This is a genomic window from Streptomyces sp. NPDC051286, assembly GCF_044455345.1.
GTDB lineage: Bacteria > Actinomycetota > Actinomycetes > Streptomycetales > Streptomycetaceae > Streptomyces.
Map to the genome: position 1 here is coordinate 115,344 of NZ_JBITER010000008.1, position 57,372 is coordinate 172,715.

45 protein-coding genes and 1 pseudogene (1 of these 46 cut by a window edge) are annotated in these 57,372 nt (G+C 70.8%); 19 read left to right on the forward strand and 27 right to left on the reverse strand.

Going from position 1 to position 57,372, the window contains the following annotated elements; all coding sequences use genetic code 11:
• The first annotated feature begins 41 nt into the window (after nt 1-41).
• From ACIBB8_RS11045 to ACIBB8_RS11055, 3 genes are all read left to right on the forward strand, one after another.
• Nucleotides 42-1,142: an AI-2E family transporter gene (locus tag ACIBB8_RS11045; RefSeq protein WP_398950710.1), complete on the forward strand. Its 1,101-nt coding sequence runs from the start codon at nt 42-44 to the stop codon at nt 1,140-1,142.
• Nucleotides 1,143-1,482: 340 nt separating this feature from the next.
• Nucleotides 1,483-3,267: an aspartate--tRNA ligase gene (aspS, locus tag ACIBB8_RS11050; protein WP_398950712.1), complete on the forward strand. Its 1,785-nt coding sequence runs from the start codon at nt 1,483-1,485 to the stop codon at nt 3,265-3,267.
• 413 nt (nt 3,268-3,680) lie between these two features.
• A complete protein-coding gene (locus ACIBB8_RS11055; protein ID WP_398950714.1) occupies nt 3,681-4,484 on the forward strand; it encodes a L,D-transpeptidase family protein in 804 nt (267 codons plus the stop codon).
• A gap of 82 nt (nt 4,485-4,566) precedes the next feature.
• Here ACIBB8_RS11055 and metG read toward each other — a convergent pair whose 3' ends face one another.
• Nucleotides 4,567-6,171, reverse strand: a complete 1,605-nt coding sequence (gene metG / locus ACIBB8_RS11060) for a methionine--tRNA ligase (RefSeq protein WP_398950716.1) — start codon at nt 6,169-6,171, stop codon at nt 4,567-4,569.
• A 147-nt stretch (nt 6,172-6,318) separates the two neighbouring features.
• Here metG and ACIBB8_RS11065 point away from each other — a divergent pair, with 147 nt between their 5' ends.
• Nucleotides 6,319-6,972, forward strand: coding sequence for a response regulator transcription factor (locus ACIBB8_RS11065; protein ID WP_366136545.1), 654 nt, complete (start codon nt 6,319-6,321; stop codon nt 6,970-6,972).
• Complete coding sequence (locus ACIBB8_RS11070) at nt 6,969-8,192, forward strand: sensor histidine kinase (protein WP_398950718.1); 1,224 nt, start codon at nt 6,969-6,971, stop codon at nt 8,190-8,192. Before ACIBB8_RS11065 ends, ACIBB8_RS11070 begins: the two co-directional genes overlap by 4 nt.
• On the opposite strand, the gene ACIBB8_RS11075 is transcribed toward ACIBB8_RS11070, so the two are convergent.
• Nucleotides 8,126-9,991, reverse strand: coding sequence for a VWA domain-containing protein (locus ACIBB8_RS11075; protein WP_398950720.1), 1,866 nt, complete (start codon nt 9,989-9,991; stop codon nt 8,126-8,128). The two genes, ACIBB8_RS11070 and ACIBB8_RS11075, sit on opposite strands and share 67 nt — an antisense overlap.
• 237 nt (nt 9,992-10,228) lie before the next feature.
• Between ACIBB8_RS11075 and ACIBB8_RS11080 the strand changes: the two genes are divergently transcribed.
• Nucleotides 10,229-12,298 carry a PhoX family protein gene (locus ACIBB8_RS11080; protein WP_398950722.1) on the forward strand — a complete coding sequence of 690 codons (2,070 nt, stop codon included), beginning with the start codon at nt 10,229-10,231 and terminating at the stop codon, nt 12,296-12,298.
• 242 nt (nt 12,299-12,540) lie between these two features.
• Here the strand turns inward: ACIBB8_RS11080 and ACIBB8_RS11085 are convergent, their stop codons facing one another.
• Together ACIBB8_RS11085 and ACIBB8_RS11090 are read right to left on the reverse strand one after the other, a co-directional pair.
• A complete protein-coding gene (locus ACIBB8_RS11085) occupies nt 12,541-13,512 on the reverse strand; it encodes a hypothetical protein (RefSeq protein WP_398950724.1) in 972 nt (323 codons plus the stop codon).
• A gap of 52 nt (nt 13,513-13,564) precedes the next feature.
• Entirely contained in the window at nt 13,565-15,046 is a 1,482-nt protein-coding gene (locus ACIBB8_RS11090; protein ID WP_398950726.1) for an APC family permease, read from the reverse strand.
• 443 nt (nt 15,047-15,489) lie between these two features.
• On the opposite strand from ACIBB8_RS11090, the gene ACIBB8_RS11095 reads away from it, so the two are divergent.
• Nucleotides 15,490-15,900 carry an RNA-binding S4 domain-containing protein gene (locus ACIBB8_RS11095; RefSeq protein ID WP_398950728.1) on the forward strand — a complete coding sequence of 137 codons (411 nt, stop codon included), beginning with the start codon at nt 15,490-15,492 and terminating at the stop codon, nt 15,898-15,900.
• A 140-nt stretch (nt 15,901-16,040) separates the two neighbouring features.
• On the opposite strand, the gene ACIBB8_RS11100 is transcribed toward ACIBB8_RS11095, so the two are convergent.
• Nucleotides 16,041-16,985, reverse strand: a complete 945-nt coding sequence (locus ACIBB8_RS11100; protein ID WP_398950730.1) for an NADP-dependent oxidoreductase — start codon at nt 16,983-16,985, stop codon at nt 16,041-16,043.
• A 288-nt stretch (nt 16,986-17,273) separates the two neighbouring features.
• Nucleotides 17,274-18,161, reverse strand: coding sequence for a hypothetical protein (locus ACIBB8_RS11105; RefSeq protein WP_398950732.1), 888 nt, complete (start codon nt 18,159-18,161; stop codon nt 17,274-17,276).
• Between the two features lie 118 nt (nt 18,162-18,279).
• On the opposite strand from ACIBB8_RS11105, the gene ACIBB8_RS11110 reads away from it, so the two are divergent.
• Nucleotides 18,280-18,681 (forward strand): hypothetical protein, encoded by a 402-nt coding sequence (locus tag ACIBB8_RS11110; RefSeq protein WP_398950734.1) that lies wholly within the window; start codon nt 18,280-18,282, stop codon nt 18,679-18,681.
• Between the two features lie 207 nt (nt 18,682-18,888).
• Here ACIBB8_RS11110 and ACIBB8_RS11115 read toward each other — a convergent pair whose 3' ends face one another.
• The 3 genes from ACIBB8_RS11115 to ACIBB8_RS11125 all read right to left on the reverse strand — a co-directional run bounded on the left by ACIBB8_RS11115 (nt 18,889) and on the right by ACIBB8_RS11125 (nt 21,342).
• A complete protein-coding gene (locus ACIBB8_RS11115) occupies nt 18,889-19,311 on the reverse strand; it encodes a universal stress protein (protein WP_358860868.1) in 423 nt (140 codons plus the stop codon).
• 291 nt (nt 19,312-19,602) lie between these two features.
• Nucleotides 19,603-20,253, reverse strand: coding sequence for an FMN reductase (locus ACIBB8_RS11120; protein ID WP_398950736.1), 651 nt, complete (start codon nt 20,251-20,253; stop codon nt 19,603-19,605).
• A 6-nt stretch (nt 20,254-20,259) separates the two neighbouring features.
• Nucleotides 20,260-21,342, reverse strand: coding sequence for an LLM class flavin-dependent oxidoreductase (locus ACIBB8_RS11125; protein ID WP_037701859.1), 1,083 nt, complete (start codon nt 21,340-21,342; stop codon nt 20,260-20,262).
• A 168-nt stretch (nt 21,343-21,510) separates the two neighbouring features.
• Between ACIBB8_RS11125 and ACIBB8_RS11130 the strand changes: the two genes are divergently transcribed.
• Nucleotides 21,511-21,639 carry a DUF6126 family protein gene (locus ACIBB8_RS11130; protein ID WP_234432866.1) on the forward strand — a complete coding sequence of 43 codons (129 nt, stop codon included), beginning with the start codon at nt 21,511-21,513 and terminating at the stop codon, nt 21,637-21,639.
• A 272-nt stretch (nt 21,640-21,911) separates the two neighbouring features.
• Nucleotides 21,912-22,982, forward strand: a complete 1,071-nt coding sequence (gene trpS / locus ACIBB8_RS11135; RefSeq protein WP_398950739.1) for a tryptophan--tRNA ligase — start codon at nt 21,912-21,914, stop codon at nt 22,980-22,982.
• 126 nt (nt 22,983-23,108) lie between these two features.
• On the opposite strand, the gene ACIBB8_RS11140 is transcribed toward trpS, so the two are convergent.
• On the reverse strand, nt 23,109-24,383 hold the full coding sequence (locus ACIBB8_RS11140) for a glycosyltransferase (RefSeq protein WP_398950741.1): 1,275 nt from the start codon (nt 24,381-24,383) through the stop codon (nt 23,109-23,111).
• On the reverse strand, nt 24,380-25,009 hold the full coding sequence (locus ACIBB8_RS11145) for a tetratricopeptide repeat protein (RefSeq protein ID WP_398950743.1): 630 nt from the start codon (nt 25,007-25,009) through the stop codon (nt 24,380-24,382). Before ACIBB8_RS11145 ends, ACIBB8_RS11140 begins: the two co-directional genes overlap by 4 nt.
• 537 nt (nt 25,010-25,546) lie before the next feature.
• On the opposite strand from ACIBB8_RS11145, the gene ACIBB8_RS11150 reads away from it, so the two are divergent.
• Entirely contained in the window at nt 25,547-26,824 is a 1,278-nt protein-coding gene (locus ACIBB8_RS11150; RefSeq protein ID WP_398950745.1) for a hypothetical protein, read from the forward strand.
• Between the two features lie 948 nt (nt 26,825-27,772).
• Here ACIBB8_RS11150 and ACIBB8_RS11155 read toward each other — a convergent pair.
• Nucleotides 27,773-28,429 (reverse strand): response regulator, encoded by a 657-nt coding sequence (locus ACIBB8_RS11155; RefSeq protein WP_398950896.1) that lies wholly within the window; start codon nt 28,427-28,429, stop codon nt 27,773-27,775.
• An 11-nt stretch (nt 28,430-28,440) separates the two neighbouring features.
• On the reverse strand, nt 28,441-29,742 hold the full coding sequence (locus tag ACIBB8_RS11160; RefSeq protein WP_398950747.1) for a sensor histidine kinase: 1,302 nt from the start codon (nt 29,740-29,742) through the stop codon (nt 28,441-28,443).
• 165 nt (nt 29,743-29,907) lie between these two features.
• On the opposite strand from ACIBB8_RS11160, the gene ACIBB8_RS11165 reads away from it, so the two are divergent.
• Nucleotides 29,908-30,705, forward strand: coding sequence for a translation initiation factor IF-2 (locus ACIBB8_RS11165; RefSeq protein WP_398950749.1), 798 nt, complete (start codon nt 29,908-29,910; stop codon nt 30,703-30,705).
• Between the two features lie 10 nt (nt 30,706-30,715).
• On the opposite strand, the gene ACIBB8_RS11170 is transcribed toward ACIBB8_RS11165, so the two are convergent.
• From ACIBB8_RS11170 to ACIBB8_RS11185, 4 genes are all read right to left on the reverse strand, one after another.
• Nucleotides 30,716-32,710 carry an NAD-binding protein gene (locus ACIBB8_RS11170; protein ID WP_398950751.1) on the reverse strand — a complete coding sequence of 665 codons (1,995 nt, stop codon included), beginning with the start codon at nt 32,708-32,710 and terminating at the stop codon, nt 30,716-30,718.
• Nucleotides 32,711-32,749: 39 nt separating this feature from the next.
• Nucleotides 32,750-37,744, reverse strand: coding sequence for a DNA repair ATPase (locus tag ACIBB8_RS11175; RefSeq protein ID WP_398950753.1), 4,995 nt, complete (start codon nt 37,742-37,744; stop codon nt 32,750-32,752).
• 343 nt (nt 37,745-38,087) lie between these two features.
• Nucleotides 38,088-40,202, reverse strand: a complete 2,115-nt coding sequence (locus ACIBB8_RS11180) for a flotillin family protein (RefSeq protein WP_398950755.1) — start codon at nt 40,200-40,202, stop codon at nt 38,088-38,090.
• A gap of 61 nt (nt 40,203-40,263) precedes the next feature.
• Nucleotides 40,264-40,923 carry a hypothetical protein gene (locus tag ACIBB8_RS11185; protein WP_398950757.1) on the reverse strand — a complete coding sequence of 220 codons (660 nt, stop codon included), beginning with the start codon at nt 40,921-40,923 and terminating at the stop codon, nt 40,264-40,266.
• A gap of 302 nt (nt 40,924-41,225) precedes the next feature.
• On the opposite strand from ACIBB8_RS11185, the gene ACIBB8_RS11190 reads away from it, so the two are divergent.
• Both ACIBB8_RS11190 and ACIBB8_RS11195 read left to right on the forward strand, forming a co-directional pair.
• A complete protein-coding gene (locus ACIBB8_RS11190; protein WP_398950760.1) occupies nt 41,226-42,296 on the forward strand; it encodes a PucR family transcriptional regulator in 1,071 nt (356 codons plus the stop codon).
• A gap of 275 nt (nt 42,297-42,571) precedes the next feature.
• A complete protein-coding gene (locus ACIBB8_RS11195; protein ID WP_398950762.1) occupies nt 42,572-44,128 on the forward strand; it encodes an MFS transporter in 1,557 nt (518 codons plus the stop codon).
• Between the two features lie 225 nt (nt 44,129-44,353).
• Here the strand turns inward: ACIBB8_RS11195 and ACIBB8_RS11200 are convergent, their stop codons facing one another.
• Entirely contained in the window at nt 44,354-44,809 is a 456-nt protein-coding gene (locus ACIBB8_RS11200; RefSeq protein ID WP_398950764.1) for a tellurite resistance TerB family protein, read from the reverse strand.
• Between the two features lie 164 nt (nt 44,810-44,973).
• Between ACIBB8_RS11200 and ACIBB8_RS11205 the strand changes: the two genes are divergently transcribed.
• Together ACIBB8_RS11205 and ACIBB8_RS11210 are read left to right on the forward strand one after the other, a co-directional pair.
• Entirely contained in the window at nt 44,974-45,432 is a 459-nt protein-coding gene (locus ACIBB8_RS11205; RefSeq protein ID WP_398950766.1) for a BlaI/MecI/CopY family transcriptional regulator, read from the forward strand.
• A gap of 3 nt (nt 45,433-45,435) precedes the next feature.
• Nucleotides 45,436-46,377 (forward strand): M56 family metallopeptidase, encoded by a 942-nt coding sequence (locus ACIBB8_RS11210; protein ID WP_398950768.1) that lies wholly within the window; start codon nt 45,436-45,438, stop codon nt 46,375-46,377.
• Nucleotides 46,378-46,466: 89 nt separating this feature from the next.
• On the opposite strand, the gene ACIBB8_RS11215 is transcribed toward ACIBB8_RS11210, so the two are convergent.
• The 4 genes from ACIBB8_RS11215 to ACIBB8_RS11230 form a co-directional block, all read right to left on the reverse strand.
• Entirely contained in the window at nt 46,467-47,927 is a 1,461-nt protein-coding gene (locus ACIBB8_RS11215) for a flotillin family protein (protein WP_398950770.1), read from the reverse strand.
• A 55-nt stretch (nt 47,928-47,982) separates the two neighbouring features.
• Entirely contained in the window at nt 47,983-48,492 is a 510-nt protein-coding gene (locus ACIBB8_RS11220) for a hypothetical protein (protein ID WP_398950773.1), read from the reverse strand.
• Between the two features lie 104 nt (nt 48,493-48,596).
• Nucleotides 48,597-49,082, reverse strand: coding sequence for a peroxiredoxin (locus tag ACIBB8_RS11225; RefSeq protein ID WP_398950898.1), 486 nt, complete (start codon nt 49,080-49,082; stop codon nt 48,597-48,599).
• Between the two features lie 414 nt (nt 49,083-49,496).
• Nucleotides 49,497-50,165 (reverse strand): TetR/AcrR family transcriptional regulator, encoded by a 669-nt coding sequence (locus tag ACIBB8_RS11230; protein ID WP_398950776.1) that lies wholly within the window; start codon nt 50,163-50,165, stop codon nt 49,497-49,499.
• A 69-nt stretch (nt 50,166-50,234) separates the two neighbouring features.
• Between ACIBB8_RS11230 and ACIBB8_RS11235 the strand changes: the two genes are divergently transcribed.
• Together ACIBB8_RS11235 and ACIBB8_RS11240 are read left to right on the forward strand one after the other, a co-directional pair.
• A complete protein-coding gene (locus ACIBB8_RS11235) occupies nt 50,235-51,677 on the forward strand; it encodes an MFS transporter (protein ID WP_398950778.1) in 1,443 nt (480 codons plus the stop codon).
• Between the two features lie 53 nt (nt 51,678-51,730).
• A complete protein-coding gene (locus tag ACIBB8_RS11240; protein ID WP_398950780.1) occupies nt 51,731-52,120 on the forward strand; it encodes a hypothetical protein in 390 nt (129 codons plus the stop codon).
• An 88-nt stretch (nt 52,121-52,208) separates the two neighbouring features.
• Here ACIBB8_RS11240 and ACIBB8_RS11245 read toward each other — a convergent pair.
• Both ACIBB8_RS11245 and ACIBB8_RS11250 read right to left on the reverse strand, forming a co-directional pair.
• A pseudogene (locus tag ACIBB8_RS11245) lies at nt 52,209-52,472 on the reverse strand (GNAT family N-acetyltransferase); the annotation flags it as partial.
• A 116-nt stretch (nt 52,473-52,588) separates the two neighbouring features.
• Nucleotides 52,589-53,989 carry a hypothetical protein gene (locus ACIBB8_RS11250; RefSeq protein WP_398950782.1) on the reverse strand — a complete coding sequence of 467 codons (1,401 nt, stop codon included), beginning with the start codon at nt 53,987-53,989 and terminating at the stop codon, nt 52,589-52,591.
• Between the two features lie 162 nt (nt 53,990-54,151).
• On the opposite strand from ACIBB8_RS11250, the gene ACIBB8_RS11255 reads away from it, so the two are divergent.
• A complete protein-coding gene (locus ACIBB8_RS11255) occupies nt 54,152-55,501 on the forward strand; it encodes a molybdopterin-dependent oxidoreductase (RefSeq protein ID WP_398950784.1) in 1,350 nt (449 codons plus the stop codon).
• Between the two features lie 337 nt (nt 55,502-55,838).
• Here the strand turns inward: ACIBB8_RS11255 and ACIBB8_RS11260 are convergent, their stop codons facing one another.
• The 3 genes in view from ACIBB8_RS11260 to ACIBB8_RS11270 are tightly spaced (at most 26 nt apart) and all read right to left on the reverse strand, a layout consistent with a single transcriptional unit that may run on beyond the window.
• Nucleotides 55,839-56,648, reverse strand: a complete 810-nt coding sequence (locus tag ACIBB8_RS11260; protein ID WP_398950786.1) for a class I SAM-dependent methyltransferase — start codon at nt 56,646-56,648, stop codon at nt 55,839-55,841.
• 26 nt (nt 56,649-56,674) lie between these two features.
• Nucleotides 56,675-57,322, reverse strand: coding sequence for a DUF2064 domain-containing protein (locus ACIBB8_RS11265; protein ID WP_398950788.1), 648 nt, complete (start codon nt 57,320-57,322; stop codon nt 56,675-56,677).
• Nucleotides 57,319-57,372: the 3' end of a glycosyltransferase family 2 protein gene (locus tag ACIBB8_RS11270; RefSeq protein ID WP_398950790.1), read on the reverse strand. 681 nt of this gene lie beyond the right edge of the window; only the last 54 of its 735 coding nucleotides appear in the window; its start codon lies off the right edge, out of view; the stop codon is at nt 57,319-57,321. The genes ACIBB8_RS11265 and ACIBB8_RS11270 overlap by 4 nt, the downstream gene beginning before the upstream one ends.

Here is a 57,372-nt window from a genome sequence, read left to right on the forward strand (position 1 = left end):
ACAGGCGGGACATGGCTCCCGCGCCGTGATCGGGTGGGAGGGTGGATACCCGGAAACCCCTCCTGCCCGACATCGCGTGGCGAACAGCTGCCTGGTGCGCCGTACTTCTGCTGGTCACCGGTGTTGCCGCGGTCGCCATCTGGCTGTGCGTCGCCCTCAAGACGGCCGTCACCCCGGTGCTGCTCGCCCTGCTCGGTACGGCGCTGCTCGGCCCTGTTTACCGCTGGCTGGTCGCCCGAGGGGTGAACCGGTCGGTGGCCGCCGGGCTCACCTGCGCGCTGCTCGTCGCGTTCGCCGGCGGCGCCGGGTACATCGTCGTCACCGCGTTCATCGACACCGGCGACCAGATCATCCAGTCACTGAAGCATGCCGGGCAGTGGGTCGTCGACCATTTCGGGATCGCCCGGAACACCAATGTGAACAATCTCGTCGCCAACGCGCAGAAGCTCGTCGAGAAATTCGGCGCGAGCGCCGCGGGCGGACTGCTCACCGGGATCAGCCTGGTCGGCTCGCTGATCGCGACCGCCGTCCTTGCCCTGCTGCTCACCTTCTTCTTCCTGCGTGACTCCGACCGGGCCGTGAAACTCGCGCACTCCGTCGCCCCGCGCGGCACCGGTGACCTGGTCGAGGCGATGGGACGGCGGGCGTTCGAAGCGGTCGAGGGCTTCATGCGCGGCACGACGCTCATCGCGCTGATCGATGCCATCTGCATCACCGTAGGTCTGCTGATCCTGCGGGTGCCCGGGGCGGTGGGGCTGGGGGCGCTGGTCTTCGCCGGCGCGTACATCCCGTATCTCGGGGCGTTCATCTCGGGTGCCGTCGCCGTTCTGGTGGCGCTCGTCGACCGGGGGGTCGTGATCGCGCTCTGGGCGCTCGGGGTGGTGCTCGCGGTCCAGGTGCTGGAGGGGCACGTGCTGCAGCCGTTGATCCAGAGCCGTACGGTCCAGATGCACCCGGCCATGATCATGATCGCGCTGACCGCGGGCGCGAGCGTGGCGGGCGTGCTGGGCATGCTGCTCGCGGTACCGGCGTGCGCGGCGGCGTTCGGCATCCTCGGCGAACTCCGCACGCGCCACGCCCAGGACGAACCGCCATCCACCCCACCGAGCCCGTCCTCCCCGCCGAACCCCTCCGGCGGCTGAGAGCCGGGCTGCGGCTCCGCGGCCTCCCGGAAGACACCGGCTTCGGCGGGCAGCTCCAGCAGCCGGGCCGCCTCCGCATCGAGCGTGACGGTCCCGGCTCCGTTGTCCCAGCGCCACAGGCCGGTCGCCGTCGCGGCCAGGACGTCCTCGGTGCGCATTGCCCTACTTGAGGAAGATGTGTGCGGCTGATGCCACCGAGGAGGCCGCCGACGGGCTCCTCGGTGGCGCCCCGACCACGCCGGATGATCTTGCCTGGGGTTATGGCAATGAAGTGGTGCGGGCGTGGGCGGTAGCCTGGGGAGGCTGAATCCACCAAACCGCGAAGACTGGATGAACGACGATGCATCGGTACAGGTCCCACACCTGCGGCGAGCTCCGCGCCTCTGACGTCGGCACCGACGTCCGGCTGAGCGGCTGGCTGCACAATCGCCGAGACCTGGGCGGCATCCTCTTCATCGATCTGCGCGACCACTACGGTCTGGTGCAGCTCGTCGCCCGCCCCGGCACGCCCGGCAACGAAGCTCTGTCGAAGCTCACCAAGGAGACCGTCGTCCGGATCGACGGCAAGGTCTCCGCGCGCGGCGCCGACAACGTCAACCCGGAGCTCCCGACCGGCGAGATCGAGATCGAGGTCGCCGAGGTCGAGGTGCTCGGCGAGGCCGCCCCGCTGCCCTTCACGATCAACACCGAGGACGGGGTCAACGAGGAGCGGCGCCTGGAGTACCGCTTCCTCGACCTGCGCCGCGAGCGCATGCACCGCAACATCATGCTGCGCTCCGCCGTCATCGCCTCGATCCGCTCGAAGATGGTGGCCCTCGGCTTCAACGAGATGGCGACCCCGATCCTCACCGCGACCTCCCCCGAGGGCGCCCGTGACTTCGTCGTCCCGTCCCGGCTGAACCCCGGCAAGTTCTACGCGCTGCCGCAGGCTCCGCAGCAGTTCAAGCAGCTGCTGATGATCTCCGGCTTCGACCGCTACTTCCAGATCGCGCCGTGCTTCCGCGACGAGGACGCCCGCGCCGACCGCTCCCCCGGCGAGTTCTACCAGCTCGACGTCGAGATGTCGTTCGTCGAGCAGGAGGACGTCTTCCGGCCGATCGAGAAGCTGATGACCGAGCTCTTCGAGGAGTTCGGCAACGGCCGCCACGTCACGTCGCCGTTCCCGCGGATCCCGTTCCGCGAGTCGATGCTGAAGTACGGCAACGACAAGCCGGACCTGCGCGCCAAGCTGGAGCTCGTCGACATCTCCGACGTCTTCGCGGACTCGGAGTTCAAGGCGTTCGCCGGCAAGCACGTCCGCGCCCTTCCGGTGCCGGACACCGCGGGCCAGTCCCGTAAGTTCTTCGACGGTCTGGGTGAGTACGCCGTCGAGCACGGCGCCAAGGGTCTCGCCTGGGTCCGCGTCGGCGAGGACGGCACCCTCGCCGGTCCGATCGCCAAGTTCCTCACCGAGTCGGACATCAAGACCCTCACCGAGCGTCTGTCGCTCGTCCCGGGCCACGCCGTCTTCTTCGGCGCCGGGGAGTTCGACGAGGTCTCCAAGATCATGTCGGCCGTCCGGGTCGAGGCCGCCAAGCGCGCCGGCCACTTCGAGGAGGGCGTCTTCCGGTTCTGCTGGATCGTCGACTTCCCGATGTACGAGAAGGACGAGGAGACCGGCAGGATCGACTTCTCGCACAACCCCTTCTCGATGCCCCAGGGCGGCCTGGAGGACCTGGAGACGAAGGACCCGCTGGACATCCTCGCCTGGCAGTACGACATCGTCTGCAACGGCATCGAGCTGTCCTCCGGTGCCATCCGTAACCACGAGCCCGAGCTGATGCTCAAGGCGTTCGAGATCGCCGGTTACGACCGCGAGACCGTCGAGCAGGAGTTCGCGGGCATGCTCCGCGCGTTCCGTCTCGGCGCCCCGCCGCACGGTGGCATCGCCCCCGGTGTCGACCGCATCGTGATGCTCCTGGCCGATGAGCCGAACATCCGCGAGACGATCGCCTTCCCGCTCAACGGCAACGCGCAGGACCTGATGATGGGCGCGCCCACCCAGCTGGACGAGGGTCGTCTGCGTGAGCTGAACATCCAGCTGCGCAAGCCGGTCGCGGCGGCGAAGGACAAGACCGAGAAGTAGACCGGTTCCGGACCGCAGAGGTCCGCTTCCGTTCCACGTGAAACAGCCCCCGGCCGCCGGCCGGGGGCTGTGCCGTGTTCTGCTCCTGGTCGACCGTCCTGCACAGCAGCGCATAGCTCGCCGTGGACCCGGACGAGACGCACGACGGCACGGACCTCTGACCCTCTGGTCCCCCGCGGGGTGGAAGGGCCCTGAACCGGCTCGGCAGGGTACGGTTCCGGGCCTTTCCGTTCCTGCGCGCAGGCAGCTGAACAGCGGGACACGCCCGCAGCGGCAAAGAGAACCTGATCGGATGCGGCCGGATGGCCGCTTTGTCTGATTGGTCGGGAGTGGAGTCGGCAAAGACTGGCTCGGGGACTTGGCGCGGGGACTCGCCTCCGCCGCCTTCGGCACCGATCCCTAGGAGAGCCCTCGTGCCCGAACGCGTGTCACGTCGCAGGTCCAGACGTCCGCCGTACGCCGTCTGCGCCGCACTGTTCCTCGTGCTGACCGGGTGCGGCGTCTCAGGCACCGCACCCGCCACTGTGCCCAGCGACGGCTCCCACGCCCCCGCGCCCGCCGGCACCTCCGGTGCGACGGGCCCGGTCGCCGGCGCCCGTGGACCGGCCGCCCCCAGGCGTCCTCGCGAGATCCAGTTGCTGGGGCCGGGGATCAGGGCGGCGATCCCGGCCGATTCCCGGCAGGCGCTGGTCGTCACCGGGGACTCACCCGACTCCAGTCTGGCCACCGCCGTCCTCTACACCCGTGAGGACCCCATGGTGGGCTGGCAGCCGGTCATGGGCCCGTGGCCCGCCCACAACGCCCTGAAGGGCTGGACCGACGAGCACCGGGCGGGTGACCTCCGGACCCCTACCGGGGTCTACGGGCTGACGGCCGCGGGCGGTCGGCGCGCCGCCCCGGGCACCGCGTTTCCGTACGAGCAGAACCCGCTCTTCACCGTCAGCGGCGAAGGGTTCCACGGGGACTCCCTGGAGGGGTCCTTCGACTACGTCATCGCCATCGACTACAACCGCATCCCCGGCGCCTCCCCGCTGGACCCGACCCGTCCGCTCGGCGAGGAGCGGGGCGGCGGCATCTGGCTCCATGTCGACCACGGCGGACCGACCCAGGGCTGCATCTCGCTCCCCAAGGACCGGATGAGGGAACTGTTGCGCGTCCTCGACCCGGCAAAGGTGCCGGTGGTCGTCATGGGTGACGCCGCGGCCCTGGGCCGCTGATGACATCGGGCACGCGAGGAGCCCGCATACGCGAGGGGCCCGCACCGTCACCGGTCCGGGCCCCTCTTCTGCGTCGCGAGAACTACGCGGGCTTCTCCTCCAGGCGCGGGAACAGCACCGCACCCTTCGTCACCGTGGCGCCCGCCGGCAGCTGACCCCAGTTGCCCGCCTCCTGCACGAGCTGGTCGGGCAGAGCGCCCAGGGACGCCTCCGCGCCGAGGGACTCCCACAGCTTCTGCGAGGTCTCCGGCATCACCGCGTTCAGCAGGACCGCGACACCGCGCAGCGCCTCGGCGGCCGTGTACAGGATCGTCGCGAGGCGGGCCCGGCCCTCGGGGGACTCGTCCTTGGCGACCTTCCAGGGCTCCTGCTCCGTGATGTAGCCGTTGACCTGCTTCACGAAGTCGAAGATCGCCAGGATGCCGGCCTGGAAGTCCACCTCCTCGCCGATCTTCCGGTCGGCCGTGGCGACGGCCTTCGCAAGGCCCTCCTGGACCGCCTTCTCGGCCTCACCGGCGGCCGTGGCCTCCGGGAGCGACCCGCCGAAGTACTTGCCGACCATGGCGGCGACGCGCGAGGCGAGGTTGCCGTAGTCGTTGGCGAGCTCGGAGGTGTAGCGGGCGGTGAAGTCCTCCCAGGAGAACGAGCCGTCGTTGCCGTACGCGATCGCCCGCAGGAAGTACCAGCGGTACGCGTCCACGCCGAAGTGCGAGGTCAGGTCCTGCGGCTTGATGCCGGTCAGGTTCGACTTCGACATTTTTTCGCCGCCGACCATCAGCCAGCCGTTGGCCACGACCTTGCCGGGCAGCGGCAGACCCTGCGCCATCAGCATGGCGGGCCAGATGACCGAGTGGAAGCGGAGGATGTCCTTGCCGATCAGGTGCACATCGGCCGGGAACGTCCCGTCGAACTTCTCCTGGTTGGCGCCGTAGCCGACCGCTGTCGCGTAGTTGAGCAGCGCGTCGACCCACACGTAGATGACGTGCTTCTCGTCCCACGGCACCGGGACGCCCCAGTCGAACGTGGAGCGTGAGATCGACAGGTCCTGCAGGCCCTGCCGGACGAAGTTCACGACCTCGTTGCGGGCCGATTCGGGCTGGATGAAGCCGGGGTTGTTCGCGTAAAACTCCAGCAGCTTCGGGCCGTACTCGCTCAGCTTGAAGAAGTAGTTCTCCTCCTTGAGGATCTCCACCGGCTTCTTGTGGACGGCGCACAGCTTCGTGCCGTCCTCCGCCTCGATGAGGTCGCCGGGGAGCTTGTACTCCTCGCAGCCCACGCAGTACGGGCCTTCGTACCCGCCCTTGTAGATCTCGCCCTTGTCGTACAGGTCCTGCACGAACTCCTGCACACGGTCCGTGTGCCGCTTCTCCGTCGTGCGGATGAAGTCGTCGTTCGCGATGTTCAGGTGCTCCCAGAGGGGCTTCCAGGCCTCCTCGACGAGCTTGTCGCACCACTCCTGCGGAGTGACGTTGTTCGCCTCGGCAGTGCGCATGATCTTCTGACCGTGCTCGTCCGTGCCGGTGAGGTACCACACCTTCTCGCCGCGCTGGCGGTGCCAGCGGGTGAGCACGTCGCCTGCGACGGTCGTGTAGGCGTGGCCCAGGTGAGGAGCGTCGTTGACGTAGTAAATGGGGGTCGAGACGTAGTACGCCGTCGCCCCCTGCTTCTCGGATCCAGTGGCCGCCATGGTCGAAATCCTAACGGCCCATGGGTGATCCACTCACACCGATAAACGCCGCCCGGCCATGGAGACCTTTGCGAAACATGCCTTCCGGTAGCAATGACCCATCCTGGGAGGGAGCGGACAGGCATGCACGAGGCAGAGGACATCACGATGCGGGTACTGGTCGCCGAGGACGAGGAGATCCTGGCGGAGCTCGTCGCCACCGGTCTGCGGCGGGCGGGGTTCGCCGTCGACACGGTCTACAGCGGCGACGCGGCCGTCGCCTACCTGGGGCTCCACGACTACGACGTCGTCGTCCTCGACCGCGATCTGCCACGGGTGCACGGCGACGACGTGGCGCGCGGACTCGTCGCCTCCGGCTCGCGCACCCGGATCCTGATGCTCACGGCTGCCGGTTCCATGGAGGACCGCGTCTCGGGTCTCGACCTCGGCGCCGACGACTATCTGGGCAAGCCGTTCGAGTTCCCGGAGCTGGTGTCACGGGTACGGGCGCTGCGGCGGCGCAGCGCCCGGCCCGTGCCGCCGCAGCTGCAGCGGCACGGCGTCCGGCTCGACTCCGTACGGCGCACCGCGTCCCGCGACGGCCGGGAGCTGGACCTCTCGCCGAAGGAGTTCAGCGTGCTGCAGCTGCTGCTGGAGGCGGACGGCGGGACGGTCAGCGCGGAGGAACTGCTGGAGCGCGCCTGGGACGCCAACGCCGACCCGTTCACCGGCGCCGTCCGCGTCTGCATGAGCAAGCTGCGCGGGAAGCTCGGGGAACCCGCCCTGATCCGTACGGTGCAAGGTGTGGGGTACGCCCTGTGAAGCTCCCGTCGGCCGTCCGGCATGCCACGATCCGGACGCGGATCGCGCTCGTGTACGGCGGGGTGTTCCTGGTCCTCGGGACCGCGCTGCTCACCACCGTCAACCTTGCCTCCCGCGCCGGTACGGACTCGCAGGCCCGCGCGATCGCCGCGACCGCCGCCGTCATCCAGCCGGGCTACGCGGTGAACGGTCCGCTCGTTACCCGGCGGAGCCTCGGCCCGCCCACCGTCTACGACCTCACCGACCATGTCAGCGACGCGGCCGGCCACCAGCTGCTGATCTGGTCCGCGGCCGCGCTGCTCGTGATGACGGCGTGCGCCGTCGGGGTGGGCTGGTGGACCGCGGGGCGGGTACTGCGGCCCGTCCACGCGATGACCGCGAAAGCGCGCCGCCTCTCCGAGCACACGCTGCACGAACGGATCGCTTCGAACGGACCCGACGACGAGCTGAAGCAGCTCGGTGACACGCTGGACGCGCTGCTGGCCCGGCTGCAGACGGCCTTCGACAGCCAGCGGCGGTTCATCGCCAACGCCTCGCACGAGCTGCGGACACCGCTGGCCACCCAGCGGGCCGCGATCCAGATCGGACTGGACGACCCGACCCCCGAGGATCTCGTACGGATCAGGGAGACGCTCCTCGACAACAACCGGCGCAGCGAGCGGCTCATCGAGGGGCTGCTGGTGCTGGCGCGCAGCGAGCGGGGGCTCGCGGCGGGCGAGCGGGATGCGGTCGATCTCGCACAGGTGGTGGCGGAGGAGGCGGCCCGGTACCCGGGTGTGCGGGTCTCGGCGCAGTCGTGCGGGATACGGGGGAACCGGCTGCTGCTGGCCCAGCTGGTGGCGAACCTGCTGGCCAACGCGGTGACGTACAACGTGCCCGACGGGACGGTGGAGGTGTCTGTCGCAGGGGGCGGGGCCGATGGGCCGGTTCTGGAGGTGTGCAACACCGGGCCGGTGGTGGCGGAGGCGGACATCCCGGGGCTCTTCGAGCCGTTCCGGCGGGGCGAGGGCCGGGACCGGATGGGTCCGGGCTCCGGACTCGGTCTTTCGATCGTGCGTTCCATAGCAGTGGCGCACGGCGGTACGGTCACGGCGGTGCCGCGCCCCGGGGGCGGGCTCGCCGTGACCGTACGTCTGCCGGTCGACCTGCCGGGTCAGCCCTTGTCGGGGGCGGTCTCGCGGGTGGTGAGCCAGGCGGGGAGCGCGGCGAGAAGCTCCTGATAGAGCGTGGCGTCCGGCACCTCGCGCGGGGCGGGGCCCGCGTGGAAGAAGGCGGCGTTCGGGGCGTCCAGCTTCCGCAGGAACTCGAAGCCCTTCGCGTCCTCCTCGCCGAACGCGACGAACTGGAAGAACAGCGGCAGCCGCGCCGCCTCGACGAGCGCCTGCTTGGCGGGCTGCTTGGTGTCCGGCGGGCCGTCCGTCTGGAAGATCACCAGGGCGGGACCGGTGGCCTCCGACTTCTCGTAGTGCGCGACGACCTCCTCGACGGCACGGTGGTAGCTCGTACGGCCCAGACGGCCGAGCCCCGCGTGCAGCTCGTCGATCCGGCCCTCGTGAGCGGTCAGGTCGACGGTGCCGGTGCCGTCGATGTCGGTCGAGAAGAAGACGACGGGCACGGTCGCGGTCTCGTCCAGGTGCGCGGCGAGGGCGAGCGTGCGGTCGCCCAGGTGCTGGGCGCTGCCGTCCTTGTAGAACGGCCGCATGGAGCCGGAACGGTCGAGCACCAGGTAGACGGTGGCTCGGAGCCCGGTCAGGCCGTGCGCCTCCAGTGCGGCCTGGGCAGCCTTGTACGGCTCGGCAAGGGCAGGTGCACTGGACGTGACCCGGGCGAGGGGGAGGGCGGGGGTGGGCGCGGGGGCCTCGGAGGGTACGTCGGTGACGGGCACCTCTGCGGCGGGTTCCGGTGCGGGCTCGGCGACGGGTGCGGGAGTGGGGTCGACCGCGGCGGCGACCGGTGCGGGCTCGGGTGCGGAGGCCGGAGCGGTCGGCTCGCTCTCGGCCGGCGTCTCCGGCTCGGCCTCGGCGATGACGACGACCGTCTCCGGTTCGGCCGGGGTCTCCTGCGCGGGGGCCGCGGCGACCGGCTCGGCCTTGGGCTCGGTCTCGGCGGCGACCGGCTCGGCCTCGGGCTCGGCCTCGGCAGTGGCCATCCGCTGGACCTCGGCGGCCACCGGCTCGGCTTCGACCTGGGCCTCGGCGGCGACGGGCTCGACCTCGATGGCGACCTGTGCGACCTCGTCCTCGCTCTTGGCGGCGATCGGCTCGGCTTCGACCTGGGCCTCGGCGGCGACGGGCTCGGCCTCGACGGCGGCCTCCGGCGCGACCGCCTCCGCGAGCGGCTCGGTCTCGGCGGCGATCGGTTCGGCTTCGACCTGGGCCTCGGTGGCGACCGGTTCGGCCTCGACGGCGGCCTCCGGCGCGACCGCCTCCGCGAGCGGCTCGGTCTCGGCGGCGATCGGCTCGGCTTCGACCTGGGCCTCGGTGGCGACCGGTTCGGCCTCGACGGCGGCCTCCGGCGCGACCGCCTCCGCGAGCGGCTCGGTCTCGGCGGCGATCGGTTCGGCTTCGACCCGGGCCTCGACGGCGATCGGTTCGGCTTCGGGCTCGGCTTCGAGCTCGACCTCGGCGGCGACCGGTGCGGAGTCGACCTGGGCCTCGGCGGCGACCGGCTCGGCTTCGATCTCGGCCGCGACCGGCTCCGGGGCCGAGCCCTGGGCCGGGACTGTGGGGGTGGACTTCGGGGTGGGGGCCGATGGCCTGTCGAAGGCCTCCGCCACCAGGTCCGCCGCCAGTCCGCTCTCGGGCGAGGCGGACCGGCGCGAGGCGGGAGCGGGCACCGAGGCCTTGGCGGGCGGGGTGGATGCCGCCACCGTCTCGTCCGCCGTCACCGTCACCGCGACGGGCTCCGACTCCGTCGGCCCGGTGCGCTCCGTCTGGGGCGGGACCGTGGCCGTCGTCGGTTCGTCCTGCTCCGCGCGGTCGCGGCCGAACACCTTGCGCAGCAAGCTCCGAATGCCCATGGGCGAGGCCTTTCGCATGAGTTGGGTGCGATGAATGTCCGTACTGCGGGAATTTATCCCTGGCCAGGGCGGATACGTAAGGTTAGCGGCCAGATCCGGCCGTTCGTTGGTGCGGCCCGCGCCCGTGTCAAATGGGCAGCGGTGGCCCTGACTTCACTCTCCGTTCACGCGGAGTCCCTCGTACCGCGTGGCTGCGCACTTACCGTCACGCGAGACACACATACGGAGGGAAATCACGTGCGCAACCTGCTGCCGCTCATCAGCTCGCACCCGGGCGGGCGCTCTGCGCTGACCTGCCGCTACCGCTGTGGCGACGCCTGCTTCCAGGAGATTCCGAACACCAGCGACAACGAATACGTCGGCGATGTCATCACCGGTGCCCTTTCGCGCCGTTCGATGATGCGTGCTGCAGCCGTGGTGACCGTCGCCGCTGCCGCCGGGACGACCGTCCTGGCCGGCCCGGGCGCGCCGCAGGCCGAGGCCGCCGGGCTCGCGGGCCACGGGCACACGCCGGACAAGCCGACGACTCCCGCCGCCTCCGGTGCCCGTGGTCTGCGCTTCGCGCCCGTCGCGCCGAACAACGACGACAAGGTCACCGTCCCGGACGGCTACGACCAGAATGTCGTGATCCGCTGGGGCGAGCCGATTCTGCGCGGCGCGCCCGCCTTCGACCCGGACAAGCAGTCTGCGAAGGCGCAGGCGGGCCAGTTCGGTTACAACAACGACTTCCTCTCCCTGCTCCCGCTCCCCGGTGAGCGCGGCCGCCAGGTCCTGGTCGCCAACCATGAGTACACGGACGAGAACCTCATGTTCCGTGGCTACGATCCGGCCAACCCGACCCGCGAGCAGGTCGAGATCGCCTGGGCCGCACACGGACTGTCCGTAGTCGTCGTCCAGGACGAGAGCCGCACCGGCAAGCTGTCGGCGGTCAGCCGCCACCCGCTGAACCGCCGCCTCACCGCGACCAGTGAGTTCGAGGTCACCGGCCCGGCTGCGGGCAGCCCCCTGCTCCGTACGTCCGCCGACCGTACCGGCCGCAAGGTGCTCGGCACGCTCAACAACTGCGCGGGCGGCACGACCCCGTGGGGCACCACGCTGCACGGCGAGGAGAACTTCAACCAGTACTTCGCCAACGGCTCCAGCGACACCGACAAGCGGTACGGCATCGCGGCCGGCGCCACCGAGCGCAAGTGGGAGCGTTTCGACAAGCGGTTCGACCTGGCGCAGGAGCCGAACGAGGCGCACCGCTTCGGCTGGGTCGTCGAGCTCGACCCGTACGACCCGGACGCGACGCCGCGCAAGCGCACCGCGCTCGGCCGCTTCAAGCACGAGGCCGCGCAGCCCCGACTGACCGCCGACGGCCGGCCGGTCGTCTACATGGGCGACGACGAACGCTTCGACTACTTCTACAAGTTCGTATCGTCGAAGAAGATGAAGAAGGGGAACTCGCGGGCCGCCCGCGAGCACAACCTCACCCTCTTGGACGAGGGGACGTTGTACGTCGCCAGGCTGACCGGCGACTCCCCGGCCGCCGAGTTCGACGGCACCGGGAAGCTTCCGTCCGACGGTGAGTTCGACGGCAGTGGCGTCTGGATCCCGCTGGTGACGGGCAACACCTCCCACGTGCCCGGGATGACCGCCGAGGAGGTGTACGTCTTCACGCGACTGGCCGGTGACAAGGTCGGCGCCACGAAGATGGACCGCCCCGAGGACGTCGAGCCGTCGCCGCGCACCGGCCGGGTCTACGTCGCGCTGACCAACAACACCAAGCGCGGCGCCGCCGGCAGCGCCCCGGCCGACGAGGCGAACCCGCGCAACAACAACAAGCACGGCCAGATCCTGGAGCTGGCCGAGCACTGGGACGACCCGGCCTCGGACGGCTTCGCCTGGCGGCTGTTCCTCGTCGCCGGCGACCCGAACGACCCGGCGACGTACTTCTCCGGCTTCCCCAAGGAGAAGGTCAGCCCCATCTCCTGCCCGGACAACGTGGCGTTCGACCCGCACGGCAACCTGTGGATCGCCACGGACGGAAACCAGCTCGGCTCGCACGACGGCCTGTTCGGGGTCGCCACCCAGGGCGAGCGGCGCGGTGAGCTCAAGCAGTTCCTGACTGTGCCGAGCGGCGCCGAGACCTGCGGTCCGCTGGTGCAGGACCGCCGGGTGCTCGTCGCGGTGCAGCACCCGGGCGAGATCGACGGCGCGTCCGTCGAGAAGCCGGCGAGCAGCTGGCCGGACGGTCCGGGCAGGATCGTGCGCCCGTCGGTCGTCGCCGTCTGGCGCAAGGACGGCCGCGACATCGGCGTCTGAGAGCCTGTCAGGTGACCTTCGATCGGAGAGCGGACGCGGCGTGCTGCGTGCGATCGCAAGGCGGAGGGTCGCCCCGATACCAGGCGTATCGGGGCGAGCCCGACAACGCAGCGAGCGTGCGTGCCAGACGTCGCCGGGCAGGCGGGACTTTCGGAACACGCCCTGGGGCATTTCGGCAAGCCGGAAGCGTGCGTGATACGCCGTGGCCGCCCGACAGGCTCTGAGCCCGCCCGCGCAAGGGTTCACGCGGTGGTGACTTGGCGGCGCCACCGCGTGAACTGCGCCTCCGCGTCCCCGGTGTAGGACCACGGAACCAGCACCGCCCGCCCGTCCAGCAGCCGGAACGCGTCCGCGGCCTCCGCGGGACGCCCCGCGTAACAGGCCGCGTGCGCGAGGTAGTTCAGCTCGCCGACCTCCTCCGGGGGGACCGGCCCGGCCGCGCGCATCCCGAGCCACCGCTCCCAGGTGCGGCACACCTCGGTCACCGCCAGCTCGTGGTTCCAGTGCTGCTGCCCGGTGCGCGGCGCCACGACGGGCCGCCCGTGCGTGGCATCGGAGACGTACCGGTACTCCTCGACCCTGGCGATCTGCACCAGCACCGGAAGCGGCGAACCGGGCGGCGCCGCGCCTGCCGCGTCGCGCGCGAAGTCGTACATGGTGCCGTGGGTGCCGTGCCAGCGCGCCGAGTAGTAACGCAGCAGCTGTGTGTGCCCCTCCATGTGGTGGGGGTCGCGGCGCAGCAGTTCGTCCCACCACTGCGTGATCCGGCGCCGGGCCCCGTCCTCGTACAGCCGCGCCACGGTCAGCAGCGACGCCCACGGCATCGGGTCGGACGGGCAGGCCTCGGCGGCCCGCAGGCAGCAGCGGACGACCCGGTCCACCCGGTCCTGGTCGACGGCGACGCCGCGGCCCGCCATGACGGCCCGTCCGAAGAGCCGTACGACGTCGGTCGCCGCCTTCAGTACGTGCGCGTCGGCGTTCTTCGGTTCGGCGGCGAGCCAGGTCTCCGCGGTGGAGCTGCCCGCGGCGGCGTGGGCGAGCAGCCGGGTCCGGTGGGTGCGCAGTGCCCACGCGTTGCCGGTGGCGTGCAGCAGATCGCGTACGCCCTGCCAGCGGCCGATGACGATGTCCTGGCGGGCCGCGGTGAGCGACCGGTCGCCGAAGTCCGGGTCGAAGCGCACGGGTGGGAGGGTGCGGCGTCGGCGTACAGCCATGCTCGGAGGGTCGTTTCCTCTCGGGGCTGGTGAGGGCGGGAGGGGCCGGGGATCAGAAGTCGGTGAGGATCGTGGCGGAATCGGTGCACCCGGACGAATCCTCGGCCTGGACGGTCCGCGAAGCATCGAGCTTCGCCGGACGGTAGTACGAGCTGCCGCGCCGCCGGTACCAGAACATCGGGACGACACCCACGGCAAGACCGCCGAGGCCGAGCGCGAGCGCCGTTCTGCTGAAGTCGCCGAGCGCCTCGAAGAAGATCCAGAACATGAAGAGCGAACCGGTCAGCGGCCAGAGCCCGCCGAGGACGAAGTCCCGGACCGAGCGGAGGAGCAGTTTGCGGTACGCGACGACGGCGGCCAGCCCCGCGAGCCCGTAGTACACGGCGATCTGCAGCCCGATGGCCTGCACGGCCACACCCAGGATCCGTTGCGCGCGGCCGAGGGCGAGCGAGGCGAGGATCAGGACGAGGGCGACCCCGCCCACGGCCGCGACAGCCACCCACGGCGTGTTCCAGCTGCGGTGCACCCGGCCGAACGCGGCAGGCATCGTGCGGTCGCGGCCCATCGCGAACAAGGAGCGCGTGACCTGGATGAGCGTGGTCTGCAGAGTCGCGACGGTGGACAGCATCACCGCCACCACCAGAAGTTTTCCGCCGACGCCGGGCCACACCTTCTCCCCGAGCACGGTCAGGACGTTGGCGCTGTGCTGCTGGATGTCGTCGGCGGAGAGGATCACGTTCACCGCGATCGCGAACACTTCGACGAGCGCGAAGACGGTGAGCACGCCGACGATCCCGGCCAGCCCGGCGGTGCGGCGGCTGTCGCGGGTCTCCTCGCTGAGGTTGCCGGTGACGTCCCAGCCCCAGTAGTAGAACGCGGCGATCAGCGCGCCGGAGGCGAAGTCGGAGGCCCCGTCGAAGTGCCCGAGGCCGAGCCAGGACCATGCGAAGGCGTGTGCGGCACCGGCCCCGGTGCCCGTGGAGCCGCGGACCAGCGCGACGACCGCGAAGAGCAGCAGGATCACCAGCTCGACCCCGGAGATGAGCAGCTGGGTTCGGGCACTGAGCCGGGCCCCGCCGAGCACGACGAGCAGCATCAGCAGGAACCAGCCCGCCCCGATGAGGGTGGCGAGTGTCGTGTTGTCGGCCGAGCGCGAGTCGATGACGGTCAGCGTCATCGTCCCCGCGGGCAGCGATCCGGCGACCATGAACAGGGTTGCCGCGACGACCAGCGCCCAACCGCTGAGGAAACCGAGGAAGGGGTGCAGGGTCCTGCCGACCCAGGAGTAACCGGCGCCTGCGTTGACGTCGATCCGGCCGAGCTGCCGGTAGGCGAGGGCGATGCCGAGCATCGGTATCGCGCAGTACAGCAGGGCGGCGGGCCCGCCGAGACCGACCGTACCGACGAGCACGGCACTGGTGGCGGCCAGCGAATAGGCGGGGGCGCTGCCCGCGACCGCCATCACGATCGTGTTGAACGTACCGAGGGCATTGGGCTGGAGCCCACGGCCGGGCCGGGCGGGCGTGTTGCGCATCGCTGTTCTCAACTGCTTCCGGAAGTACGGCGTGCCACGGCGGAATCCCCGTACATCCTTCAGAGGCACGACATGTGGCGGCATGTCAGAGATAGATCTTCGAAACTCCGAACGGATGCGGTCAGTCCGTTCGGAAAGATCGTCCGCATCGTAGTCCCGTGATTACAGCTGTGTCGGCTTGGGCGGTAACGGTCTGGTGCACGATAGAAAGTGGATCAGCGAGCGGCGTCATGCGGCTTCGAATCCAAGGCGGAGGAGAGAGGCGACGCGAAGGGGGTCCCCCATGCCTGAGGGCTATGGGGGAGTCGTCGACCGACGACAACGCCGGAGGCGGAGTCGCATGGCGCCGGGAGCCCGCTCGCTATCGTGCACCAGGCCGTAAGAGCGTTGCGTGAGTCCCGTACGAGGTTCACGGCCCGGGCGGAAGGCCTACAGTCGGAGACATGGTTTCGGGTGAGGCACCGCAGGCGGAGGGAAGCGTCCGCGTCGACAGCTGGATCTGGTCGGTACGGCTGACCAAGACCCGCTCGCAGGCCGCTGCCGCCTGCCGCGCGGGGCACGTCAAGGTCAACGGGGACCGTGCCAAGCCGGCACAGACGCTGCATGTGGGAGACGAGGTACGGCTCCGGCACACCGGCCGCGACCGGATCGTCGTCGTGTCCAGGATCGTGAAGAAACGGGTCGGCCCGCCGGTGGCGGCGGAGTGCTTCGTCGACAACAGCCCGCCCCCGCCGCCGCGCGGAGCGGTCATCCAGGTGCCGGTCCGCGACCGCGGCACGGGCCGCCCGACCAAGCGCGACCGCCGCGAGATGGAACGCCTGCAGAGCCGCGGTCACGGGGGCCGGCCGGCCTGACGGCCTCCCCCGCGACAGGGAGTGGGCTCCCGACGCCCTCGGCTGCGGTGAGGCGATCGCCCGTGCCGCCGCGACCTCCTGGCACAGCGGCGCCGGCGCCCCTTTCTCGTCGCCCGGCAGCTCGGTTCGTACGTTGCGGATCAGAGTGCGAACAGGGTCTTGCCGCGGGCGCCGCCCGTGCGGTTCCGGTCGAGCGCCTGCGGGGCCTTCTCCAGCGGGAGTTCGATGTCGATGGGCACCTTGAGCACGCCCTCCAGGGCCCCCGTAGCCAGGACGTCGAGCAGCACGGGTGTCGGCTCCAGGCGGAAGTCGATGCCGCTGACACCGGCAGGACGGGCGGCCCGCCCGGCGACGCCCCGCGTGGAGACGGCCACACCCCCGGCCCGGACCAGCGCCGCATGCGCCGCGAAACCGTCCGGAGTGGTGGACACCAGGTCGACGAGCGCGTCGATGCCTTCCGGGCACGCCTCCCGTACCGCCGCTTCGAGCGGACGGGCCATCGTGTCGATCGTGACCGCGGCGCCGAGCGCCCTCATCCGCCTGTGCTCGTCGCCGCGGACGGCGGCGATGACGCGCAGGTCCCGGGCGGACGCGAGCTGGGTCAGATAGCTGCCGACGCCGCCCGCCGCTCCGATGATGAGCAGGCTCTCGTGGCCGCGGAGCACCGCGGTCTCCAGGAGTTGCGCCGCGGTCATCCCGGCGGACGGCAGCGCCGCGGCGGTCCGGAGCGGGAGACCGTTCGGGACCAGGGTGATCGCGGAGTCCTGCGGGACGGACACGTAGTCGCAGTACGTGCCCGGGCCCGCCGGCGATCCGCTCACCCGGCCGAAGACCTCGTCGCCCACCCGGAAGCGGTTCTCGCCGCCGCCGATCATGTCCACCCGGCCCGCGTAGTCCACGCCGACGACCAGCGGGAACACCGACTCCGCAGCCCCTTCCGGGGCGTTGTCCGCGATCTGCCAGTCACACGGGTTGAGCGCGGCGTACATGATCTTCACCCGCACCTCGCCGGCCCGGGGATCCGGCTTGGGAAGCTCGATCAGTGAAGGATCGGCCCGGAACGCGCTGACGGCTATGGCTCGCATACGGAAGACCTCTCAGTCGACCCCGACGGTCACGCAGTCCTGCCCTCCACTCTTGCCCGGCCCGCGCGCCGCCGCACGTCGAACCGGGTGCGCGCCCGGCCCTCAGCCGGTGTGCAGGTCGGGTCCGACGAGGAGCGCCCGGTGGCCGGTGCCGTCGAGGCGCGGCAAGCGGGCGGACCGTACCGGGAGTCGCCGCTGACCAGCACATGGTCGATCCGGGTGTGCAGTGGAGTGGAGCGGCCCGCGCGCCAGGAGTACGTACGGGAGGCGCCGGCGAGGCGGGCCGGATCACGCCCGTGCGGCGGATCCCCGGCCCGCCCACACCCGTGCGGCCAGCGCACACAGCGCCACCGCCAGCCCCGTACCGAGGACGATCCACACCGTCGTACGGAGCGAAGCCGTCAGCGCGTCGTACACCGCTGCCACCGCGTCGTGGTCGCTGCCCGGCACCCCGGCCGACACCCGGTTCCGGGCCATCGCGATCAGTGCGCGCAGCACCAGCGCGCCGAGGGCGAATCCGAGCCCGACGAGCGCCGTGGCCGTCAGTGCGGCGAGGGCGGCGCCCCGGCGTCCCGGCCGGCCGCGCACCGCCGCGACGGCCACGGCCGCGAGAGCGAACAGCACGGTCCCGACGGTGGGCCAGATGCTGCCGGTCCGGAGCAGGCGGAAGGTGTGGCGCAGATGGTCGGCGCGGTCGGCGGAGATCAGCGTGATCTCGGTGTGCTGGACCGGGATCCGGTCGGCGAACGGCACCCCGTTGTCCAGCAGATTCTGTTTGACCCGCTCCGTCACCGCCGCCAGATCGATGGTCACTGCCTCGCCGGTCTTCCCGTTCAGCGCGGCGGTGACCGCCTTGTGGGCGGTGCGGTTGGCGGCGTCCCAAGCGGTACGGAAGGCATCGGTGGTGGTGAACGACTGCACCGCCTCGTACAGGAAGCCCCGCACCGTGTCCTGGAGCGGCCCGGCTTCGATCTTCTTCATCGCCTCGTCAGTGATCAGACCGGCCACGATGGCCTGCACATCGGGGTCGGAGGCGAGCGGCTCCACCGCGGCGACGTACCGGTCCGTGTTGTCGATCTCCAGATCGACCCAGGCGGCCAGAGCACTCAGCGGGACGAGGACGGCGAGCAGCCCAACCAGTACCGTCGACAACGCCACCGAGAGAGAGGTCCGCACCCCTCAAGGGAATCCCGGACAGCGGCGGTGCGCTCCGGGCGGTACCCCATTCGAGTTGCCGGGCCCCACGGCCGGGTGTGCTCTGGAGGGAACGGGGTGAAGGAAGGAGCTTTCAGCCATGACGACACACGCCTCGGTGCCGACGCGCCGCCGCGCGCGGGCGCGCACCCACCGCCCCAGCACACTCAGCTGGGCCATGCCCGTCGCCCTGGGCGTGATCGGGGGCTGGTGGGCGACGTCCATCGTGCGCGGCGGCGGCGTGCTCACCGGCACACAGCTCGCGCTCGGTCTGATCACCGGCGCCGTGCTGGCGGCGCTCTGCTACGGCCTCGGCCGGGTACAGAAGCGACTGCCCACAGGAACCAAGGCCACCGCGTACGGCGCGCTGTTCGGCGGTGCGGTCGGCTTCCTGTACAGCCTGTCCGACAAGAGCGTGCTCGCGTCCACCATCCTGGCCCTGGCGACCGGATTCGGCATGTGGGTGTGCGCGTTCTACGTGTTCCACGTGACGGAGGACTGACGCCGCGCCCCGTCTCCTTCTTTCTTTCTTCATCCTGGACCTGCTCCGCGGGGGAAGCCCCGGCGTCGGCGGGTCCGGGCGGGACCGTCCGGTACGAGGAGGTCAGCGGTGTAACGCGAGGCGCGCGCGAAGGACGCCGCGGATTCAAGGAGGGGCGGCCCCGAACGGGACCGCCCCTCCTTCTTTTCGTTTGTCGAGTTCACTCGGTCAGTCGCGGACGACCGTCACCGGGCACGGCGCGTGCTGGGTGACATGGAGGCTGACCGAGCCGAGCAGGGTTGCCTTGAAGCCGCTGTATCCGCGTGCCCCGACGACCAGCAGGTTCGCGCCCTTCGCGCGGTCCAGCAGGGCCTGTGCCGGGTTGCCGATCACCACGATCTTGCTGACCGCGGCCGCGCCCTCGGCGCCGAGGGCCTCCTCCAGCGCCTCGGTGAGCGAGACGGTCGCCAGGGCCTGGGGATCGAAGTCCTCCGGCATACCCGGCATCATGGACGCCCAGCTCGTCGCGGGGTACTCCCAACTGTTGACGGCTTCCACCGAGTCCCCGGTCAGCTCGGCCTGGCGTACGGCCCAGTGCAGCGCCTTGATCGACGACTCGGAGCCGTCCACGCCCACTACGATCCTGCCCATCTCTGCCTCCAGGTCGGTTTGGAGGAGCTCACAGAATGGGCGCCCGGCTCGCGACGCCTGGCACGCACGCTCGCTGCGTTGCCGAAATGCCCTAGTAGCTCCGCTACGAGGACCTTCCGGCGCCTTGCGATCGCACGCACCAGACGCCGCGAGCTGATCGGACTCCCATTTCGTGAGCTCCTCTCAGCTCACATCTGCGTGATACACCTCACGGCGCATCTTTACGGGTCACTGTAATCAAACCGGGCAGAAGCCCTCCGGGTGGGTCCGCCCCGCTCGGGCAGCGGCAGGTCAGTCCAGCCGCAGGTCGGCGAGTTGCTGCTCGAACGGCACCACCTCGTCGTCGAGCCCCAGTGCCTTGGACGCCCCGGAGACCGCCCGGCCGCCCGCGATCATCCCCGCGAGTTCGCCGCCCGCGCGCCGGATCCGGGACGGCAGCCCCTCGGTGTACTCGTCACCGGACGAGCCCCAGTCCTCCGACGCGGCGTACACGGACGTCGGTACGACGGTGGCTCGCAGGTAGGCGAAGAGGGGCCGCATCGCGTGCTCCAGGACGAGCGAGTGCCGGCCGGTGCCGCCGGTCGCCGCGATGAGGACGGGCTTGCCGGTCAGCGCCGTGTTGTCGATCAGGTCGAAGAACGACTTGAACAGTCCGCTGTACGAGGCGGTGAAGACCGGCGACACGGCTATCAGGCCGTCCGCCGCGGTCACCGTGCCGATCGCCTCGCTCAGCGCCCGCGGCGGGAACCCCGTCACCAGGTGGTTCGCGATGTCGACGGCCAGATCGCGGAGCTCGATCACCCGGACCTCCACCGGCCGGTCCTGCTCGGCGGCCAGCCGCTCCCGGGCGGCGGCCGCCAGCCGGTCGGCCAGCAGCCGGGTCGACGACGGCTGGCTCAGCCCGGCGGACACGGCGACGATCTTCAGAGCCTCGTTCTGCATGGTGGGTCAGATCTCCTTCGTGCGGGCGGCGACGGCCGGGTGGACGGGGGCGGATTCCGGCACTCCGGCCGGCCGCATGTTGGCGAACTCCTTGCGCAGCACCGGGACGACCTCCTCGCCGAGGATGTCGAGCTGCTCCAGGACCGTCTTCAGCGGGAGTCCCGCGTGGTCCATCAGGAACAGCTGGCGCTGGTAGTCGCCGACGGCGTCACGGAACGACAGGGTCCGTTCGATGACCTCCTGCGGGGAGCCGACGGTCAGCGGCGTCTGCTGCGAGAAGTCCTCCAGGGAGGGCCCGTGCCCGTAGACCGGCGCGTTGTCGAAGTACGGGCGGAACTCCCGTACCGCGTCCTGCGAGTTCTTCCGCATGAACACCTGGCCGCCGAGGCCGACGATGGCCTGCTCGGCGGTGCCGTGGCCGTAGTGCGCGTACCGCTGCCGGTAGAGGTCCACCATCTTCTTGGTGTGCTCGATCGGCCAGAAGATGTTGTTGTGGAAGAACCCGTCGCCGTAGTACGCGGCCTGCTCCGCGATCTCCGGGGAGCGGATGGAACCGTGCCAGACGAACGGCGGGACGCCGTCCAGCGGGCGCGGGGTCGCGGTGAAGGACTGCAGGGGTGTACGGAACCTGCCCTCCCAGTCGACGACGTCCTCCCGCCACAGCTTGTGCAGCAGGGCGTAGTTCTCGATGGCGAGCGGGATGCCCTGGCGGATGTCCTTGCCGAACCACGGGTAGACCGGCCCGGTGTTGCCGCGCCCCATCATCAGGTCGACCCGGCCGTCCGCGAGGTGCTGCAGCGTCGCGTAGTCCTCGGCGATCTTCACCGGGTCATTGGTGGTGATCAGCGTCGTGGATGTCGACAGGATCAGGTTCTCGGTGCGGGCGGCGATGTAGCCGAGCGTGGTGGTCGGCGAGGACGGGACGAACGGCGGGTTGTGGTGCTCGCCGGTCGCGAAGACGTCCAGGCCCACTTCCTCGGCCTTCAGGGCGATCGCGAGGGTCGCCTTGATCCGCTCGTGCTCGGTCGGCGTCCTGCCGGTCGTGGGGTCGGTGGTGACGTCTCCGACGGTGAAGATCCCGAACTCCATGGCGCCCGCCTCCGTGAGGGGTGATGGTTGAACTTTGAACTACTTGCGTCACACCCTACAACGGGGCACCCCTTCTGCCTATTCCGCCGTCGGAGCGGAGTCCCGGCGGTGCGTACTCTGGACGGCGAGACAAGCCGGGAACGCGACGGCACGAAGGAGGCTGGGCCCGTGAGCGAGAGCGAGAGCTGGAAGGAGCGCGGCGTCGCGCTGCGCGTCTTCGTCTACGTCTTCGCCACGCATCTCTTCGCGGGCTTCGTCTACCTGCTGTTCTACGTGGGCGAGCACGCCCACAAGTGAGCCGCCCGCCGGGCGGAACTCCGACGGCCGTGGGGTCCTCGCGTGATTTCCGCTCCGCCAAAGCCGGGTGGGCGGAGCCTGACCGCGTTACACTCGGCCCATGACTTCCGTACCGTGCCGAAACTGGTGGCGCTCCACTTAGGAGCGGCCGCCTCATCTGCACGGAACCAGGGCCGTTCGATACGGACGGCCCTCTTCTGCGCCCTCGCACGGGTACGGATGCCGCTCCTGGCGGGCCGTCCTCCACGCAACCAGCACCGCGAGGAGAGATCATGACCATCGCCGCCGCACCCGTCACCGCAGCCGACACCACCCCCGCCCAGCGCCGCAGTGCGGAGCTGGAGCAGCAGATCCAGCAGGATCCCGGGCGGTTCCGGGTGATGACCGGGGACCGGCCCACCGGGGCGCTGCACCTCGGGCACTACTTCGGAACCCTCCACAACCGTGTCCGGCTGCAGGACCTCGGCGTGGACGTCTTCGTGATCATCGCCGACTACCAGGTGCTCACCGACCGGGACGTCGCCGACCGGCTCACCGAGCACATGGAGGGGATGCTGCTGGACTACCTGGCCATCGGTATCGACCCGGCCCGCACCACGATCTTCAACCACAGCGCCGTGCCCGCGCTGAACCAGCTGATGCTGCCGTTCCTCAGCCTCGTCTCCGTTGCCGAGCTGAACCGTAATCCCACGGTCAAGGATGAGATCGCGCACTCCCGGCAGTCCGCCGTCAGCGGGCTGATGTTCACGTATCCCGTGCATCAGGCCGCCGACATCCTGTTCTGCAAGGGCAACCTCGTCCCCGTCGGACAGGACCAGCTGCCGCACCTCGAAGTGACCCGGAGCGTCGCCCGCCGCTTCAACGAGCGGTACGGGAAGGTCTTTCCGGAGCCGGACGCCCTGCTCTCCGCCGCGCCCCTCCTGCTCGGCACCGACGGCGGCAAGATGAGCAAGAGCCGGAGCAATTCGATCGCGCTCGGCGCCACCGCCGACGAGACCGCCCGGCTGATCCGCGGGGCGAAGACGGACACCGACCGGCACATCACGTACGAACCGGAGACCCGGCCCGAAGTGTCGGGGCTCGTACTCCTCGCCGCGCTCTGCCTCGACCGCGACCCGCACGAGGTCGCCGAGGAGATCGGAGACGGCGGTGGCGCCGTGCTCAAGCGGACCGTGACAGAGGCTGTCAACGAGCGGCTGGCGCCGGTGCGTGCGCGGCGGGCGGAGTACGCGCAGGACATGGCATACGTACGGTCGGTCCTGCGGACCGGCAACGAGCGAGCCAATGCCGTCGCCGAGGCCACGCTGGCGGAGGTGCGGGGGGTGATGGGGGGCGTGTTGTAGCGGATTGCGGCCAGGTCGGGGCAGCCAGGCCGGGCCTGGGCCATGCCGCTCCCGCACCCACGAGCGGAGGCCGGCTGGGCCGGCCTCCGCCGCATGACGGGGCGTCCACGCTCCCGGTGGAAGGCATCACACCAGCAGGAGACCGCCGCACCGCTCGGCGCCGTCCTTCATCGCGATCAGATTGGCCTGCACGTAAGAGATGTTGTTCCTGGAGTGCCAGTCAGTAGGGAAGTAGGTGACCAACCGTGACCGTTGGAACCGGGCCTGGATTTCCGGTACGAAGGCGCGGTACTGGTCGTCGGTGTAGTACCAGAACGAGTTCTCGTTGTAATAGGCGACATGTGTCGGGTCCTGGTAGGCGCCCCGGCCGTCGGAACTGGGAGTCCGGGTAAGAAGCATGCCGCCCGGTGCCAGCAGCCGGTACAGCTCGTTGATCAGCGGGATCTTCGCAGGCACGTGCTCCAGGAAGTCCACCGCCCGGAGCAGGCCGACCGAGTCGTCAGGGAGGTCCAGCGGCCCGGGCAGTGTCGCGACGATGTCGACGCCGTCCCTCGGGTACTGGTCCACTCCCAGGTAGCCGGGCGGCTTGCGGTGCGCGGCGCCGAGGTCCAGCGCGAGGAGCCCGCGCCGCTTGGTCCAGGCAAGCGCGTTGACCTCCACGTATTTGTCATACAGGGCGACCGTCTCGCGCTGGATGTGCGCGTTGATTTCGGTATCGCGCTGGGTGTTGTGAGGGTGCTGCCGCTGCAGATACAGGCAGCGAGGGATCAAGTGGAATTCCCCCACCTGGAAGAGACGGCACATCAAGTCCTGGTCGTCCAGCACTGTGCGCGTGGCGTCGTACCCACCGACCTGCTCGTACGCGTCCTTACGGAACGCCCGCACATGGTTGGGGGCGTACCAGATGTACGAGACGTTGTGCGGCGTCGGTGCCATGGAGACGGCCTGCAGGAGCTGACGGCCGTCGACATCCACCTCCTCGTACTGCCAGCCGTGCGCCTCGTTGAACCGTGAGTCGTCCCGGCCTCCGTCCTCGGTGATCTGAGCGGTATGGCTGTAGACGAAGACGACGTCGGGATGCTCGTCGAAAGCCTTCGACAGTTCCGCCAGGCAGTCCTTCGCCAGCAGGTCGTCGTGGTCGAGTTCGACGAGGATCTCTCCGCGTGCCAGCTCGCAGGCGCGGCGCTTGGCCGCTCCGACGCCCGCGAGGTCGTCCGAGATCTCCACCCGGACACGGTCATCGGGCTGTTCGGGCCGCCACCGCGCGCCGTTGTTGAGGAGCACGATCCACTCCCAGTCGGAGCGGGTCTGCGCCTGAAGGGCCGCGAGGCATTCGTCCAGGAAGCGCGGTCGATGGCTGGGGGTGAAGACAGAGAACTTCGGGGTCGGGAGAGAAGTCATCTTTTGGTACCTCCCTGAGTGGCTGTCGGTGCTGGGCTCGTGGGATTCCGGAACTGTTCCGGGACGAGCTGTCGGAGGGAAGGGTCGGCGCGGACGGCGAGGCCGAAGGCGTCCTCGGCCTCGCCGTCACGGCCCTTCTTGGTCAGGGCCTGTCCAAGGTGCAGATAGGCCGTGGCGGCCTTCGGGTTGGCGCCCACGATGTGCCGCAGGATCTCGATCGCCTGATCGGTGTCGCTCGTCCCGATCAGGATCGCCTTGTTGTAGAGCGCCGATTCGAAATCCGGATCGATCTTGAGCGCCTTGTCGTAAGCCGCGCGGGCGTCGGCCGTCCTGTTGTCGTGCTGGGCGACGACGCCGAGGTTGTACCAGGCGAGTTTGTTGGCGGGATCCAGGTCCAGGACCTGTCTGAAGCTCCTTGTCGCTCCAGAGAAATCCTTGTTCCCGCCCTGCTTGATGCCTGCTTGGAGCAGTCTCCCCACCTTGGGGGCAAGCCCGGCCGCGGGCCCCGATCCAGCCCTGGGTGTAGTCCTGGAGACCCCTGTGGACAGGTGAACCCAACCGGCCGCCACGTTGGCGGCGACGACCGCTGCTGCGAGTCCGGTCCACAGTCCCATCCGCTTTTTCACGGGGTTTTACCTCATCGGTTCGGTCCTACGGCTGAGTCGGCCGGCGGGGCCACGTTCGGGGTAGCTGTGCGGACGGCGCCCCTGAGGGCTTCGTCGCTCAGTGGGCCGCGAGCCCCGGCCGGCCGGGGCTCGCGGCCCGGGGGTTTATGGCGCGCAGACCACGTATCCGGTGACAGATGTCGCGCTGTCCTCGGTTACCTGCCAGCCAGTGGCCGGAGAGCCGACGGGAGCGTTGTGGATGATTTTGTGGGTGCCTGTCGCCGGGTGGTCGTAGCCGCCGCTCACGGCGAATTTGCCGGCGGGGCACGACACAACGACGTTGCCTGTTGCGGAAGTACCCGTGACGACCTCGCTCAGCGCCCCGGAGCTCCCGCCCTGGGGCCCCTGGGTTCCGGTGTTGCCCTGGATGCCCTGGAGGCCTTGGGGTCCTGTGGCTCCGGTGTCGCCTTGGAAGCCCTGGTGGCCTTGGAAGCCTTGGGGGCCTGCGGCTCCGGTGTTGCCCTGGAGGCCCTGGGGGCCTGCGACTCCAGTGTTGCCTTGGAATCCCTGGTTGCCCTGGTTGCCCTGGATACCGGGGATGCCCTGGAAGCCTTGGTTGCCTTGGGGTCCGGTGGCTCCGGTGTCGCCTTGGAGGCCTTGGAGGCCCTGGGGTCCGGTGGCTCCGGTGTCGCCTTGGAGGCCTTGGTTGCCCTGGATCCCGGGGGTGCCCTGGTCGCCTTGGAGGCCTTGGTTGCCTTGGGGTCCTGTGGCTCCGGTGTCGCCGGGGATGCCCTGGAGGCCCTGGTCGCCCTGGAGGCCTTGGTTGCCTTGAGGCCCGGTGGCTCCGGTGTCGCCTTGGAGGCCTTGGAGGCCCTGGGGTCCGGTGGCTCCGGTTTCGCCCTGGAGGCCTTGGTTGCCCTGGATCCCGGGGGTGCCCTGGTCGCCTTGGAAGCCCTGGTTGCCCTGGGGTCCTGTGGCTCCGGTGTCGCCGGGGATGCCCTGGAGGCCCTGGTTGCCCTGGAGGCCTTGGTTGCCTTGGGGTCCGGTGGCTCCGGTGTCGCCTTGGAGGCCTTGGAGGCCTTGGAGGCCCTGGGGTCCGGTGGCTCCGGTGTCGCCCTGGGGTCCGGTGGCTCCGGTGTCGCCTTGGAAGCCCTGGGGTCCTGTGGCTCCGGTGTCGCCGGGGATGCCCTGGAGGCCCTGGTCGCCTTGGTTGCCTTGGGGTCCGGTGGCTCCGGTTTCGCCTTGGAGGCCTTGGTTGCCCTGGATCCCGGGGGTGCCCTGGTCGCCTTGGAAGCCCTGGTTGCCCTGAGGGCCTGTGGCTCCGGTGTCGCCGGGGATGCCCTGGAGGCCCTGGTCGCCTTGGAGGCCTTGGGGTCCGGTGGCTCCGGTTTCGCCCTGGAGGCCTTGGTTGCCCTGGATCCCGGGGAGGCCCTGGTCGCCTTGGTCGCCCTGGGGTCCGGTGGCGCCGGTGTCGCCCTGGAAGCCCTGGTCGCCTTGGTCGCCCTGGGGTCCGGTGGCTCCGGTGTCGCCTTGGAAGCCCTGGTTGCCTTGGGGTCCGGTGGCTCCGGTTTCGCCCTGGGGGCCCGGGCGTCCTCGTGGGCCCTGTCCGCGCGAGTCGCCCGGGCGTCCTTGCGGGCCCCGTGCGCCCGTGTTGCCCGGACGTCCCTGCGGGCCCCGTGCGCCGGGTTCGCCCTGGAAGCCCTGCGGGCCTCGGTTCCTGTGAGTGCTGCCGCCGTCCCACCACTCCCAAGCGTCGTCATCGTCGCGATAGGCCGTCGGCAGGGTGCGGGAACCCGGATCGGCGCTCACGGCTCCATTCGGGCCTGGCACTCCTAGTGCGTAATCGATTGCGGGCTTCTCGGTTACGTCGGCCATGGCGGCCGCCGACGAAGCTACGTTGACGATCAGGCCAAGTGTCCCCGCCGCGGAAAGCATTGTGACGGTTTGGACCCAAGATCTGCGAAGCGACTGACGTTTCACACCGGAGCCTTCCTGCAGAGCTGAAAGCGAATACGCAGGCATGCGCAAATGCGTGAGCGCGCGCCGGTATGTCGCGTTGGCTTGTTGGATGGTTTGAGTATGCACTCACTGTGTTGTGTGCGATGCCAACTCGCCGTGCAGTGATCCACTTTCGCCGTATCGGCTGGGAAATCGGAAATATGGGCCCCGGTCGGTGGAGAGAGAATCCGCTGCATCTCTTCTTTTGGAGGGTGAACTCGGCTGCGGCGAGCGAAGGTTGGTGCACTATCCGGATCGAATGTTCTGACGGTCCGATGAATTGAACTCGTCAGGAATGCCAAGAAGGTCCAATTGTCGACGGTCGGTCAGGGGGGCGGCTGGGCCGTGCAGTCGGAGGTCCGTCGGTCGTCATTGTCGAAAGGCTTTGGGGTCGGAACTGGTTATCGGGTGTGCTGGTGATCGGTATTCCGCTGACTCCTGGCCATCGCAGAATGAAAAGCGGATGGAGAGTCATGGTTTGGCAACATTACTTATTCGAGTGTCGAGGGAAACGTCGCGCCGGTGGTTCGGCATCCAGGCACACCTTTGTCCGCGGCGACATGTCTACGAGGATTTGTCCGGGGAGCACTGTGTTGACACATACTCCGCGCGGCCCGAATTCGTGGGCGAGGCCCCGGCGCAGACCCAGAAATCCGGCCTCCGGCGTGAGCGGGGCGGCACACCCGTCTCGGCCCGGGGACGGGATCTGATGCCGGGCCCCAGTCGGCCGTGCTTTCGTCACGTCACTCGGTTCGCTTCGCCACGCAACGCGGCGAGCCCCACGCGTCACGCGTCACGCGTCAGACCGGCGTCCCGGGCGGCCAGTGCCGCCTGGACGCGATTTCCGACTTCCAGTGTCGTCAGGATGCGACTGACATGAGCTTTCACCGTGCTCTCGCTCATCCGCAGCCCCCCGGCGATCTCCGAGTTGGTTGCCCCCTCCGCGAGCAAGGCCAGGACATCGCGCTCGCGCGGCGTCAGCCGGCCCACCCGTCTGCGCACAGCCGAGGTCCCCGGCCGGGCGCCGCGATGGTAGCGGTCGATCAGCCGACGTGCGGCGGACGGATGCAGCATCGCCGAGCCGGCGGCCACGACATGTACGGCCCGCAGGATCTCCGCAGGGTCCGAGTCCTTGAGCAGAAACCCGTCGGCGCCCGCCGCCAATGCCTCGTACACATATTCGTCCAGGTCAAAGGTGGTCAGAGTAATGACGCGAGGGGCATGCGGCAGGTTCCGCAGTCGCGTGATGGCCGCGATGCCGTCCAGCTTCGGCATCCGCACATCCATCAGGGCGACGTCCACCCGACGGGCGGCAGCCTCCTCCACGGCCTGGAGGCCGTCCGATGCCTGGGCGACGACCTCGATGCCGGCGTCGGTCGCCAGTAGGTCGGTCAGGGCCAACCGGACCAGCGCGTCGTCGTCCACCACCATCGTGCTGATGATCCGAGCCCCGCTCATGTCTGCCCGCTCCGATTCACGGACCGCATCCCGATCCTCTTCGCCACACCCTTGCACATGGCCTTGGCTACGCCTTTTCCGACGGTTCCGCCCGCTCGTCCGCCGACCGGTCCAGCCGCGCGGGTCGTACCGTTCTCCTCGAAGGCTCTTCGGCTCGGCTCACCGTCCGGAGCACTCATGGGCAGACGCGCCGCGAGCCGCCATCCCCCATCCGGCTCCGGGCCGTGGGCGAGAGAGCCGTGAAGCCCGGCCACCCGTTCGGCCAGCCCGATCAGCCCGAAGCCTTGGCCCACGCCTCCATCGGGCCGTGAAGCGGTCACTGCGGGGGGCGAGTTGACCAACTCCACCTCTGTGGCCGGTGCGCCGTAGTGCACCCGCAATCGCACCGCCGTGCCCGGTGCGTGTTTACGGGCGTTGGTGAGACCTTCCTGAACGAGCCGGTGCACCGCGAGGAGATGAGTCGCGGGTGCGGCACCGGGTTCCCCCGTCAGTTCGGCCGCGACATCCTGACCGATGCTCCTTACCTCGTCGAGCAGTTCGGACAGGTTCCGTAACGCAGGAGCCGGCACCTTGCTCTGCATGGGATTCCTGCCGGCCTCCCACACCGCATCGTCCTCCGCACGCAAGGCGCCCAGCACGTCCCGCAGATCGGCCAGCGCCTGGGCAGAGGTGGTGCGCAGCAGTGCGATCCGCTCACCGATCTGCGGCGGCAGCGACTCCGCGCGCAGTGCGAGTACCCCGGTGTGCAGCGCCAACAGGCTCAGCCGATGGGCCAGCACATCGTGCATCTCGGCCGCGATCCGGGCCCGCTCCGCCGACCTGGCCTGCTCGGCACGGAGTTCGACCTGTTCGCTCAGCGAATCGATGAGCCGACGACGGCTGTGCCACCACAACCCGGCCGTCAGCGCCAGCGCGAACAGCAGTGCGGCGCCGTAATTCGGCGTCACGCCTCCGCTGAGCGGCGGCGCGCACACCCAGGGCAGCGCACCGGCGATCACGCCCGCCGCCACCGCCACCCGCACCCGGCCCTGTGCGGTCAGGTGGAAAACCATCACGGTCATGGGTTCGTAGGCGCCCTGCGCACCCAGCGCCGCCCCGGCGAGAAGGACCACAGCGAGCGGGCTGCGCCAGCGAAGCGGCAGCAACAGTGCGGCGGCGACAGCCACAATCGGTCCTACGGAAAACAGTTGCACCTCGAAGCGGGCTTTGGCCAGGCCCTGCGCGACGAGTAACAGCACCCCGCCGGCCAGCAACCACTCCATCCACACCGGACCCCGGTGGGGGTATTTGTGTTCCACCGGCCGATCGTAGTCAGTCGAAGGGGCCGGGGCCCATCGGTCTTGAGTCGCAGTCACCCCCTACTTTCGTCGGGGTCGCGTGCGCCTCGGCGACGACGTCCGTACCGGTTCACCCGAACACAACGGCCGATTCCCGAAGAGTGCCCGCTGCCTAGCGTCACTGGTATGACTTCATGGCCCCGTTTCGCCGATACCCGGCTCTTCGTCACCGAGGCCGCCCGAGGCTTCCGTATCACCGGCGCGGTCGCACCCAGCAGCCGCCGACTCGCCGCCGCCCTCGCCGCACCGGTCACCGAGCGGGCCGGACAACCCGTGGATGTACTGGAGGTGGGCGCAGGGACCGGCCCCGTCACCCGCTGTCTGCTGCCGCTGCTCGCCCCGGGAAGCACGCTGGACGTGGTCGAGGCGAACCCGCGCTTCGCCGCCGTCCTGCGGAACGTCGTCCGTGAATACCGGCCGGGCCGGGACGAACACACGGCGCACGCGCAGACGCGGGACGACCGCCTCGGCGAGGCGGTCGTGCCGGTGCGGAGCGAGGACGGCGTCCGGGTCAGGATCCACGAAACGCGGATCGAGCACCTGAACACACGGCAGTCCTACGACGTCATTGTCTCCGGCCTGCCCTTCACCAATTTCGTCCCGGACACGGTGGCTTTACTGATGGACAGATACTTCGACCTGCTGCGCCCTGGCGGTTCGTTGACGTACTTCGCGTACGTGGGTACCGCGCCGGCCCGCAGACTCGTCGCCTCTGCCGGCGAAGCGGCCCGTCACCGAGCCGTCGAGACCGTGCTCGCCGGGTACCGGCAGCGCGGCAGGGTGTCAGGACGCATCGTCTGGGCCAACGTCCCCCCGGCTCGCGTCTGGCGCGTTCGCCCGACGTCCGCTCCTGGTGTTGGTGGCGAAGCAGGTCGGGCGCACTCCTCTTCCCTTCCGTCACGCCTCGGGCAACGCACCTCGTGACACCACGACGCTAACGCGGCGTCACTGCCCGTCGCCTGCGGAGCAGTTCCGCGAGTCCGCGCCGGGTGGCCGCGATCACCACACGGTCCTCGGCGCGCAGCACGTACCCCGGATGCAGGTTCCAGATCAGGCCCGACGGACGGTCCGGGGAGGCGGGTGCGACGGTTGTCAGGCCGGTGTGGCGGTCCTCGCGCGGGGTCGCGTCCAGGGCCAGCACCCTCCATGCCCCCGCCCGGAACGCCTGCTCGACCGTCCGGCCCTCCAGCTGCGGGTGGCCCGCCACCTCGATCGCGGCGAACAGCATCACCTTCCGCTCGACCGGGATCGCGCCGAGGATCTGCCGTCCCATCATTGCGACGGCGAAGGACGGGGCAGCCAGATGGGAGACGGACCGGGAGCGGGTCAGGGCCTGCGGGTGGGCGGTGCGCAGGGTGCGGTAGACGGCCGTGGCGAACTCGTCGTCGAAGAGGCGCAGGGCCACCCGCAGATCGGGCTTGACCGAGCGGGCGTAGAGCGCCGCCTCCAGGTTGGTGGTGTCGATGCTGGTCAGGGCGAGAAGGGCGCGGGACCGCTGGATCTTCGCGGCTTCCAGGACGCCCTCCTGGGTGACATCCCCGAGGACGACGGGTACGTGCAGCCGCCGGGCCACCGGGATACCGCGCGCGTCCGGGTCGTCCTCCACGCACACCACGGGGATGCCGAGTTCGCGGAGCCGGACCAGCACCCTCGTGCCGATCTTGCCGAGCCCCAGCAGCACCACATGGCCGGAGAGTCCGCGCGGCGGGCGGCGCAGGGACGACGCCGTACGCAGGGAGCCGAACGCTTCGAGGACGCCCGCCACCAGCAGCGGCAGCAGCATCAGGCCGGCGATCCCGGAGAGCAGTTGGATGATCTGCCGCGCGGTGCGGTCGCCGATCGCCGGGTCACCCATCGCGAAGAGGTCGAGCAGGGTCAGGTACGCGGCGTGCAGGGGGTGGTCGCCCGTGGTGAGGGTGGAAGCGACGGCGAGGGCCAGGACCGCCGAGCCGACTCCCAGCGCCGACCAGCGCAGACGGCGCGAGAAGATCTGGCTCAGCGGGGCACTGCGGCCCCCCACGCGCAGCCTCGGACCGTTCGGTGCGGCCTCGCGGATGGCTTCCAGGACCACCGTGCCGCGCCCGGTCGCCGCGGCCACCTGCTCGTGATCGGGCAGGAGCTGGGGCCCTTCGGCGCCGCTGCTGTCGGATCCTTCGGTGCCCGCCGGGTCATGGGTGGTGGAGGAGAGCAGGGCGAGCGTGCAGAGTCCGGGGTCGGCGACCTCGCCCGGCCGGGGCGGGGTGCGTTCGACGGCCCGCAGGAGCAGGCCATCCGCCTGGACGACCTTGCTGGAACCGGTGAGCGCGGTCGCGGCGAGTGCCGGGGCGGCGGTGTCGGCGTCGGAGAGGACGGTGGTGGACGCGTCCAGCGCGGTCGGGTCGAGTCCGGGGACGGCGACCGCGGCGGCCTGGTCGAGAAGGTTCTCCAGGTACTGCCCGAGCTTGCGGTTGTAGAGCCGGATGACCAGCCGGACGCGGGGGTTGAGGCGACGGGCGGTCAGCGCGGCGCGGATGTTGCGCTCGTCGTCGTCGTAGACGAGTGCGAGTGCGGCGGCGGTTTCCACGCCCGCTTCCTCGAAGATTTCGTCGGACGGCTCCGCGGCCTCCAGGATGCGGACCGCCTCGACGCCGGCGTTCGTGTCGCTGTCGGAGCTGCCGGTCGTCCCGTTGCCGCCGTTGCCCAGGTTGCGGTTCATCGCCGCCGACATCCGGCCGAACAGCGTTGCCGCCCGGCCGCGCTGGGTCAGCGGCAGATCGGGCCGACGCGGATCGCGCCCCGGCGGGAGAAGCAGGGTGACCCGCTCCCCGTAGACATACCGCAGCTCCACCGCCAGCCGCCGGGCGAGCGCGTCGTCGCCGCAGATGACCATGTGGGCGCTGAGGGGGGAGCGTTGGGGCTGCTGGGGAAGTGTGGACACGAATCCCAGCATGCCGTGCATACCTCCGGGTGTTCGAGTCATTCCGGCCGATCAGTGATCTTCGTGTGTCGTGGGGGTGCGCGGAGCCGCGTGCCGGGGGGACCGCTCCGGGCCCGCGAGCAGTGGACGTGGCTCCGACGCCAGGACGATCGCCGCCTCGACCGCCGCGATCCGGTCGGAGAGCAGGGCCAGTGCCGCGACCGCCCGCGAGGTGGTGTCTGCGCTGCTCGGACCGGGCCGGGAGGTGCTGCCCGGGCCGCCGGATGCCTGGGTGCGTACGTACGAGGCGGTGATCGCCGCCCACCGGTCCGCCTGTTCGGCGGTGAGGGTGCCGCGCAGAGCCGCCAGTTTCAGCAGGTTGGACTCGGCGCCCGTGGTGAGGGTCTGGGCCTCGCCCGTGTAGTGGTCGTCGATGACGGCGGCCAGTTCGGCGTCGTTCATCACGGGCACGATCCGTTCGGCGATCTTGTTCATGTTGCGGTACGAGCCCTGCAGCCGGAAGGGCGGCTCGGTGCGCGTCGCGTCGGTCTGCGCGGCCGAGGCGATGTACGCGGCGTTCACGGCGAGAACGGTGTCACGGGCGGTCACGAGGTGGCGCAGGACCGCGGTGATCCTGTCCAGCTCGGCGGGGGTGTACGGGTGGTCGAGGCGGTCCGCGCGTGCGATGGGTTGTCCCTCGCTCGAACGGAGCTGAGAGCTTGGGGAAGGGGCCGTGCCGGAGGCCAGGCGGACGAGCAGCGCGAGGTCTTCGCGGGAGCGGCCGGCCAGGGGGGCCAGCACCGGATTGGCGGTCAGTGCGTTCTCGATGAAGCTCAGCGCGAAGACGTCGTCGCGGCCGCTCAGCACCTCGCCCAGGTTCCATACGTCGGCCCGGTTCGCGAGCATGTCCGGGATCCGGAACTGTTCGCCGGACTCGGTGTACGGGTTGCCCGCCATGCATACCGCGAACCGCTTGCCCCGCAGGTCGTAGCTGCGCGGCTCGCCGTCCCGGACGCCCTCGATACGGCGGGTGGCGTCACAGAGGGGGATGAACTTCTGGAGCAGTTCGGGTGACGTGTGCTGGATGTCGTCCAGGTAGAGGAGTGTGTTGTTGCCCGCCTCCAGTGCGAAGTTGATCTTTTCGATCTCCCGGCGGGCGGTCGCGCTGCGTGCCTGCGCGGGGTCGAGGGAGGTCACGTCGCGGCCGAGCGACGGGCCGCTGATCTTGACGAGGACCAGGCCGAGCCGGTCGGCGACGTACTCCATGAGTGTCGTCTTGCCGTAGCCGGGCGGGGAGACGAGCAGCAGGAGGCCCTGCGAGTCGGTGCGCCGGTCTGCGTCGGCCGTGCCGAGCTGCTTGGCGAGGCTGTCGCCGATCAGCGGCAGGTACACCTCGTCGAGGAGCTGATTGCGGACGAACGCGGACATCACGCGCGGTCGGTGGTCGTCGAGCCGCAGCCGGGCGCGTTCGGCGGTGACGAGGGCGGTGCGGCTTCGCTGGTAGGCGCGGAAGCCGGGTACGGTGCTCGCCCGGAACTTCTGCGTGCGGGGCAGGAGTTCGTCGAGGCGGACGGCCAGCCGGCCACGGTCGATGAGCGGGTGGGTGCCCAGCAGGCCGTCCACGGTCGCCGAGAGCGGTGCCTCGCAGTCGTAGCGGGTGAGCTGCGGCTCCGGGCAGAGTTCGACGGCGACCGCCTCGGCGAGATCACCGCTCGGGAGGTCCGTTCCGCTCGCGGAGGCGTAGGAGGTCAGCCAGCCCTCGACGAGCTGGCGGCGCGCGGGGAGGTCGTCGCGAAGGGCCTCCAGATCCTCGTCGTACGCCGAAGTTCCGGTCGTGCGGCGGAACTTGTCCAGGAAGGTGCGCGCGGTCGCGCTCGTGACGAACCCGGCGGGGCCCGAGGTCAGCTCCTCGAAGAGGTACGCGGCGGCTGCGTGCGCGTCATCGGTCCCGATCCGGGTTGCCCATTCCTCCTGGAGCGCGGTGATCGCGGGTGCCAGGCCGAACGTCGCGCGGGCCCGGGCCAGGGAGGCGGCCCGGCGCGTCCAGGAGTCGCGGAGGGCGTCGTCCGTGTCGTACGTCCAGAAGAGCTGCGCCGCCGCCCGTACGGAGGGTGGGACACGCAGCAGGCCGGCACCGGCCTGCAGTCGCAGCAGCGTGGTCAGGATGGCGGTGGCGTCCTCGTCGTGGACGCCGCGCTGATATCCCTCGTCGTACGCGTCCGCAGCCGACTCCCGCACGAGCAACGCCAGGTCGGCCGGTTCGCGGGCGGCCAGCGCATCCGCGCCGTGCTCGTCCAGGAGGCGGGCTGCGAGGTGTTCGGCGCGGTAGACGGATGGCGACTCCGAGGGCAGCAGCTGGTCCCAGTACGGTCGGGTCGCCTCGAACGCCGGGTCGGTGACGGGAGCCCGGTAGTCGGTTCCGGTGACGGCGAACGCGAGCCGGTCCCCGGAGGGCACGAGCGTCAGGTCGAACGGCTGGGTGTTCACGGCGAACCGGTGCCGGCCGAGCCGGATCGTCGCCCCGCCGTCCGCGTACAGCTCGCTGCGGTCGCGCAGGGCCCGCCCCGCCTCCTGGCGGGCCGCCTTCAGCCGTCCGTCGAGCTCCTCGGCCCGCACCGGGTCGCCGAGCCCGCGCAGTTCGTCCGCCGTGCGCCGGACCTTGGCGACCATCGGATCGGAGGCGAAGTACGTGTGGACGGCGTCCAGGTCCGGGAGGGCGGACAGGCGCCGGGAGACGGTCTCCAGCACCCGGGCCGCCGAGTCCGCCAGCCGTTCGGCGCGGCGGGCGCGGTCGTCCTGCAGCGTCTGCTTACGGGCCGAGAACGCCTCATACACCTCGGTCCGCCGCTCGGCCAGCTCGGCGAGGAAGTCGTCGTACTCGGCGAACCGGGACTCCAGGTTCTCCAGCTGAAGCAGGAGCCGGGCCAGTTGTTCGTCGCACGCGTCGGGGGAGTCCGCGGCGGCCAGCGCACCCGTGACCGCCTGCCCGAGCAGGGCGAACTCGGCGGCGAACTCCGCCCGCCCCTCGTGATCGAGGAGTTCGCGGCGGCGCGCGTCGAGCGTGGCCCGGGCCCGGTTCACACCGCCGAGGACCTCGGCGATCCGTTCCAGGATCGATGTGCGGACGGTCGCGTCCCCGATGTCGAGCCCGGCGACGACATCGGTGACCGTCGCGAGCCCGTCCGTCATCTCGGTCAGCCGGTCGCCGAGCGCGGTCGCGTCGGCGACGGTGCCGAGCGCGGACGCGTCGGCGGTGAGCTGCTCGATGTCGTGGTGGTAGTCCGTGAACGCGTCGTCCCGGCTCAGGAACGCGACCGCGCGCTGGGCGGCGGAGCTGAGATCGGCGGCGGTGGCCGCCGTCAGCTCGGCGATCCGGTCGGTGTCCGCGTACCGCATCTCGCCGAGCGTCGCCAAGCGGCCGTGCGCGCGGCGCAGTTCGGTGAGCTGGGAGACCCAGGCGGCCGCCGAGCGCGGGGCTTCGCCACGGATGCGGCGGACGAGCGCGGTGAGGTGGTCCGCCGCGCCGGTGAGCGCCTCGGCGGCCTGCCGGGTCAGTTCCTGCACCGTCTCGAACTCGGCGAGGACCTGCTGCGCGGTGTCGTGCAGGGCGGTCAACGGGGCACTGAGTGAGCCGAGTTCGGTGTCGGTGAGCCAGTGGTAGTGGTCCGTGGTGCGGGTGCAGTCGGCGACGAGCCGGGCGTACACGGCCGTGGTCGGCGTGGTCCGCGTCGCGCTGTTCGCCAGCGCGAGACAGTCGGAGATACCGCGTACCAGATCGGCGTTGCCGACCCGGGCGAGCGGACCCGTCCCCGCCGGGCGGGAGGCGGCATGGGTGTCGGAGACGTACGGGGTCTGCCAGCGCTGCACCGTGTGCACACGGGCCGGCTCGGCCGACGCGGTGTCCTTGAGGAGGACGAGGGTGCCGTCGTCGAGCAGCGCGTGGCCGCGGCAGAGCAGCGGGGTGGCGACCTCCTGACGGATCAGGTTGTAGGGGAGGAGCAGGCCGCGGCCGCCGTCCCGGGCGCGGAAGAGGTAGAGGACGTCCTCGCCGTTGGGGGAGCGGACGGCCCCCTCGAAGACCGGGTCGGCGAGCGGCTCGGCGAGGTCGAAGGTCTTGGTGGCGCCCGTGGTGAGGTACGTGCCGCCGGGGAAGATGATCCCCTGGTCCTCCGGCAGCCGGTGGCAGGCGGGCCCGATGGCGTCGAGGCGCTGCACGGTGGAGAGCAGCGTGTTGAAGACCAGGTGGCGCCAGGCGTCCTCGTTGTACGGGCGGATCCGCAGCAGGATCAGGGGGCCGACCTCGGCGTATTCGACGTCGGCGTCGGCGAGGGACTGGAGGGGTTCGGTGACCGGCTCCTCGTAGATCCCGTGCGGTGTGTCGGTGTCGTCGGCCGTCTTGACGGTCAGGGTGCCGCCGAGCGTGTCGACGAAGAGCGCGCCGCTGCTGCCGATCGCGATGTGCGGGTGGCGGCCGAGGACGTGCGACTCGCGGCCCGCCGCGGTCCAGGTGAAGTCGTGCGACGGCGGGAAGACGTGGTCGCGGTCGCCGCGCGCGTCGAGGAACGCACCGGGGGAACCGTCCGGGGTGAGCGCCCAGCGCAGTACGCGGATGTCGTCGGCGGTCTCGCCGGTACGGAACACGGCGAGGAGTCGCCCGTCGACGCGGCGGAGACGGAGCAGGCGGGCGTCGCGGTAGTAGCGGTGCAGGGTGGTGAACTCGCGTACGAAGGCCTCGTCGGCGAGGAGAGCGTCCCGGCCCGGTGACAGATCGGGTCCGTAGAGGGTGAGTACGTCCCCGACCTCGGCTTCGCCGCGTGCGCCTGGTCCTCGCTCGAAGCCGAACAGCAACTGCCCGCCCACAGCGACGAGATCGCGGGGGACGGAAGGGCGCTCCGTACGGATCCGCTCGGTGGCCAGGAGACGGAGCCGCGTCGAACCGAACTCCTCGGTGCGGCGGGTGTTGAGTGCTTCGGCGCGGTGGGTGAGCTCGGTGGCCTGTGTGGTGAGGCGGCGCCGCAGTACGTCGTAGGTGCCGGCGTCCACGGTGGAGGTGGGGTCGGTGTCCATGCGTACGGCTCCCTGCGAGATGTGTGTCGGGTGGTGCGGCCGTCGGCCGCGCTGTGTCCTCGAACTCCCCCATAGCCTTGAGGGCATGGGGGGACCCCCTCGACGGGCTTGACGTGGCAGTCCACTCGAGCCCGTCCGGCCTCTGAGGACAGAGCGGCCAGCCCGGCGCCGGGGCTCCCAGGTCCTGTCCTGCCTGTTTTCGTCGGCCCGGAACGCCTGGCACGGCACCTCGCCGCGTTGTCGTCAGTCGCCCACGTACGTCCAGTACGAGGACGATCCTCCGCCGTGCGATGCACCGCACCGGACGCCCCGGGCCGATCCACGAAGACCGGCAGGACAGGACCTACGCCACGGGCGTCCCATTGCGCGACGCGGGTACGTCAGGGGCGTCCGCCAGTGCCCCGACCGGCAGGTCCGCCAGACCGAGCTTCCGCGCCGAGTCCAGGAGCTGGCGGAGCTGTCCGGCATCCGCACCCACTCCCGGCGCCGCCAGCATCCGCATCAGCAGCGCCGACACCGTCAGGTTCTGCACATCGCCCGTCGAGACCGAACCGAGCACCCGCGTCAGGTCGTCCGTGAACGACGACGACCCGTTCAGCCACGGGCCCGCGAGTGCCTTCGCGGTGTCCGAGTTCTCCACGAAACCGTCCACGCTCTTGCCGAGCGAGATGGACGAGACGAGCCGGTCGAAGAAGACCGAATCCCCGCCGACGATGTCGATGTCCGCGTTCTCCAGGCCGGTGGCCAGAACCGTCGCCTGCGCCTCGGCGACCTGCCGCTGCACATCGAGTCCGGCCAGCCGGATCTCCTTCTCGGCGGCGAGCCGCAGCCGGTACTCCTCGTGCCCGCGCGACGCGTCGTCCAGCGCCGCCATCGCGGCCGCCTTCTCCGTGAGCCCGGCCGCCTCCGCCTTCAGCTTCTCGCCGATCATCGCGGCGTCCGCCGTGGCCTGCGCCTGCGTGCCCTCGGCTGTGGCGAGAGCCTTCAGCCGCGCACCCTCGGCCTCGGCCTTGAGCCGGGCGGACGTGGCCCCGGCCTCGGCGAGACCGGTCTTCTCGATGACATCGGCCGCCGCCTCCCGTACCTGCACGTCGGCAAGTCCGGGAGCCGCGGACTCCGCCTGGACGCCTTCGGCGAGCCGCAGCTTGGCCCGGGCGTCGAGGTCCGCGCTCTTCAGCCGGGCCTCGGCGAGCGTCAACTGTTCCGCCGCCCGGTGCGTGGCCGCCGCCTCGGCCGCCTCCGCCGCCTTGATGTCCTTGACCAGCTTCTCCTGGGCCTCCGCCTCGGCCGCGATGATCACCGACCTGCGGGTGCGCTCCGACTCCTCGACCGCCCGCAGGGTCTTGATGGACTCCTCCTGCTCGGCGACCGTACGGTCCACCGCGATCCGCTCCCGGATCACATCGGCGACCTCGCGGCGCTCGGCCTCGACCTCCTTCGTCGCGGCGATCCGGTTCAGCTCGGTCTGCCGTTCGCGTCCGATGACCTCGATCAGCCGGTCCTTCTCGATGCGCTCGTTCTCCACCGCGATGACCCGCTCACGGTTCTTCTGCGCGACGGCGATCTCCCGCGCCTGGTTCTCGCGCTGGATGCCGAGCTGCTCCTCGGTACGGATGAACGCGGTCTGCGCGCCGAGCCGTTCCTCCTCCTGGACCCGGGCGGTGGCCGCCTCCTCGCGGGCCCGCAGCGTCTCGACCTCGCGCCGCTGCTTGATCTCGGCCTCGGCCTGCCGGCGCTCCAGCTCCAGGATGGTCTCGCGGGCGTCGACGTTCTGCCGGGTGATCTCCTTCTGCTCGGTGCGCTGGTACTCGTTGGTGCGCACGTGCTCGATCGCCGTCAGCTCGGTGATCTTACGAATGCCTTGCGCGTCGAGGATGTTGGCGCCGTCGAGCTGCGCCATCGGCGTCTGCTCCAGGTGGTCGATCGCCGCGTCGTCGAGGTGGTAGCCGTTCAGGTCGGTGCCGATGACCCGGATGATGCGGTCCCGGAACTCCTCGCGTTTGGTGTAGAGATCGACGAAGTCCAGCTGCTTTCCCACCGTCTTGAGCGCCTCGGCGAACTTCGCGGCGAAGAACTCCTGGATGGCGGCCTTGTCGCTGGCCCGCTCGGTGCCGATGGACTGGGCGACCTTGATGACGTCCTCGACGGTCTTGTTCACCCGTACGAAGAAGTTGATGTGGATGTCGGCGCGAATGTTGTCCTGGCAGATCAGGCCCTCGCGCCCGGTGCGGCGCAGCTCGATCGTCTTCACCGAGATGTCCATGTACTCGGCCTTGTGCAGCACCGGCAGGACGACGGCTCCGGTGAAGGTCACGTCGACCTTCTTGGTCTTGGAGATGATCAGGGCCTTGCCCTGTTCGACCTTGCGGAAGAGCCGGCCGATGACGAGCAGCAGGGCGATCGCGATGAGCAGGACCACGGCGACGAGCACACCGAAGCCCAGGGAGATGGCATCCATGACAGTCCTTGGCGGCTGGTGAGGAAGGTGAGAAGTGTGGGTGCCCGGCGGTGCGGGCAGCTCAGCGGGTACGGCGTCGGGTGCGTGGCAGCGGCTGTGGGGGCTTCGGCGGTCCCGGGTCGAGCGTCACGTCGTACGGCGAGACCCAGAAGAACTCACCCTCGTCGTCGTACGCGTACAGGAGCCCCGCACTGCCTGCCGTGAACGCCGCCTCATCGGTCTGCCGCAACAGCCTGACCTGCACCATCGCGGTCGAACCGTCGGCCGCCGTGACCTCGGCCTGGCCGAAGTCGGAGCTGACGGAGCCGGTACGGACGGTGCAGACCCGGCCGAGGAAGTCCTGCCGGGACGGCGGGAGTTCGGCCGGGAAGCGGCGCCGGTAACGGCTGACGAGGACCCGGACCACGGCCCAGGAGATCAGCAGCGCCCCGGCGAGCACGGCACAGGCGAGCGCGGCCCGGGCGGTGCCGGTGACGGCGCTGCGGAGCAGCAGGACGGAACCGGTCAGGCTGGTGAACCAGGCGACGACGACCATCACGGACACCGAGACGGCGACCGGTACACCGCCGATCCCGGCCAGGTCGGTGTCGAGGTCGGCGTCGAAGGAGTGATGGTCGGCCGCGCCCGCCAGGACCAGCAGCCAGAAGCAGATGACGACGATCAGGGCGGCGCCGAAGAGGACGGCGGGGAAGGAGGATGCGGCTCTCAGGAATTCCTGCATCGGTCCACTCCCCCTGCCTGTCGGTGGGGGCGCGGTGGATGATGGGACGTCCGGCGGTGACTCGGTAGCCGTGGCTCCGCCTGCATGCGGCGCCGCGGCTACCGAGTCGTCCCCCCGTCCCCGTATCCCCCGTATTCCCCTGTGTTTCCCCGGTTGGTGCTGAGTCAGATCATGACAGCCGACGTCGTCGTATCGCACTGCCGGAATCCGGCAATCTTTGTACGTCCTTGATGCCGGGCACCGACACCTGCTCATATGTGGTGAGTGGGTGTCAGTGACGCATCAGAACTGGAGGCATGGGCGTGTCGGAACCGGAGATTCCCGACGAGTATCTGGGGGAGTACGCCCGCATCCTGGAGGAGGTCGCGGCGACCGGCCGCCGACTGACCCGCGACGAGCTGGACGCCCGTCGCACCCTGGGCCGGGAGGCGGCCGAGGCGGGATTCCAGCTGCGCGCCCTGGTCGGTCTCCATCTGGCGGCGACCCGCGTCGCCTGGCCGCACGCCACAGCCGCGCACCCCGGGTCCACCGACTGCGTGCTGGCCGCGGTCGAGCAGGCCGTCGACGCGTTCGCCGAGGGGTTCGAGCGCGCCCAGCGGCTCACCGTACGGCGGGAGGAGGCGGCGCGCCGCGAGTTCATCGACGACCTGCTGTACGGGCGCAGCGACCTGGGCCGGCTCGCCGAGCGGGCCACCCGCTTCGGGCTGCGGCTGTCGCGCGCACACGCGGTCGCGGTGGCGACGGGCCCGGAGGCGTACACCGAAACGGACGCGGTGCCCCGCATGGTGGAGGCGGCGCTGCTCGCCCGCTTCGACGGCCGGAAGATCCTCCTCACGACCAAGGACGGGCGCCTGGTCTGCATCGCCCCCGGCGCCCAGCCGGACGTCCTGCGCTATTTCGCCAAGCAGGCGCATGCGGCGACGGACGGCGGCATGGTCGCGGTCGGCCGCCCGCACCGGGGTCCGGGCGGTGTCGTCCAGTCGTACGACGAGGCGCTCGACGCGCTCGATCTGGCGGACCGGATGGACCTGGAGGATCCGGTGCTGTACGCCGCCGACCTGCTGGTCTACCCGGTGCTGACCCGGGACCGGCAGGCGATGGCCGATCTGGTGCGCAGTGAGCTCGGCCCGCTCCAGAAGGCGCGAGGCGGCGCGGAACCCTTGCTGAAGACGCTCGCCGCCTACTTCGACGCGGGCTGTGTCGCCGCCGAGACGGCCCGCCGACTGGCGTTGAGCGTGCGGGCGCTCACCTACCGGCTGGAGCGCATTCATCAGCTGACCGGCTCCGACCCGTCCGATCCGATGCACCGCTACACGCTGCAGACCGCGGTGATCGGCGCCCGGCTGCTGGACTGGCCCGCCAAGGAACTCTGACGGCCCAGCCGGGACCGGGCAGCTCCTCAGGGCTGTTCCTGCCGTCCCTGATGGGCGTACGACGACAGCTGCGGCACCTCGCCGCGCTGTCGGAGCGCTCGGATACGCCCCGTACGAGGAAGCCCCTGCGCCTTGCGATACACCGCATCCGACGCCGCGGGCCGATCCACCACCGGGGCTGACGGGGCAGCCCTTTCCCACATGCGGGGATGCGGACCTGCCTTTAGCGTGGGTCCGGGGGATTTCGGGGGCGCGCACCGAGGGAGACCCGGACCATGGTTCGTCACTCACGTCATGCGCGGGAGCTTGTCGAGGGGGAGTCCTCCGCGAGCGGCGGGAGAGCGGCCGCCACCTCCCCGCCGTCCCGCCCCGCATCCGACCGTGGGCGCGGCCCGTCGCGCCGGTGGTGGGTGCTGGCCGTGATCGGTCTGGCCCAGCTGATGGTGGTGCTGGACGCCACCATCGTGAACATCGCCCTGCCCTCCGCCCAGCAGGACCTCGGCTTCTCCGACGGCAACCGCCAGTGGATCGTGACCGCGTACGCCCTGGCCTTCGGCTCACTGCTGCTGCTCGGCGGCCGGATGGCCGACCTGGTGGGCCGCAGGATCGCCTTCCTGACCGGCCTGGTCGGCTTCGCGGTCGCGTCGGCGATCGGCGGCGCCGCCCCGGGCTTCGAGGTCCTGGTCTTCGCCCGCGCACTCCAGGGCATGTTCGGCGCGCTCCTCGCCCCGGCCGCGCTCTCCCTCCTCACCACGACGTTCACCGTCCCGGCGGAGCGCGCCAAGGCGTTCGGGATCTACGGCGCGATCGCGGGGACGGGCGGCGCGGTGGGGCTGCTGCTCGGCGGGGTCCTCACCCAGTACCTGAACTGGCGCTGGTGCCTGTACGTGAATCTGCTGTTCGCCCTGGTCGCCTTCCTCGGCGGCATCCGGCTGCTCACCGCCGGTGCCCCCGCCGCCCGCCCCAAGCTCGACGTCCCGGGCACCGTTCTGGTCTCGGCGGGACTCTTCTGCATTGTGTACGGATTCTCCAACGCCGAGTCGCACCCCTGGGGTTCACCGGACACCTGGGGCTTCCTGCTGGCGGGCGGTGTGCTCCTGGCGGCGTTCGTCCGGTGGCTGACGCGGGCCGCGCATCCGCTGCTGCCGCTGCGGGTGGTGCTGGACAGGAACCGGGGGGCGTCGTACCTGGCGATGTTCATCGCCGGCGGCGGCATGTTCGGCGTCTTCCTGTTCCTCATGTACTACCTGCAGAAGACTCTGTACTACTCGCCGGTGACCACCGGTCTCGCCTTCATCCCGATGGTCTGCTTGATGATCGCGACGTCGATGACGACGACCAATGTGCTGGTGCCGCGCTTCGGCGCGAAACCGATCGTGCCGCTCGGCATGGGTATCGCCGCGGCCGCCATGGTGTGGATGACCGGCCTGGACCTGACGAGCAGCTACCTCACCTATGTGCTGCCCGCTCTGCTCGTCCTCGGGCTGGGCCTCGGCGCGATCTTCGCCACGGTGATGAACCTGGCCACGTACGGGGTGGCCGCCCGCGACGCGGGTGTGGCCTCGGCGATGGTCAGTACCAGCCAGCAGGTGGGCGGTTCGATCGGCACGGCGCTGCTGAACACCGTCGCTACCAGCGCCGCCATGGACTACCTGTCCGACCGCCCGGTGACTCCCGCCCATGTCGCCCGGGCCCAACTGCAGAGCTACTCCACCGCGTACTGGTGGTCGGCGGGCTTCTTCCTCATCGGGCTGGTGGTGACGGCGGTCCTGTACCCCAGGGGCGCACCCCGGGCCCAGGTGGTGGAGGAGTCGGCCCCGGTCCGCGCCTGACGACCGGGCCGGCCCCCCGGACCTCGCAGGACCCCGCCTCCGTGGCGCGATGCGTACGCGGCACGGAGGCGGGGTCCTGGGGGCGGGTGGCCGGGGATTCGCTCGGGGGAGTCGCGATTCCCCGGCCTGCCGGGCGCGGTCCGATGGTCAGTCGGACCACGGTGTGTTCCCGGCGGTACGGGGGTGCCGTTCGGCCGGCCCGGAGAGGGGGGCCGAAGGCAGTGTCTAGAGGTCGAACTCGTGCGGCGGAAGGTTGAGCGCGAAGCACGCCTCCCGGACGACGGCCTGCTCCGACTTGTCGAAGTCGCCGTCGGCGCCGCCGATGACGATGCCGATCTGGATGACGGCACGCGCCTCGGCCGGCTTCTTCTTCGCCTTGCCGATCTCCTGGAGCACGCTGACCTTGCCGAAGGCGAAGTCGGCGGTGAGCTTGTTCACGTACTCGTTGAAACGCCGCTGCAGGTCGTCCGCAGGGAAGTTCTGGAGCACCTCGTTGGAGGCGATGAGCGAGGCGACGCGCTGGCGCTCGGACGGGTCGATGGAACCGTCGGCGGCGGCGACCAGGGCGCACATGGCCATGCTCGCGTCGCGGAACGCACCGCTCTTCAGGTCGTTCTTCTTCGCCTCGAGCTGCGACTGCATCGTCGTCGCGGATTCCTTGATCCGATCCCACAGTGCCATGACGTCTCCATACGTTGCTTGCGTTGCGTTGCCGGAACGAGATCCAACTCTACAGACGTGTAGAAGTTAGCAGGGCGGTCGCCCACTGCGTCCGGGAACCGGCCTTCAGTACGATGCTGCGACGCCGTGGCCGACGCGGCATCGCACGAAGGGCAGTCACCACGATGGACACGGCCGGGGCCAGCCACCACCCGTACAACGAACTGCCCGACGACAACGTGCCCCCGGCGGGCCCCGCCTCCGACAACCGGCGCCCCCGCAAGCGCGGACAGGGCGAGCTGGAGGCCCAGGTCCTCGCCGTTCTGCGCTCGGCGAACGGCTCCGCGACGGCGGGCTGGGTGCAGGAACACCTCGACGGCGACCTCGCGTACACCACCGTCATCACGATCCTGTCCCGTCTGTACGAGAAGAAGTGTGTGACCCGTGCCCGCGAGGGCCGCTCCTACACCTGGACGTCCGCCTCCGACGAGGCCGGTCTCGCCGCGCTGCGGATGCGTCGGGTCCTGGACGGCGAACGGGACCGCGAGGCCGTACTCGCCCGGTTCGTCTCGGCGCTGTCCCCGGGCGACGAGGAACGCCTGCGCGCACTGCTGGCGCAGACGACGGAGACGGACGAGGGCTGACTCATGGGCGTCTTCGTCTACCTGCCCCTCGTACTGCCGTTGACCGCGCTGCCGATCGCGCGCCTCGCCGAACAGCATCTGCACCCGCGCAGCGCCACCCGCCTGCTGGCGGCCGTCGGCACGACGCTCGCCCTGTGCAGCACGGTGTGCCTGGCGCTGCTGATGGTGGTGGGCACGGCCCAACTCCCCGGCAACCCGCTGCCGGACGGCTGGGCGGACCCCGAGGTGCGTGCGGCGGTGCCGTACGAGGAGAAGGCGGGCATTGTCGCGATCGGGGTGCTGGCGGCGGTGGTCGTGGCCTGCGGGTCGGCAGTCCACCGCCACGTACGCCAACGCATCCGCGCCACACGGGCCCTGCAGTCCCTCCAGGAGCAGCCGTCCGCGGTCGCCGTGCTGCCGGACCCGGAGCCGTACGCGTACGCCCTTCCCGGCGCACCCGGCCGGGTGGTCGTGTCGACGGCGATGATGGAGTGCCTGACCGCCCGCGAACGCCGGGCGCTCGTCGCCCATGAGCAGGCCCATCTGGCCGCCCGTCACCACCGCTACCTCCTGGCCACCCAACTTGCCGCGCGCGCCAACCCGTTCCTGCTGCCGCTGCGTACGGCGGTGGCGTACAGCACGGAACGGTGGGCGGACGAGGAGGCGGCGCAGGCGATCGGTGACCGGCGGGCGGTGGCGGGCGCGGTCGGCAAGGCGGCGCTCTTCGCGCACCGTTCGCCGACCGCCCCGCCCGCGTTCGCCGCGTTCGCGGCGGTGGGCCCGATCCCGCGCCGGGTCGCAGCGCTCCTGGAGCCCGTCCCGCCGACCCGGCTGTGGCCCCCGTCGTCCGCGCATGTCGCCTGGGCGGGACTGGTGGCCACCGTCGGAACCATGGTGTCGGCGCTGTCGTCGCTGAACGCGACGGTGACGCTGGTACGGATCCTGCACGAGGCGACCCTGCTCTGAGAGTGGTTCACTCGGCGGCCGAGGTCCGGACACAGCGGTGCCCGGCGGTCCGTTGCTCACCGCCGGGCACATGGGGCTCGGGAACGGCGTCAGTCGGTGATCTCGATCTTGCCGTTGGCCGATGCCGATGCCGATGCCGATGCCGGGGCCGGGGCCGGGATCTGCGCCGCAGTGTCCGAAGCCGGCCCGCCCTTCAGGTTCTTCAGCAGTGCCGCCAGGTCGACGCCCGTCGTGGCGGTGAGCAGTTCCATGCCCTGCGCGACGTTGTCCGCGACCGTGCGCGACAGCTGGCTCGCGCCGTCCGTCGAGATGACCGTCATTTTGTCGACCGCGCTCAGCGGTTCGGCTGCCTTGGCGACGACGTGCGGGAGTACCTCGACCAGCATCTGGAGCACCGCCGCGTCGCCGTACTGGGCGAACGCGTCCGCCTTCTTCCGCATGGCCTCGGCCTCGGCCGCGCCCTTCGCGGCGATGGCGGCGGCCTCCGCCTCGCCTTCGATGCGGACGGCGTCGGCGAGCGCCGAGCGGTGGAGCTTCTCGCCCTGACCGGTGAGGCGGGAGCGTTCCGCGTCCGCCTCGGCCTCCTTGACCTGGGCGATGCGGCGGGCCTCGGCCTCCTGCTCGGCCCGGTAGCGGGCGGCGTCGGCGGGCTTGCGGACCTTGGTGTCGAGCTCGCGGTCGGTCAGGGCCGCCTGGCGCTGGGCGACCTTCTCCTGCTCCTCCAGGACTTCCTGCTGGCGGGCTGCCTCGGCGAGCGGGCCGGCGGCGTTGGCCTTGGCCGCCGCCGCTTCCGTCTCGGCCTTGATCTCGGCCTGCTTGAGGTAGAAGGTCCGCTCGGCGATGGCGATTTCCTCGGCGGCCTTCAGGCGGGCCTGCTCGGACGCGCGCTTGGCGATCGCCTCGGCGATGTCCGCCTCCTGCTTGGCTCGGGCGGCCTCGGGGCGGCCGAGGTCTTCGAGGTAGGAGCCCTCGGTGGTGATGTCCTGGATCTGGAAGGCGTCCAGGATCAGGCCCTGGCCGGAGAGGCTGGCCTCGGCCTCCTCGGCTACCTGGCCGGCGAACGCGGCGCGGTCGCGGATGATGTCCTCGACCGACATCCGGCCGACGATGGCGCGCAGCGCGCCGGAGAGTACCTCCTGGGTGAAGCCGACGATGCCGTCCTGCTGCTGCAGGAACCGCTGGGCGGCGGCCCGGATCGCGTCCTCGTTGCCCCCGACCTTGACGATCGCGACGCCTTCGAGGTGGGACTTCACGCCGCGCAGGGTGACGGCTCCGCGCACGGCGACCGGGATGTGCCGGCTGGAGAGGTCCAGGGTGAACTTCTGCTGCACGAACGGGACGACGAAGACGCCGCCGCCGACGACGACCTTCTGCCCGCTGTTGTCGATGCTGGTGCGTCCGGTCACCGGGTCGGTCGACTTCTTGCCGCGCCGGCCGGTGATGATGAAGGCCTCGCTGGGCCCGGCGACCTTGTAGCGGGTGATCACCACGAGGCCGAGGAGTACGAGGAGTACGACGACTCCGACGACGGCGGTCACAACTGGGCTCATAAGGGGTCCCCCCTGCCTCCCGATCGGGGACGGCGGTTCGGTTCGGTGTGGGTGGTCAGCGCTCGACGGGGCGGACCGCGACCGAGGTGGTCGAGAGTGCGGCTTCCACCCAGATCTCGGTGCCGCGTTCGATCGGCGCCGGGCTCTTCGCCGCGAGTTTCAGGGGCTGGCCCGCGAGCCGCAGCAGGACCTCGCCGTAGCCGTCGGCCGGGATGGCCGTGACGACGGACCCGGACGTACCGACGAGATCGTCGCCCCGCGGTGTGGCGGCGGTCTGATCGCGCATCAGGGCGCGGCTGAACTTCCAGGTCAGCCAGGCCGCGACCAGTCCGGCGACCAGTCCGGCCGCGGTCGCGGCGACCGTACCGGCACCGGTGGTGCCGAGCACGATCGCGCCGCCGAAGCCGAGCATCGAGAGGAATCCGGCAATGACGGGGAGGGACAGGAGGCCGTCGAAGAGCCCGTCGAGTACGCCCCCGAAGAGCCCTTCGAGGATTCCGTCGAAGATCAGGGAGAGGGCGAGGAGCACGATCCCCGCAATGCCCAGGCCGAGAAACAAGGTCATGTGATCACCTTTCCCGATCTGCGAAATTCTCCGAAGTTCCGTCGAGCTGGCTGGATGATGCCATACACGCTCGGGCTGTGACATTGCCGGGGTCCGGCAATCTTTTACTCGTTCTTGGTGCCGGAGATGTGGTCGGCGAGCGTGTCCAGCGACTGGAAGGTGGCCCCGAGGACCGCGACATGCTTCCACCGCAGCACGCCGTCCGGCCCGATCAGGAACACGGCGCGGCGCACCCCGATCCCGGGCGCCGTGATCCCGTACGCCCGGGCGACCTCCCGTCCGGTGTCCGCGAGCAGCGGCATCCGCAGACCGTACGTGCGGGCGAACGACTCGTGACTGTCCACACCCTGTGGACTGATTCCCCAGACCTCCGCGTCGAGACCGGTGAAGGTCTCCATGCCGGAGGAGTACGAGCAGAGCTGCTTGGTGCAGACGGCCGTGTTGTCGCCGGGGTAGAAGGCGAGGACGACGGTACGGCCGCGGGCGTCCGAGAGTGTGTAGTCGCGGCGTTCGAACGTGCCTCCGGCGAGCGTTCCGCCCGGCAGTGTGAAGTCCTGGACGGGCTGGCCGACTTGTGGTGACGATCCCATGGCGGGTCCCTTGTGTGCGACGGGTGTGCGGCGTTCGGTGATGTTCCGGTACAGCATGCTCGGTACGGTGACGGCTTCCGCGGCCAGGAGGTACGTATGGCGGACCGGTGACCCTTCGGGGCGGCTGCGGTGCTCCACCTGCCCGGCGGGCGCGAGACGGGTCCGGGGCCGCCCCCGCCCGGGCCGTGACGGGCTGCGCGGCACGAAGCACGCCCCGGCCGGGCGCCGGTCGTGACGCACTGCGCGGACTTCACCCCTTACGGCCTCGGGTCCGGGCTGCCGGAACCCGGCACGCGGGAGGGCTGCCCGAGATCAACGCGGTCCGGCTGGAACGGGGTTGGGAACCGCCTCGCACGGAGCGGACCAGCCGCCGTACGCGCTCATCGACACGCTGAACCGAGACGGCGGGGGCGTTCAGCCGGTGGGCCCCGCCGGGGCGTAGTGGGCCAGGAACATGTCGACGCCGCTGGTGATCAGGCGGTCCGTGGCCGGGTCGTCGATGGCCGTGCCGTACGAGCTGAAGACCAGGTGCGGGAAGATCAGCAGCGCGTACAGCTGGATGATCGCCGTCTCCAGGTCCGGGATGGTCAGGCGGCCCCGGTCGGCGAGGGTGCGCAGGGCGTCGGCGACGGCGGGGTGGTGGCCCTCGGGGCCGCGGCCCTGCCAGGCGTTCGCCAGCTCAGGGAAGCGGTGCAGTTCGGCGGCGACGAGGTTGCGCAGGGCGATGACGTCGGCGTTGTCGCGGACGGTGGCCACCCAGGTGCGGGCCGCCTCGACGAAGGCAGTGCGCAGGTCCTCGGCGTCGGCGAGTCCGGCCAGTGCGGCGGCCGAAGGGCCGCCCAGGGGCTCGTCCAGTGCGCCCGCGATGACGGCCGTGAACAGCGCCTCCTTGCTGCCGAAGTGGTTGTAGACGGTCACCTTCGACACGCCCGCGTCGGTGGCGATGGCGTCCACCCCGACGCCGAACCCCTCCCGCAGGAACGCCTCACGGGCGGCCTTGACGATGGCCCGCCGCTTGGCCTCGGCGCGCGGTCCGCCGGGGGGTTGCTTCGCGTTCCCCCGGTGGCTGCTCTGCATGGTCATGGGGCCAGGCTAACAGCCAGCTGAACTGAACAGTTGAGTTCATATGAACTGGCCCGTACAGTTCAGTTCATGAGTCCGCATGAGACGCACCTACAGCATCCGGCCGCACATCAGGCCGGGCATCCGCCCGCCCACCCGCGTCGCTGGGTGGCGCTCGCCCTCGTCTGCGTCGCGCAGTTCATGCTCGTCCTCGACGTCACCGTCGTGAACGTCGCACTGCCCGACATGGCCGCCGACCTGCACCTCGGCCGCACCACCCTGACCTGGGTCGTCACCGCGTACACCCTCTGCTTCGGCGGGCTGATGCTGCTCGGCGGCCGGCTCGCCGACGCCCTCGGCGCGCGCCGCACCCTCCTTGCGGGGCTGGCCCTCTTCACCGTCGCCTCGCTGGGCACGGGGCTCGCCGGCAGCGCCCCGGTGCTGATCGGGGGCCGGATCGCCCAAGGGGTGGGGGCGGCGCTGCTGTCGCCCGCCGCCCTGTCCCTCGTCACCACCTCATTCCACGGCGCGGAGCGCAACAAGGCACTCGGGGTGTGGGCGGCGATCGGCGGGACCGGGTCGGCGATCGGGGTGCTGCTCGGCGGCGCGCTGACCGGTGGCCCCGGGTGGCAGTGGGTCTTCTACATCAATGTCCCCGTCGGGATCGCCCTGCTCGCCGCCGTACCCACCCTCGTCCCGGCGCGCGCCCCCCAGCCCTCCGCCCGGCTCGATCTGCCCGGCGCGCTGCTGGTCACGGCCGGGACCGGAGCGCTCATCTACGGACTGGTCGAGGCGGGGGACGCCGGGTGGGGATCGGCCGCCGTCCTCGTGCCGGTCGCGGGGGCCGTGCTCCTGTACGGGGCGTTCGCGGGCGTCGAACGGGCGGCCGAGCAGCCGCTGATGGATCTGCGGATGTTCACCCGGCGGCCGGTGCTCGCCGGCGCGTTCCTGATGCTGGTCGCGACGGCGCTGCTGATCGCCTTTTTCTTCCTCGGGTCGGTCTATCTGCAGCATGCGCGAGGGTTCACCCCGATGCGGACCGGGCTGGTGTTCCTGCCGGTGGCCGTCGCGGTCGGGCTCGGCGCGCATCTGGGGGCGCGGCTGGTCGGGACGGCCGGCAGCCGCGGGACAGCGGTCGCCGGGATGGTGATCGCCGCCGCCGGTTCCGTACCGCTGACCCGGCTGGGAGCGGACAGCAGCGTGTACGGGGCGCTGCTGCCCGGCCTCTCCGTCGCCGCGCTCGGACTCGGCGCGGTCTTCGTCACCGCGACCACGACGGCGCTGGGCATGGTCGGGCACCGCGAGGCGGGGCTCGCGTCCGGGGTGGTCAACACGTTCCACGAGGTGGGCGGCGCGATCGGAGTGGCGGTCGTCTCCACGGTCGCGGCAGCCGGGATCGAAGGCGGTGCGGTGGGCGGGTTCGCCGACGCGTTCACGGTCTGTGCGGCGGCGGCCGGGGCCGGTGCGGTCGTCGCGGTCGGACTGGTGCCGAGGGGGAAGCCGGAGACGACGGGCGGGCCGCACGTGCACTGAAGGGAGAGGGAGGAGCAGCCGCGTTGTCAGCGGGTGCTGCGAGGATCGGTGCCATGGAGACCACGGAGCCGTTGCTGCTCGTCGATGTCGAAGCCGCCGTCCGCGCCAGTTGGGGTGCCGACACGGCCACGCCCGCCCACCGGCCGCACTGGACGGCGGACAATCCGGCCCGGGACCAGTGCGGGGTCACCGCCCTGGTGCTCAACGATCTGCTGGGCGGCGAGCTGATCCGCGGCGAGGTCCGGGTCGACGGTGAGCGCACCGACTTCCACTGGTGGAACCGGCTGGGCATGGGCGTGGAGATCGACCTCACGCGGGAGCAGTTCGGGCCGGAGGAGATCGTCACCGGTGGCACGGTGATACCCCGGCCGGCGGAGATCGTACGGCTGCGCGAGGAGTACGAGCTGCTCCGCGGCCGGGTGCTGGACCGGCTCGGGCGGTAACGGCCTCCCCCGCGGCAGGGAGCCCACTCCCTGTCGTGGGGGAGGCCGTAAGGGGCGGACGAGCGGCGGCGGTCAGGGCATCCGACGGTCAGCCGAGTTCCAGGGTGGTGATGCCGTACAGCCCGGTGTAGTCGACGTCCGGCGTCGGGCCCGTGTACATGCGGGCTGTCTCGAACGACGGGGTGAGACCCAGCTGTTCGGCGAGCCGGACCGCCGCCGGATTGATGTCGGGTACGTCGACGGCGATCTCCGTCTCCGGTGCAGTGGCCGAGAGGGCGCTCACCAGGGCGGCCGCCACCTCGGGCGATGTGGCGTGCAGCGGGCCGATGCGTGACGACGTTCGCAGCCCTCGGCGTGGGCCCACTCGCCCAGCATGTCGATGTCGGCGGCGCTTGCGGTGGTGATCTCGAATGTCGGCACGGGGCAACCTGTACCCCGTGCCTGATCGGTTCAACGTGCTTCCCGAACTCACCACCCGGTCCAGAGCAGGTGGTTGACGAGCAGGGCGACGACCGCCTGCGCCGTCAGCCAGCCGCGTCGGGCGGACAGGGGGAGCAGTGCGGCGGCGGGCAGCAGCCAGAGGACGAACGGCTGCCAGATGCGTTCCGTCTCGGCCTTGCTCATCCCGGACAGATCCGCGACGAGGAGGGCGAGGAGCGCGGCCAGCGCGAGGAGGCTCAGCCGCTGCGGTGCGGAGGTGGCGCCGGTGCGGACGGCGCGGACGGCGGACGGGGCGCCGGCCGCGGCCCGGCGGAGACCGGCGACGGTGGCGAGACCGGCGGCGATCGTGGTGGCCGCGAGATTCGCCCAGACCCAGTAGGTGTACGGACGGATCCCACCCGCCCCCTGGTAGTAACGCTCGACCAACAGCCGGTACCCCTCCCACCAGTTGAAGCCCGCCACGGTGAAAGCGACCGGCACGACGAGCGCCCCGAGCAGGAGAAGCGGAAGGGGGCGCGCGGTGCGGGCGAGGAACAGAACGGCGAGGAGCAGGAGCGCGATGAGCGTCAGGCCGTACGAGAGATAGCAGGTCAGGCCGTAGAGGAGGCCGGAGGCGAGGGCGGCCGCGGCGGCGCGGCCCGGCCGGGTCCGGCGGGTTGCGGCCAGGGCGAGGAGGGCGACCGACCACGCGGCGACCGCGGCGAACCAGGCGTCCGCCGAGGCGCCGGTCCAGACCGCCATCGGCGCGAGGACGAGGAACGGGGCGGCGCGGCGGGCGATGTGTTCGTCGGCGAGGGCGCGCACCGTGATCAGGGCGGCGACGACGGCGGAGCCGCCGAGCACGATGCACCAGACACCGGCCCAGCCCCCGCCGCCCAGCCCGATCCGGTCCAGCAGCACGAAGGTGAGCGTGGCGCCCGGCGGATGACCGGCGACATGGGCGGGCCAGTTGCCCGGGGGGCCGATCAGGATGTGCGTGTTGAATCCGCGCAGCGCTGCGCCGATATCGTCGAAACGGCTGATGACCCGCAGGTATTCATGCTTCGTGGTGAGCCGTTCGGCGATGCCCCGCCCCCAGCCGTCGATCATCGCCAGGGAGAAGATCCAGCCGAGGGAGGCCGCCCACGCGGTCGCGAGCAGACCCCGCCAGGGCAGCCGGCCGGCGAGGACCGGCCCGTACGCGACGACGACCGCGGCGACGACCACGGCGGCCGGGGTGCCGGGGCCGGTGTGCGGGTACCAGGACGCCAGCAGGGGCGGCCAGTTGACGTAGAGGCTGCCGCCGGCGTCCTGGATCGCCCGGCCGACCAGCACGGCGGCGGTGACCAGCAGGACACCGGTGGCGGCGGCGATCAGGTCGAGGCGTCGGCCGGTGGCGCGCCGGCCGGCGGTGCGCTGCTCGCGTTTCACGTGCTCCTCGGTCTTCACACAGGCACGCTATGCAGGGCGGGGCGATGACGGGTGGTGCCACCGGGGCGCGTCATCGAACTGTCAGATCTTGGCCCGATTGGCGGACTTCGGGAGTGACGTCGGAGTTTCGTCAGGAGTCGTACGCGCTGCGGCCCGAGACCTCGGGTTTAGCGTCGGGACATGGGCGACAGACGTCACAACAGAGCGTTCCGGTTCCCGTTCCGCTTCGGTGGGGGCCGTGCCGGGCCATCGGACGGCGGACCGTCCGCAGGGCGGGTCCCGGCCGTTCTCGAACGGCTCAGGACCACGGATCGGCTGCCCTCCTCCCCCGGGTTCTGGCGCAGCCCCGTGCGCAGCGTCCGGTTCACGGCGGTGCTCGGGCTCGTCCTCCTCGTCGGGCTGACGCTGGTGTTCGTGACGGGGCTGCTGTCGTACGCCGCGTACAACCCGAATCTTGCGCCGGTCAACGACAAGACGCCGGGCAAGGGACCGCTGGGGTTCTACCTGTTCGCCTGGCCGACCGCACCGCACTGGCTGTACCGGCTGACACAGGGGCTGCACGTCATGGTCGGTATCGTGCTCGTACCGGTACTGCTGGCGAAGCTGTGGTCGGTGATCCCGAAATTTTTCGCGCTGCCGCCGGTCCGGTCGGTGGGGCACGCCCTGGAACGGGTGTCGTTGCTGCTGCTCGTCGGCGGGGCGCTGTTCGAGTTCATCACCGGGCTGCTCAACATCCAGGTGTTCTACGTGTTCCCGGGGTCGTTCTACCCGCTCCACTTCTACGGGGCGTGGGTGTTCTTCGCCGGGTTCGTCGCCCACGTCGGGCTGAAACTCCCGCGGGCCGTGCGGGTGCTGCGCAGTGGTGAACTGCGCGGTGAGACCGATGAGCTGGCGTCCCCCGCCCCCCATGCGCCGACCATCTCCCGGCGCGGCGCTTTCGCCGTGGTGGGCGCCGGGTCGCTCCTCCTGCTGATCACTTCGGTGGGCCGGAGCTTCGACGTGCTGCGCGGCACCGCACTCCTCACCCCGCGCGGGGTCGCCGACCCCGGGTCGGGGCCCAACGGCTTCCAGATCAACAAGACGGCCGCGTCCGTCCGGATCGTCCCAGCCGACACGGGTGAACGGTGGCGGCTGACCGTCAGCGGACCCGCCGGGGATCTCGTGTTCACGCGGGAACAGCTCCTGGCCATGGACCAGTACAGCGCCGCGTTGCCGATCGCGTGCGTGGAGGGCTGGTCGACCGCGGACCAGTGGTGGCGCGGGGTTCGGCTGCGGGATCTGGCGGCACTCGCCGGATATCCGGACCGGCCGCCGGGGGTGTTCGTGGAGTCCGTGCAGCGCAGCGGGCCGTTCCGGAAGGCCGCGCTCCGCGACAACCAGGTGCGCGACCCGCGCTCGCTGCTGGCGCTGGAGGTCAACGGCGAGACGCTGTCGCCGGACCACGGGTACCCGGCGCGGATCATCGTCCCGGCCGCGCCCGGCGTGCTCAACACCAAATGGGTGACCCGGCTGACGTTCGGAGAGCTGTGATGCGGAGGACGAACGGCCCGCGGTACGCGGCGGTCTTCAGGCGCTGGTACGGGGAAGGACCACTGCATTTCCTGCTCCTGGCCGCCACCTTCGCTCTCGCGGGCTACGCGGGTGTGCGGCTGCTGGAGGGGGACACGTTCGGTGTCGCGGTGTGGTTCGTCGGCTCCGCGCTGCTGCACGACCTCGTGCTGCTGCCGGTGTACGCGACGGCGGACCGGGGCGTACGCGCGGTTCTGGGACCGCGCTCCGGGCTGGTCAACTTCGTCCGCGTGCCCGCCTTTCTCTCCGGGCTGCTCCTGCTGATGTGGTTCCCGCTGATCAGCAGGAAGGCGACCCATTACAAACCGGCGAGCGGGCTCTCCCCCGATGTGTTCCTCGGGAACTGGCTGCTGATCACGGCGGCGTTGTTCGCGGTGTCGGCGTGCTGGCTGAGCGTCCGGACCCTCCGGGTGCGGCGCAGGGCGATGAAGGGGCGGCCGTCCGACACCCACTGATCGACGGCCCGCCAGGCGTTCGGCTGCGTGTACCGGAGCAGGGCCGGGGTGCCGATCCGGGCCCAGGGGAAGAGCGCGCCCCCGGTGGCGGCCCGGTCCTCCTCGCCGGTCCCATCCGGCGCGAGGCGACCGTCGTACAACCGGACCTGGGCCCGTTCGTCGATGTCCAGCGGCGACGTCTCCGCGATGAGGAGCCCGCCGGGGGCGAGGAGGTCCGCGGTGCGCAGCAGGAGACGGTGCGGGTCGCCGCCGATGCCGATGTTGCCGTCGATCAGCAGCACAGTGCCCCAACGGCCCTCACCGGGAAGCGGGTCGAAGACGGAACGGCGCATCGCCGAGCCGCCGATCCGGAGCGTGTGGGCGACAGCGGCGGCGCTGACGTCGATGCCGAGTGCGCGGTGGCCGCGGGAGGCCAGTTCCGCGACGAGGCGGCCGGGACCGCACCCGATGTCGAGGACCGGCCCTTCGCAGAGGCGCAGCGCCGACAGGTCGGCGGCGTCGGCCTGCGCACACCAGCGCTCGACGTCCAGGGGCAGCAGTGAGCCGTCCGTACGGCGGAGGAAGAGCGGACCGTGGCCGTTGCGCAGCGCGTCGGCGTAGGGGTCGGTGGACCACGGGGCGAGGTCCTCTCTTTCGGAACCTGCCGTGCTCATGGCGGCGCGGTCCGGCACCGTACCGCTCACCGGGCCGCCGCCGCGGTCAGCCGGGCCAGCGCCGCGGCGAACTCCCCGTGCGGTGCGGCGGCGGCGACGTGCGCGGCGTCCGCCGCTGTATCCACGTCCCGCAGCCGTGGCAGATCGCGCACGGTCAGTCCGGCGTCGACGAGACGCCGCCGCTGGACCGCACCGGTCTGCGGGACGGACATGGGCACACCGCGCACCAGGTCCGGGTCGGGGGCGGCCAGGCCGAGTGCCCAGAAGCCGCCGTCGTCGGCGGGGCCGAACCAGGCGTCGCAGTCGTCCCAGGCATCCGGGGAGAGCGCGCGCCCCAACTGGGCGGCGGAGATCTGCGGGGTGTCCATGCCGATGAGCAGGGCCGGACCGGTGCAGCCGGCGAACGCCGCCGCGAGCCGCTCGTCGAGTCCGCCGGAGCTCTGTGCCACCACCTCGACGCCCGCCGGCAGCCAGGGCCCCGGCCGCCCGTCCAGCACGAGTACGCGCCGCCGGGCGGGCAGCGAGAGCATCGTGCGCAGCGTGTCCCGGAGCGCCGCCTCGGCGAGCTGTGCGGCCTCGGCGGGCGTGAACGGCGGCGTGAGCCGGGTTTTGACCAGTCCGGGCAGTGGTTCCTTGGCGATGACGAGGAGGGCGGTCGGGCCGGGCACGCTCATCGGGGCGCCTCCTGACGGGCCGTCGCCGCGCTCGTCCGTTCCGGCGGCCT

What these genes read in the sequence shown, in the direction of transcription:
- ACIBB8_RS11075 (WP_398950720.1), bottom strand. Translation starts at nt 9,991, where the DNA reads ATGGGCATTCGGAGCTTGCTGCGCAAGGTGTTCGGCCGCGACCGCGCG.
- ACIBB8_RS11170 (WP_398950751.1), bottom strand. Translation starts at nt 32,710, where the DNA reads ATGCTGGGATTCGTGTCCACACTTCCCCAGCAGCCCCAACGCTCCCCC.
- ACIBB8_RS11095 (WP_398950728.1), top strand. Translation starts at nt 15,490, where the DNA reads ATGGTTTCGGGTGAGGCACCGCAGGCGGAGGGAAGCGTCCGCGTCGAC.
- ACIBB8_RS11125 (WP_037701859.1), bottom strand. Translation starts at nt 21,342, where the DNA reads ATGGAGTTCGGGATCTTCACCGTCGGAGACGTCACCACCGACCCCACG.
- ACIBB8_RS11200 (WP_398950764.1), bottom strand. Translation starts at nt 44,809, where the DNA reads ATGGCACTGTGGGATCGGATCAAGGAATCCGCGACGACGATGCAGTCG.
- ACIBB8_RS11185 (WP_398950757.1), bottom strand. Translation starts at nt 40,923, where the DNA reads ATGCAGGAATTCCTGAGAGCCGCATCCTCCTTCCCCGCCGTCCTCTTC.
- ACIBB8_RS11165 (WP_398950749.1), top strand. Translation starts at nt 29,908, where the DNA reads ATGACTTCATGGCCCCGTTTCGCCGATACCCGGCTCTTCGTCACCGAG.
- ACIBB8_RS11225 (WP_398950898.1), bottom strand. Translation starts at nt 49,082, where the DNA reads ATGGGATCGTCACCACAAGTCGGCCAGCCCGTCCAGGACTTCACACTG.
- ACIBB8_RS11205 (WP_398950766.1), top strand. Translation starts at nt 44,974, where the DNA reads ATGGACACGGCCGGGGCCAGCCACCACCCGTACAACGAACTGCCCGAC.
- ACIBB8_RS11210 (WP_398950768.1), top strand. Translation starts at nt 45,436, where the DNA reads ATGGGCGTCTTCGTCTACCTGCCCCTCGTACTGCCGTTGACCGCGCTG.
- ACIBB8_RS11100 (WP_398950730.1), bottom strand. Translation starts at nt 16,985, where the DNA reads ATGCGAGCCATAGCCGTCAGCGCGTTCCGGGCCGATCCTTCACTGATC.
- ACIBB8_RS11260 (WP_398950786.1), bottom strand. Translation starts at nt 56,648, where the DNA reads ATGAGCACGGCAGGTTCCGAAAGAGAGGACCTCGCCCCGTGGTCCACC.
- ACIBB8_RS11140 (WP_398950741.1), bottom strand. Translation starts at nt 24,383, where the DNA reads ATGACTTCTCTCCCGACCCCGAAGTTCTCTGTCTTCACCCCCAGCCAT.
- ACIBB8_RS11235 (WP_398950778.1), top strand. Translation starts at nt 50,235, where the DNA reads ATGAGTCCGCATGAGACGCACCTACAGCATCCGGCCGCACATCAGGCC.
- ACIBB8_RS11180 (WP_398950755.1), bottom strand. Translation starts at nt 40,202, where the DNA reads ATGGATGCCATCTCCCTGGGCTTCGGTGTGCTCGTCGCCGTGGTCCTG.
- trpS (WP_398950739.1), top strand. Translation starts at nt 21,912, where the DNA reads ATGACCATCGCCGCCGCACCCGTCACCGCAGCCGACACCACCCCCGCC.
- ACIBB8_RS11065 (WP_366136545.1), top strand. Translation starts at nt 6,319, where the DNA reads ATGCGGGTACTGGTCGCCGAGGACGAGGAGATCCTGGCGGAGCTCGTC.
- ACIBB8_RS11240 (WP_398950780.1), top strand. Translation starts at nt 51,731, where the DNA reads ATGGAGACCACGGAGCCGTTGCTGCTCGTCGATGTCGAAGCCGCCGTC.
- ACIBB8_RS11215 (WP_398950770.1), bottom strand. Translation starts at nt 47,927, where the DNA reads ATGAGCCCAGTTGTGACCGCCGTCGTCGGAGTCGTCGTACTCCTCGTA.
- ACIBB8_RS11220 (WP_398950773.1), bottom strand. Translation starts at nt 48,492, where the DNA reads ATGACCTTGTTTCTCGGCCTGGGCATTGCGGGGATCGTGCTCCTCGCC.
- ACIBB8_RS11230 (WP_398950776.1), bottom strand. Translation starts at nt 50,165, where the DNA reads ATGACCATGCAGAGCAGCCACCGGGGGAACGCGAAGCAACCCCCCGGC.
- ACIBB8_RS11110 (WP_398950734.1), top strand. Translation starts at nt 18,280, where the DNA reads ATGACGACACACGCCTCGGTGCCGACGCGCCGCCGCGCGCGGGCGCGC.
- ACIBB8_RS11115 (WP_358860868.1), bottom strand. Translation starts at nt 19,311, where the DNA reads ATGGGCAGGATCGTAGTGGGCGTGGACGGCTCCGAGTCGTCGATCAAG.
- ACIBB8_RS11265 (WP_398950788.1), bottom strand. Translation starts at nt 57,322, where the DNA reads ATGAGCGTGCCCGGCCCGACCGCCCTCCTCGTCATCGCCAAGGAACCA.
- metG (WP_398950716.1), bottom strand. Translation starts at nt 6,171, where the DNA reads ATGGCGGCCACTGGATCCGAGAAGCAGGGGGCGACGGCGTACTACGTC.
- ACIBB8_RS11085 (WP_398950724.1), bottom strand. Translation starts at nt 13,512, where the DNA reads ATGGCTGTACGCCGACGCCGCACCCTCCCACCCGTGCGCTTCGACCCG.
- ACIBB8_RS11120 (WP_398950736.1), bottom strand. Translation starts at nt 20,253, where the DNA reads ATGCAGAACGAGGCTCTGAAGATCGTCGCCGTGTCCGCCGGGCTGAGC.
- ACIBB8_RS11090 (WP_398950726.1), bottom strand. Translation starts at nt 15,046, where the DNA reads ATGCGCAACACGCCCGCCCGGCCCGGCCGTGGGCTCCAGCCCAATGCC.
- ACIBB8_RS11195 (WP_398950762.1), top strand. Translation starts at nt 42,572, where the DNA reads ATGGTTCGTCACTCACGTCATGCGCGGGAGCTTGTCGAGGGGGAGTCC.
- aspS (WP_398950712.1), top strand. Translation starts at nt 1,483, where the DNA reads ATGCATCGGTACAGGTCCCACACCTGCGGCGAGCTCCGCGCCTCTGAC.
- ACIBB8_RS11255 (WP_398950784.1), top strand. Translation starts at nt 54,152, where the DNA reads ATGGGCGACAGACGTCACAACAGAGCGTTCCGGTTCCCGTTCCGCTTC.
- ACIBB8_RS11175 (WP_398950753.1), bottom strand. Translation starts at nt 37,744, where the DNA reads ATGGACACCGACCCCACCTCCACCGTGGACGCCGGCACCTACGACGTA.